Annotated in this window: 54 protein-coding genes, 1 pseudogene and 2 CRISPR repeat arrays (1 of these 57 running past the window's edge); of the genes and pseudogenes, 20 read left to right on the forward strand and 35 right to left on the reverse strand. The window is 71.7% G+C overall.

From position 1 onward, the window contains the following. Positions 1–1,185: 1,185 nt before the first annotated feature. The 6 genes from AB0389_RS26835 to AB0389_RS26860 all read right to left on the reverse strand — a co-directional run bounded on the left by AB0389_RS26835 (position 1,186) and on the right by AB0389_RS26860 (position 7,001). A complete protein-coding gene (locus tag AB0389_RS26835; RefSeq protein WP_366398056.1) occupies positions 1,186–2,184 on the reverse strand; it encodes a sigma-70 family RNA polymerase sigma factor in 999 nt (332 codons plus the stop codon). Positions 2,185–2,293: 109 nt separating this feature from the next. Further along, positions 2,294–3,292, reverse strand: a complete 999-nt coding sequence (locus AB0389_RS26840) for a DUF4184 family protein (RefSeq protein ID WP_366398057.1) — start codon at positions 3,290–3,292, stop codon at positions 2,294–2,296. 88 nt (positions 3,293–3,380) lie between these two features. After that, positions 3,381–4,352, reverse strand: a complete 972-nt coding sequence (locus AB0389_RS26845) for a hypothetical protein (RefSeq protein ID WP_366398058.1) — start codon at positions 4,350–4,352, stop codon at positions 3,381–3,383. After that, positions 4,349–4,687, reverse strand: a complete 339-nt coding sequence (locus AB0389_RS26850) for a PadR family transcriptional regulator (RefSeq protein ID WP_366398059.1) — start codon at positions 4,685–4,687, stop codon at positions 4,349–4,351. Before AB0389_RS26850 ends, AB0389_RS26845 begins: the two co-directional genes overlap by 4 nt. Before the next feature lie 61 nt (positions 4,688–4,748). Further along, on the reverse strand, positions 4,749–5,450 hold the full coding sequence (locus AB0389_RS26855) for a L,D-transpeptidase family protein (RefSeq protein WP_366398060.1): 702 nt from the start codon (positions 5,448–5,450) through the stop codon (positions 4,749–4,751). Positions 5,451–5,666: 216 nt separating this feature from the next. Continuing rightward, positions 5,667–7,001, reverse strand: coding sequence for an MFS transporter (locus AB0389_RS26860; protein ID WP_366398061.1), 1,335 nt, complete (start codon positions 6,999–7,001; stop codon positions 5,667–5,669). Positions 7,002–7,063: 62 nt separating this feature from the next. On the opposite strand from AB0389_RS26860, the gene AB0389_RS26865 reads away from it, so the two are divergent. Beyond that, complete coding sequence (locus AB0389_RS26865; protein ID WP_366398062.1) at positions 7,064–8,044, forward strand: LysR family transcriptional regulator; 981 nt, start codon at positions 7,064–7,066, stop codon at positions 8,042–8,044. A 24-nt stretch (positions 8,045–8,068) separates the two neighbouring features. Here AB0389_RS26865 and AB0389_RS26870 read toward each other — a convergent pair whose 3' ends face one another. After that, positions 8,069–8,710, reverse strand: a complete 642-nt coding sequence (locus AB0389_RS26870; protein WP_366398126.1) for an alpha/beta hydrolase — start codon at positions 8,708–8,710, stop codon at positions 8,069–8,071. A 360-nt stretch (positions 8,711–9,070) separates the two neighbouring features. Between AB0389_RS26870 and AB0389_RS26875 the strand changes: the two genes are divergently transcribed. Beyond that, a complete protein-coding gene (locus AB0389_RS26875) occupies positions 9,071–10,186 on the forward strand; it encodes an adenosine deaminase (protein WP_366398063.1) in 1,116 nt (371 codons plus the stop codon). A gap of 166 nt (positions 10,187–10,352) precedes the next feature. Then, positions 10,353–10,757: an ATP-binding protein gene (locus AB0389_RS26880; protein WP_366398064.1), complete on the forward strand. Its 405-nt coding sequence runs from the start codon at positions 10,353–10,355 to the stop codon at positions 10,755–10,757. An 85-nt stretch (positions 10,758–10,842) separates the two neighbouring features. Here AB0389_RS26880 and AB0389_RS26885 read toward each other — a convergent pair whose 3' ends face one another. From AB0389_RS26885 to afsQ1, 5 genes are all read right to left on the reverse strand, one after another. Continuing rightward, complete coding sequence (locus AB0389_RS26885; RefSeq protein WP_366398127.1) at positions 10,843–11,046, reverse strand: PspC domain-containing protein; 204 nt, start codon at positions 11,044–11,046, stop codon at positions 10,843–10,845. Between the two features lie 104 nt (positions 11,047–11,150). Further along, positions 11,151–11,825: a VanZ family protein gene (locus AB0389_RS26890; RefSeq protein ID WP_366398065.1), complete on the reverse strand. Its 675-nt coding sequence runs from the start codon at positions 11,823–11,825 to the stop codon at positions 11,151–11,153. Positions 11,826–11,925: 100 nt separating this feature from the next. Next, entirely contained in the window at positions 11,926–12,672 is a 747-nt protein-coding gene (locus tag AB0389_RS26895) for a hypothetical protein (RefSeq protein ID WP_366398066.1), read from the reverse strand. Beyond that, positions 12,669–14,183 carry a HAMP domain-containing sensor histidine kinase gene (locus tag AB0389_RS26900; RefSeq protein WP_366398128.1) on the reverse strand — a complete coding sequence of 505 codons (1,515 nt, stop codon included), beginning with the start codon at positions 14,181–14,183 and terminating at the stop codon, positions 12,669–12,671. The genes AB0389_RS26895 and AB0389_RS26900 overlap by 4 nt, the downstream gene beginning before the upstream one ends. 158 nt (positions 14,184–14,341) lie before the next feature. Then, positions 14,342–15,019 (reverse strand): two-component system response regulator AfsQ1, encoded by a 678-nt coding sequence (afsQ1, locus tag AB0389_RS26905; RefSeq protein ID WP_366398067.1) that lies wholly within the window; start codon positions 15,017–15,019, stop codon positions 14,342–14,344. A 202-nt stretch (positions 15,020–15,221) separates the two neighbouring features. On the opposite strand from afsQ1, the gene AB0389_RS26910 reads away from it, so the two are divergent. Continuing rightward, on the forward strand, positions 15,222–15,977 hold the full coding sequence (locus tag AB0389_RS26910; protein ID WP_366398068.1) for a SigE family RNA polymerase sigma factor: 756 nt from the start codon (positions 15,222–15,224) through the stop codon (positions 15,975–15,977). Positions 15,978–16,167: 190 nt separating this feature from the next. Here the strand turns inward: AB0389_RS26910 and AB0389_RS26915 are convergent, their stop codons facing one another. Beyond that, positions 16,168–16,866 carry an ATP-binding protein gene (locus tag AB0389_RS26915; RefSeq protein ID WP_366398069.1) on the reverse strand — a complete coding sequence of 233 codons (699 nt, stop codon included), beginning with the start codon at positions 16,864–16,866 and terminating at the stop codon, positions 16,168–16,170. A 187-nt stretch (positions 16,867–17,053) separates the two neighbouring features. Between AB0389_RS26915 and AB0389_RS26920 the strand changes: the two genes are divergently transcribed. Beyond that, entirely contained in the window at positions 17,054–17,488 is a 435-nt protein-coding gene (locus AB0389_RS26920; RefSeq protein ID WP_366398070.1) for a hypothetical protein, read from the forward strand. A 4-nt stretch (positions 17,489–17,492) separates the two neighbouring features. Here the strand turns inward: AB0389_RS26920 and AB0389_RS26925 are convergent. From AB0389_RS26925 to deoC, 5 genes and pseudogenes are all read right to left on the reverse strand, one after another. Then, positions 17,493–17,743: pseudogene (locus AB0389_RS26925) on the reverse strand (type II toxin-antitoxin system RelE/ParE family toxin). After that, positions 17,740–17,994: a type II toxin-antitoxin system Phd/YefM family antitoxin gene (locus tag AB0389_RS26930; protein WP_366398071.1), complete on the reverse strand. Its 255-nt coding sequence runs from the start codon at positions 17,992–17,994 to the stop codon at positions 17,740–17,742. The pseudogene AB0389_RS26925 and the gene AB0389_RS26930 overlap by 4 nt, the downstream one beginning before the upstream one ends. 125 nt (positions 17,995–18,119) lie before the next feature. Beyond that, complete coding sequence (locus AB0389_RS26935) at positions 18,120–19,004, reverse strand: aldehyde dehydrogenase family protein (RefSeq protein WP_366398072.1); 885 nt, start codon at positions 19,002–19,004, stop codon at positions 18,120–18,122. Then, positions 18,997–20,427 carry an aldehyde dehydrogenase family protein gene (locus tag AB0389_RS26940; RefSeq protein WP_366398073.1) on the reverse strand — a complete coding sequence of 477 codons (1,431 nt, stop codon included), beginning with the start codon at positions 20,425–20,427 and terminating at the stop codon, positions 18,997–18,999. The genes AB0389_RS26935 and AB0389_RS26940 overlap by 8 nt, the downstream gene beginning before the upstream one ends. A gap of 3 nt (positions 20,428–20,430) precedes the next feature. After that, a complete protein-coding gene (gene deoC / locus AB0389_RS26945) occupies positions 20,431–21,378 on the reverse strand; it encodes a deoxyribose-phosphate aldolase (RefSeq protein ID WP_366398129.1) in 948 nt (315 codons plus the stop codon). A 148-nt stretch (positions 21,379–21,526) separates the two neighbouring features. On the opposite strand from deoC, the gene AB0389_RS26950 reads away from it, so the two are divergent. From AB0389_RS26950 to AB0389_RS26960, 3 genes are all read left to right on the forward strand, one after another. Next, positions 21,527–22,303 (forward strand): PH domain-containing protein, encoded by a 777-nt coding sequence (locus AB0389_RS26950; RefSeq protein WP_366398074.1) that lies wholly within the window; start codon positions 21,527–21,529, stop codon positions 22,301–22,303. 155 nt (positions 22,304–22,458) lie between these two features. Beyond that, positions 22,459–23,973 carry an ADP-ribosyltransferase gene (locus AB0389_RS26955; protein WP_366398075.1) on the forward strand — a complete coding sequence of 505 codons (1,515 nt, stop codon included), beginning with the start codon at positions 22,459–22,461 and terminating at the stop codon, positions 23,971–23,973. A gap of 355 nt (positions 23,974–24,328) precedes the next feature. Beyond that, a complete protein-coding gene (locus AB0389_RS26960; protein ID WP_366398076.1) occupies positions 24,329–24,847 on the forward strand; it encodes a hypothetical protein in 519 nt (172 codons plus the stop codon). 28 nt (positions 24,848–24,875) lie between these two features. Here the strand turns inward: AB0389_RS26960 and AB0389_RS26965 are convergent, their stop codons facing one another. Together AB0389_RS26965 and AB0389_RS26970 are read right to left on the reverse strand one after the other, a co-directional pair. Next, the gene (locus AB0389_RS26965; RefSeq protein ID WP_366398077.1) at positions 24,876–25,400 is read right to left on the reverse strand and encodes an NUDIX domain-containing protein; all 525 of its coding nucleotides are present in this window, start codon (positions 25,398–25,400) and stop codon (positions 24,876–24,878) included. Between the two features lie 2 nt (positions 25,401–25,402). Then, complete coding sequence (locus tag AB0389_RS26970) at positions 25,403–25,837, reverse strand: ATP-binding protein (RefSeq protein ID WP_366398078.1); 435 nt, start codon at positions 25,835–25,837, stop codon at positions 25,403–25,405. A 147-nt stretch (positions 25,838–25,984) separates the two neighbouring features. Here AB0389_RS26970 and AB0389_RS26975 point away from each other — a divergent pair, with 147 nt between their 5' ends. The 4 genes from AB0389_RS26975 to AB0389_RS26990 all read left to right on the forward strand — a co-directional run bounded on the left by AB0389_RS26975 (position 25,985) and on the right by AB0389_RS26990 (position 29,296). Beyond that, positions 25,985–26,911, forward strand: coding sequence for a helix-turn-helix transcriptional regulator (locus tag AB0389_RS26975; protein WP_366398079.1), 927 nt, complete (start codon positions 25,985–25,987; stop codon positions 26,909–26,911). Then, positions 26,908–27,159: a DUF397 domain-containing protein gene (locus tag AB0389_RS26980; RefSeq protein ID WP_366398080.1), complete on the forward strand. Its 252-nt coding sequence runs from the start codon at positions 26,908–26,910 to the stop codon at positions 27,157–27,159. Before AB0389_RS26975 ends, AB0389_RS26980 begins: the two co-directional genes overlap by 4 nt. A gap of 55 nt (positions 27,160–27,214) precedes the next feature. After that, positions 27,215–28,161: direct repeats of the CRISPR family, unit length 29 nt; unit sequence GGGAACACCCCCGCACGCGCGGGGAGCAG. A gap of 265 nt (positions 28,162–28,426) precedes the next feature. Beyond that, positions 28,427–28,627, forward strand: coding sequence for a DUF397 domain-containing protein (locus tag AB0389_RS26985; RefSeq protein WP_366398081.1), 201 nt, complete (start codon positions 28,427–28,429; stop codon positions 28,625–28,627). Positions 28,628–29,044: 417 nt separating this feature from the next. After that, positions 29,045–29,296 (forward strand): DUF397 domain-containing protein, encoded by a 252-nt coding sequence (locus AB0389_RS26990; protein WP_366398082.1) that lies wholly within the window; start codon positions 29,045–29,047, stop codon positions 29,294–29,296. Positions 29,297–29,552: 256 nt separating this feature from the next. Here the strand turns inward: AB0389_RS26990 and AB0389_RS26995 are convergent, their stop codons facing one another. The 4 genes from AB0389_RS26995 to AB0389_RS27010 form a co-directional block, all read right to left on the reverse strand. Next, positions 29,553–30,086, reverse strand: coding sequence for a hypothetical protein (locus AB0389_RS26995; protein ID WP_366398083.1), 534 nt, complete (start codon positions 30,084–30,086; stop codon positions 29,553–29,555). Between the two features lie 250 nt (positions 30,087–30,336). After that, positions 30,337–31,219: direct repeats of the CRISPR family, unit length 29 nt; unit sequence GGGAACACCCCCGCACGCGCGGGGAGCAG. A 123-nt stretch (positions 31,220–31,342) separates the two neighbouring features. After that, on the reverse strand, positions 31,343–33,067 hold the full coding sequence (locus tag AB0389_RS27000) for a phospho-sugar mutase (protein WP_366398084.1): 1,725 nt from the start codon (positions 33,065–33,067) through the stop codon (positions 31,343–31,345). Positions 33,068–33,141: 74 nt separating this feature from the next. Next, entirely contained in the window at positions 33,142–33,972 is an 831-nt protein-coding gene (locus tag AB0389_RS27005) for a purine-nucleoside phosphorylase (protein WP_366398085.1), read from the reverse strand. 150 nt (positions 33,973–34,122) lie between these two features. Then, the gene (locus tag AB0389_RS27010) at positions 34,123–34,560 is read right to left on the reverse strand and encodes a gamma-glutamylcyclotransferase (protein ID WP_114621718.1); all 438 of its coding nucleotides are present in this window, start codon (positions 34,558–34,560) and stop codon (positions 34,123–34,125) included. A 258-nt stretch (positions 34,561–34,818) separates the two neighbouring features. On the opposite strand from AB0389_RS27010, the gene AB0389_RS27015 reads away from it, so the two are divergent. Together AB0389_RS27015 and AB0389_RS27020 are read left to right on the forward strand one after the other, a co-directional pair. Then, positions 34,819–36,255: an NAD(P)H-quinone dehydrogenase gene (locus AB0389_RS27015; RefSeq protein ID WP_366398086.1), complete on the forward strand. Its 1,437-nt coding sequence runs from the start codon at positions 34,819–34,821 to the stop codon at positions 36,253–36,255. Between the two features lie 279 nt (positions 36,256–36,534). Next, positions 36,535–37,593: a DeoR/GlpR family DNA-binding transcription regulator gene (locus AB0389_RS27020; RefSeq protein ID WP_366398087.1), complete on the forward strand. Its 1,059-nt coding sequence runs from the start codon at positions 36,535–36,537 to the stop codon at positions 37,591–37,593. Between the two features lie 879 nt (positions 37,594–38,472). Here the strand turns inward: AB0389_RS27020 and AB0389_RS27025 are convergent. The 6 genes from AB0389_RS27025 to AB0389_RS27050 form a co-directional block, all read right to left on the reverse strand. Further along, on the reverse strand, positions 38,473–39,051 hold the full coding sequence (locus AB0389_RS27025) for a helix-turn-helix domain-containing protein (RefSeq protein WP_366398088.1): 579 nt from the start codon (positions 39,049–39,051) through the stop codon (positions 38,473–38,475). A gap of 92 nt (positions 39,052–39,143) precedes the next feature. Next, the gene (locus AB0389_RS27030; RefSeq protein WP_366398089.1) at positions 39,144–40,895 is read right to left on the reverse strand and encodes a biotin carboxylase N-terminal domain-containing protein; all 1,752 of its coding nucleotides are present in this window, start codon (positions 40,893–40,895) and stop codon (positions 39,144–39,146) included. Between the two features lie 298 nt (positions 40,896–41,193). Beyond that, the gene (locus tag AB0389_RS27035) at positions 41,194–41,811 is read right to left on the reverse strand and encodes a nucleoside triphosphate pyrophosphatase (RefSeq protein WP_366398090.1); all 618 of its coding nucleotides are present in this window, start codon (positions 41,809–41,811) and stop codon (positions 41,194–41,196) included. A 79-nt stretch (positions 41,812–41,890) separates the two neighbouring features. Continuing rightward, on the reverse strand, positions 41,891–42,019 hold the full coding sequence (locus tag AB0389_RS27040; RefSeq protein ID WP_366398091.1) for a hypothetical protein: 129 nt from the start codon (positions 42,017–42,019) through the stop codon (positions 41,891–41,893). Positions 42,020–42,086: 67 nt separating this feature from the next. Then, positions 42,087–43,553, reverse strand: a complete 1,467-nt coding sequence (locus tag AB0389_RS27045) for a HAMP domain-containing sensor histidine kinase (protein ID WP_366398092.1) — start codon at positions 43,551–43,553, stop codon at positions 42,087–42,089. Continuing rightward, the gene (locus tag AB0389_RS27050) at positions 43,550–44,455 is read right to left on the reverse strand and encodes a response regulator transcription factor (protein ID WP_366398093.1); all 906 of its coding nucleotides are present in this window, start codon (positions 44,453–44,455) and stop codon (positions 43,550–43,552) included. The genes AB0389_RS27045 and AB0389_RS27050 overlap by 4 nt, the downstream gene beginning before the upstream one ends. A gap of 245 nt (positions 44,456–44,700) precedes the next feature. Here AB0389_RS27050 and AB0389_RS27055 point away from each other — a divergent pair, with 245 nt between their 5' ends. After that, entirely contained in the window at positions 44,701–45,339 is a 639-nt protein-coding gene (locus AB0389_RS27055; RefSeq protein WP_366398094.1) for a carbonic anhydrase, read from the forward strand. 287 nt (positions 45,340–45,626) lie between these two features. After that, positions 45,627–47,303, forward strand: a complete 1,677-nt coding sequence (locus tag AB0389_RS27060; RefSeq protein WP_366398130.1) for a SulP family inorganic anion transporter — start codon at positions 45,627–45,629, stop codon at positions 47,301–47,303. A 14-nt stretch (positions 47,304–47,317) separates the two neighbouring features. Here AB0389_RS27060 and AB0389_RS27065 read toward each other — a convergent pair whose 3' ends face one another. Both AB0389_RS27065 and AB0389_RS27070 read right to left on the reverse strand, forming a co-directional pair. Next, a complete protein-coding gene (locus AB0389_RS27065) occupies positions 47,318–47,524 on the reverse strand; it encodes an acyl-CoA carboxylase epsilon subunit (protein ID WP_366398095.1) in 207 nt (68 codons plus the stop codon). A gap of 34 nt (positions 47,525–47,558) precedes the next feature. After that, positions 47,559–49,199, reverse strand: coding sequence for an acyl-CoA carboxylase subunit beta (locus AB0389_RS27070; RefSeq protein WP_366398096.1), 1,641 nt, complete (start codon positions 49,197–49,199; stop codon positions 47,559–47,561). Between the two features lie 159 nt (positions 49,200–49,358). Between AB0389_RS27070 and AB0389_RS27075 the strand changes: the two genes are divergently transcribed. The 4 genes from AB0389_RS27075 to AB0389_RS27090 all read left to right on the forward strand — a co-directional run bounded on the left by AB0389_RS27075 (position 49,359) and on the right by AB0389_RS27090 (position 53,768). Further along, on the forward strand, positions 49,359–50,222 hold the full coding sequence (locus tag AB0389_RS27075; RefSeq protein WP_366398097.1) for a biotin--[acetyl-CoA-carboxylase] ligase: 864 nt from the start codon (positions 49,359–49,361) through the stop codon (positions 50,220–50,222). A gap of 241 nt (positions 50,223–50,463) precedes the next feature. Further along, positions 50,464–51,633, forward strand: a complete 1,170-nt coding sequence (locus AB0389_RS27080; RefSeq protein WP_366398098.1) for an adenylate/guanylate cyclase domain-containing protein — start codon at positions 50,464–50,466, stop codon at positions 51,631–51,633. 59 nt (positions 51,634–51,692) lie between these two features. Next, positions 51,693–52,520 carry an enoyl-CoA hydratase-related protein gene (locus AB0389_RS27085; RefSeq protein ID WP_366398099.1) on the forward strand — a complete coding sequence of 276 codons (828 nt, stop codon included), beginning with the start codon at positions 51,693–51,695 and terminating at the stop codon, positions 52,518–52,520. Between the two features lie 96 nt (positions 52,521–52,616). After that, the gene (locus AB0389_RS27090; RefSeq protein ID WP_366398100.1) at positions 52,617–53,768 is read left to right on the forward strand and encodes a sensor domain-containing diguanylate cyclase; all 1,152 of its coding nucleotides are present in this window, start codon (positions 52,617–52,619) and stop codon (positions 53,766–53,768) included. A 24-nt stretch (positions 53,769–53,792) separates the two neighbouring features. Here the strand turns inward: AB0389_RS27090 and AB0389_RS27095 are convergent, their stop codons facing one another. The 3 genes from AB0389_RS27095 to AB0389_RS27105 all read right to left on the reverse strand — a co-directional run. Then, a complete protein-coding gene (locus AB0389_RS27095; RefSeq protein ID WP_366398101.1) occupies positions 53,793–54,566 on the reverse strand; it encodes a sulfite exporter TauE/SafE family protein in 774 nt (257 codons plus the stop codon). A gap of 130 nt (positions 54,567–54,696) precedes the next feature. Further along, positions 54,697–56,067 (reverse strand): MBL fold metallo-hydrolase, encoded by a 1,371-nt coding sequence (locus AB0389_RS27100; protein WP_366398102.1) that lies wholly within the window; start codon positions 56,065–56,067, stop codon positions 54,697–54,699. A 42-nt stretch (positions 56,068–56,109) separates the two neighbouring features. Then, on the reverse strand, positions 56,110–56,114 hold the 3' portion of the coding sequence (locus AB0389_RS27105) for a rhodanese-like domain-containing protein (RefSeq protein ID WP_366398103.1). It continues 628 nt past the right edge of the window; only the last 5 of its 633 coding nucleotides appear in the window; the start codon falls outside the window, past its right edge — the gene reads right to left on this strand; its stop codon occupies positions 56,110–56,112.

Genomic DNA, 56,114 nt, shown 5'->3' on the forward strand with positions numbered 1-56,114 from the left:
GTCAAGGGCGCTCCTCCGTCGCGTCGGCTGCGCCGATTCCGCTGCGCTCCACCCTGGACACCCGGCCCTCCAGCGCAAGTGCAGGTGCGGGAGGGGCGGCCGGGGGGAGGGGGTTGCCCGGGGGACCGGCCGGGCTGCTGCTCGGTTCAGGGTCCGGCGGGCGGGTGGGCCCTGCGGGGCTGCGCGGCAGTGGAATGGGGTGGCTCGGCCCCGTCTCGGCGGCCAACGGTCCGTTGTTTGCTGAGACTCGTGCCCCGCTGGTCACTCTGGGTGGGGGAGGGGTTGGTGGGGCGTGTGTGGCGGTAAGTGGGCTCCTGGAGGCGGTCTTTGCCTCCAGAAGGGCGTCTAATGCACCTCAGGACACATGTGCCGTCCGGAGGGACCGTCAACCGCCCGTCAAACTACCCTATATCGGACAGATCGGCGGGTGGTGGGGTGCTTGATCCCGGCGACTGTGACGTTGCAGCCGTCTGACGTGCCGGAAGTAGCTCTAACGTCAAACTCCCTGCTCCCGGGCCTCGCCCGGAGACCTCCGGCCCCCGGCGGACCGGCCCGAGGGCCCCGACCGGACAGCAGGCGCCGCCCGCCTTCCGGGCACCACGACGCAACGGTGATCAGCGGGGCATGAGTGCCGGCCGACAGGCGGCCGTCGGCCGCCGAGACGAGCCGGGCAGCCCCATGCAAAGAGCGCGCAGCCCCGCAGGGCCCACTCGCCCGCCGGACCCTGAACCGACCAGCAGAACAACCGGTCCCCCGGGCCCCCCTCACCCCCGGCCGCCCCCTCCACTCCCTGCACTTGCGCTGGAGGGTTGGGTGTCAGGGGTGGAGCGCAGCGGAATCGGCGTAGCCGACGCGACGGAGGAGCGCCCTTGATACCCGGCCCGGAAGCGCGACAATGACGGCCGAAGGGGGCGGCCCCACGCCCACAGCCTCCGCCACCGGCCTACCCCACTCGGCGTTGCTCTGACCCGCACCCGACAACACCCCAGTGACCAGCGGGACATGAGCCGCAACCAGCACCGGACCATCAGCCGCCGAGACGGGGCCACCCTCGACCGGCTGCTCCGTACGCTGCTGCGCTCGCTCGATCCGGAGGCGTAAGCGGAGGCGTAAGCGGGGGCGTCGACAGAAAGGGGCGGGGGCCGTTCCTGTTCGCGGGCCCCGCCCCTTCCTGTCGACCTTCCGTTACGCCGCCAACGTCTCCGGCAGATCGAACAGCGGGAACCACCGCGCCGTGTCCAGGAAGCAGTTCAGCGCCGAGATCTTGCCGTCCTCGATCTCGATGATCTGGAGCGCCCACGGCACAAACCCGTCGCCGGACTCCGCCGGCTTGTAGTGCGCGAAGGCCGGTGTCCCGTTCGCGACCGTCGGAACGAGCCGCGAACCGCGGCAGCCCGCGCCGATCGTGAGCATGAAGCCGGTGATGTCGTCGTGACCCTGGAGCCACAGATCGAACGGCGGCATCGTGAACTTCGCGTCGTCGTGCAGCAGTTCCGTCAGCGCCTTCATGTCGTACCCCTCGAAGGCCACGACATAGCGCTCCAGCAGCCGCTGATGCTCCTCGTCCAGCTCACTCGCCGTCTCGGTCGCCGCCGGCTCGGACTCGGCGATCGTCGCGCGCGCCCGCTGGAGCGCGCTGTTGACCGAAGCGACCGACGTGTCCAGCAGCTCGGCGACCTCACTCGCCTTCCAGGACAGCACCTCGCGCAGGATCAGCACCGCCCGCTGCTTGGGCGCGAGGTGCTGGAGCGCCGAGACGAACGCCAGCCGGATCGTCTCGCGCGACACCGCCGCCTCCGCCGGGTCCGTCACCGACGGCAGCACCCGCCCGTCCGGCACCGGCTCGAGCCAGGCGGTCTCCGGGAGCGGGGTGAGCTGCGCCTGCGCCACCGGGGTGGGCCCCGAGAGATCCATCGGGCGCGCCCGGCGGTTGCCCGCGCTGAGCATGTCCAGACAGACATTCGTCGCGATGCGGTAGAGCCATGATCTGAGCGAGGACCGGCCCTCGAACGTCTCGAAGCTCTTCCACGCGCGCACCATCGTGTCCTGGACGGCGTCCTCGGCCTCGAACGGGGAGCCAAGCATCCGGTAGCAGTAGCCGGTCAGCTCCGTCCGGTGCTGCTCCAGCCGGGCGTCCACCTCGCCCTTTCGCACATCAGCCGTTGTCGCCGCTGCATCGCTCATCGCGTCGTCACCCCAGTCGCCCCACGTGAATCCGGTCCGTCACCAGTCTCCCGGAAGGTGATGTCCGGCCGCAGCGGATTGCCGCAGAGGATTGCCGCAGCGGATCGGCTCAGGTGTCCCGGGCCGCCGGCGTCTTGGAGGCCTCCGGCTCCGGCTTCGACTGCGGTTTCGGTTTCGGCTTCGGCCGGCGTACGAGAGTGCCGAGTTGCCAGGCGGCGGCGTACAGCAGCAGCGCGACCGCGAAGGCGGCGCCCGCGCGTTTGGCGGCGCCGGTCAGCACCCCTTCGGCGACGGTGCCCCAGGGCGCCAGGGCTTCCGTCTCGGGGTAGCTGGTCTCACTCCCGCCGTTGCCCAGGTCGATGGTGGTCGGGCGGCTGTAGTCCACCACCGTCACATGCCGGTTGGCGTCGAAGTCGGCGCGGGCGTGGACGGCGGCGCCGGCGACGGGGGCCGCGACCAGCAGGGCCACCACGCTCCACCGCACCAGGGGGGACGGGCGGGTGACGGCGGCATCGTCGTTGTCATCGTGGATACGTGTACGGAGCCGGCCGCGCCGGCGCCACAGGTGCACGCCGATCGCCGCCAGGCCGAAGGCGGTGCTCGCGTGCTGGAGCAGTCGGCCGGCCGTCGGACCGCCCACGTCGGTGAGGTAGTCCCACACCAGGTGGGAGGCGATGCCGATGACGGCCGAGATCAGCAGCCACATCGCGTACCGCGCCCGCGCCCGTACGCCGGAAACCCGCGCCCGCGCCCGTACGCCGGAAACCCCCGCCCCCGCCCCCGCCCGTACGCCGGAGACCCGCTCCGGTGCCGGGAGGCGGAGGCCGGACGGCAGCAGCGCCGTGACCGGAGCGCGCAGTAGCCGGTACGCGGCGACCAGCCCGAGGGCGAAGGGCAGGACGACGAGCGGGCCCGTGGTGAAGGAGTGGGTCTCCGTGGCGTTGAGGAACGGTTCGTACCAGTCGCCGGCCGTGGTCGACGACACGCCGACGGCGCCCAGGAAGTACGGGACATCGGGCGCCACGGCACCCGCGACCAGGGCGGCCGGTACGAACGGCGGGCGCAGCAGAGGCAGTACCGCGGCGGGATGCGACAGGGTGAACGGCAACTCGGTGATCTTCTCTGGTGGTACGGGACCGATAGAACACCTGGGAGAGTATTCACTTCAACGGACTATCGCAACCACGATCGCCCGGTCAGCGCCCCCGCCGCACCGCCCGCACCGCCCGGACAGCCGCGGTGAGCGCGCCCACGGCGACCACACCCGCCAGCAGTGGAAGGAACAGGCCCAGAACGGGCAGGAGTTCACCCCAGGCGCCCGTGTACGCGTACGCGACCAGCCCCGGCGAGGCCACGGCCATCGCCCCGGCCTCGCGCAGCCCCGACGAACGCGCGCGTACGGCGAGCACGGCCCCCGTGACGGCGAGGACCAGTACCGGCCAGGCGCCGTAGTCCGTGGTCACGCCGAAGGCCCCGGTCCGTACGGCCACCACCGGGAACCACGCCACGGCGGCCATCACCCCGGCCGCCGCCGACAGCCACCGGTCGTCCCCGCGCCGGTCCGGCGGGCAGCCCAGGACGACGGCGGCGGTCAGCAGCGACGCGACCGGAGTGGCCACCCCGTCGCCGTGCGTGGGCGCGGCGAAGGGCCACTGCGCGGCCGTCCCCAGCAGCCCGCACACGGCCAGACCCGCGCCCAGCGACCACCGGCCGCTGCCGTTTACACTGCCGTTGCCGCGACCATGGCCGCGACCGCGACCGGTCAGGGCCACGACCGCGCCGACGCACACCAGCGCGGAGAGCAGCATGTACAGGGCCCAGTAGCCCTCCGTGCCGGCGGAGAGCTGGACCCACGCCGGGGCCGGCGAGCGGACGAGCGTCGCGTACCAGCCCGTCAGCCGCACCCCGGCGTCCACCGCGCCGGCCGCCAGCGCGAACGGCGCCGCCAGGGCGAGAAAGCGCCCGGCGGGCGAGGCCGAGTCGAGGCGCAGCCGTACCCGTACGGCGTGCGCGGCCAGCTCGGCGTCCGCGCGCAGCCGGGCGGCGCGCGGGAGGTCGGCCGTCAACTCCCGGTGTACGTCGATGATTTCGCGGCCGTGGGCGGCCCGGTACGCGGGCGGGTACAGCCGCCACAGCGGATCGCGGAGACCGGTCGTCCCCCGGCTCACGCCGGTGCCGCCGCACCCTCAGTGCCGAGCCGCCGCCTCACCTCCCGCGCCGTCGCGGCCAGCCGCTCCGCCTCGGCCTCCAGCCGCTCCCGGCCGGCGGGCGCGAGCGCGAAGACCCGGCGCGCCCGGCCGTTGACGATCTCCTCGCGCTCGACCTCGATCAGGCCCTCGGCCAGCAGCCGGTCCAGCGCCCCGTACAGCGCTCCGGTACGGGGCACCACCCGGCCGCCGCTGATGGCCTTGACCTCCTGGGCGATGGCGTATCCGTGCCGGGGCGCGTTCGCCAGCGCCGTCAGCAGGAGCAGCGCCAGTTCCTGGAGTCCTCGTTCACTCATACCAGCAGAGTATTCCGCTGGACGGAGCGTCCTGAAACCGGTCCGGTCAGGCGCACCGGTGTCAGGTGCCGGACTTCCGGCCGTACACGTACACCGCGGTGCCCGTCTTCAGCATCGACCAGTACTTCTTCGCGTCCTTCGTCGTCATGTTCACGCAGCCGTGCGAGCCCGGCGGGTTCCACATGCTCAGGTTCACCGAGTGGAACGCCTGCCCGCCGTCGAAGAACTGGCTGTACGGCATGGGCACGTTGTAGATCGTCGAGACGTGGTCCTTGTTCCGCCAGTACACCTTCTTCAGCCCGGTCCGCGTCGCGTACCCCTTGCGGCCCGTCCGCACCGGCACCGGGCCGTACGCCAGCTTTTTGCCGTCCTGGATCCAGCTCAGCTGCCGGGTCAGGTCGACACAGGCGATGCGCCCCTTGTTCGTGGGGCACTTGCCGGCCTTGTTCGGGTTCTTGCCCGCGGCCTTCTGCTGGTTCATGAGGTCCATCACGCCCCACGTCACCGGGCCCGCGTAGCCGGCGGTCGGCGTGATGCCATGCTTCGCCTGGAAGGACCGGATGGCCGTGCAGTCCGCCGTGGACTGCTTGCCGTCCACCGGCCGGCCGAGGAACTTCTCCACCTGCTTCTGCTTCGGGCCGACGCCCGCCGTACAGGCGGCAGCCGCCGCCGCGGGCGTCGCGCCGAGCCCCACCACGGTCAGGGGCACCACCAGCGCCGCGATTCCGGCCGCCACGGTCCCGCCGCGCGATATGTGTCCCATCCGCCCCGCCCCCCTCGAACCAACATCCAATATGGCCATATGAGTGGCCTGTCCTGGGTGGTAGACGACCGGGGCGGGTGCGTAGTTGCACGCGGTGGACGGTTTATTTCCCGGCGGTACGGAGACGATCAAGCGACCCGGCGAAGACGATCACGCGACCGCGCGAAGGCGATCAAGCGACCGTACGGAGACGATCACGCGACCGCACGGAGACGATCACGCGGCCTTCGCCGACAGCGCCTGCCGCTGCCGTTGCTGCTGCTGCAACTGCCGCCGCTCGCCGCGCGCCGCGTGCGTCCCGTACAGCGTGATCGATACGACCCCGACCCCCGCCGCCAGCCCCAGCGCCACCGTCGCGCCCCAGCCGCCCGCGTGGAACGCGACCGCGCCCAGCGTGCCGCCCGCGCTGCTGCCCAGGTAGTACGCCGACTGGTAGAGCGCCGACGCCTGCGCGCGGCCCGACTTGGCCGTACGGCTCACCGCCGACGACGCGACCGCGTGACCCGCGAAGAAGCCCGCCGTGATCAGCACCAGCCCCGACAGGACGGCCACCAGCGAGTCCGCCAGCGACAGCAGCAGCCCGGCGGTCGTCGTGCTCACCGCCAGATACAGCGCGCCGCGCCGGCCCAGCCGCTCGACCAGCCGGCCGGCCGCCGCCGAGGAGACCGTACCGACCAGATAGACCAGGAAGATCGAACCGATGACGCCCTGCGGCAGATTGAACGGTGCCGCCACCAGCCGGTAGCCGATCGCCGTGTACACCGCGCCGAACACCACCATGAACAGGCCGCCGATCGCGTACAGCCGGCGCAGCAGCGGATCCGAGAGATGGCCGCCGACGGTCCGCGCCAGCGCGCGCGGGCTCAGCGAACGCGACGTGAAGTGGCGCGCCTTCGGCAGCAGCAGCCGGAAGACCACCGCACACGCGACCGCCATCAGCCCGACCGCGCCCAGCGCAGCCCGCCAGCCCCAGAGCTGGGCGACCCAGCCGGTGACGACCCGGCCGCTCATCCCGCCGACGCTGTTGCCCGCGACGAACAGTCCGATCGCCGCGACCAGCGCCTTCGGCCGCACCTCCTCCGCCAGGTACGCCATCGCCGACGCCGGAAGCCCGGCGAGCGCCGCGCCCTGGAGCGCGCGCAGCGCCACCAGCCACTCGATGCTCGGCGCGAACGGCACCAGCAGACCCACCGCCACCGCGACCACCAGCGAGGCGGTCATCATCGTGCGCCGGCCGAACCGCTCGGACAGCGCGCTCAGCGGCAGGACGAACAGCGCCAGCGCGCCGGTCGCCGCCGAGACCGTCCAACTGGCGCTCCCCGCCGTCACGCCGAAGCCGGCGGAGATGGCGGGCAGCAGCGCCTGCGTGGAGTAGAGGAGCGCGAAGGTCGCGACACCGGCGGCGAAGAGCGCGAAGCTCATCCGGCGGTAGCCGGGGCGGCCGGGCGAGAGCCGTGTATCGATGGCGGACCCGGCGGTGGAGGGAGACTGCGGAAACGGCGGCGCGGAGGCACCCGTGGTGACGGGTGCCCCGGTACTGACTGAAGGCATGTTTCGAAGGTAAACACCGCCGGTTCATGCGTCCAATGCACAGAATGGCGATAATCGTTCCCATGGTGCATGAGCAGAGGTCACAGCCGCGCGTGTCATGGAACAGTTACGAACACGACATGCGTCACACCGATCACACCGAGCCCGGCGCCGCCGCCGTCCTCGCGCCCCGCCTCGCGTACTTCGCCGGGGTGGCCCGCCACGAGCACGTCACCCGGGCCGCGCAGGAGATGGGTGTGCCGCAGTCCACGCTCTCCCGGGCGATGGTCAGGCTCGAACAGGATCTGGGCGTCGCCCTGTTCGCGCGCCGGGGCCGTACGGTCTCGCTGACCCCCGCCGGACGCGCCTTCCTCACCTCCGTCGAACGCGCCCTCGCCGAGGTCGAGCGGGCCGCCGAGTCGGTACGGGCCGACGCGGACCCGGCGTCGGGGAAGGTCGCCTTCGGGTTTCTGCACACGCTGGGCTCCGAGACCGTACCCGGCCTGATCAGGACGTTCCGCGTCGATCATCCGCGTGTGCGGTTCCAGCTCGTGCAGAACTACGGCGAGGCGATGATCGAGCGGCTGCGCGCGGGCGACCTCGACCTCTGCCTCACCTCGCCGGTGCCGGACGCCCCCGACCTCGTCGCCCGCCGGCTGGACGAGCAGCGGCTGCGGCTCGTCGTCCCCGACGACCACCGGCTCGCCGGCCGCCGGCGCGTACGCCTCGCCGAGGCCGCCGACGAAACGTTCGTCACGCTCGAACCGGGGTACGGGCTGCGCCGTATCACCGACGACCTCTGCGCCGAGGCGGGCTTCCGCCCGCGCGTGGCCTTCGAGGGGGAGGAGGCCGAGACGCTGCGCGGGCTGGTCGCGGCGGGGCTCGGCGTGGCCCTGCTGCCGCCGCCCGCCGTGGCACGGCCGGGGGTGGTGGAGCTGACGGTGACGGCGCCGCGCGCGGTCCGCGAGATCGGCGTGGCCTGGCTCGACGGCCATCCGGACACCCCGCCGGTGGCCGCCTTCAAGCGCTTCCTGCTGTCGCGCAGGGGCCAGCTGCTCGGCTAGGTCAGCCCCGGAAAACGGACCGCGCTACGGACGCAGCGAGCGCCCGAAGCCCGCCGCCAGCGGCATCCGCAGCCCCAGCGGCGGCGGCGCAGCCAGCGCGTCGGCGACCGGCCGGGAGTACGTACGCGACAGCAGCGCGCCCAGCACGAAGTCCGAGGCCAGCGCGAGGACTTCGGCGTGGTGCTGACGCAGCGCGTGGCCGTCGGAGTGGACCTCGAAGCGGCAGGTGTCGCGGTTGGCCTTCTTGGCACGCTCGGCCAGCCGGAAGGAGAGCCGGGGGTCGGTGTGCGCGTCGTTCGTGCCGTGCATGATCAGTACCTGCCGGCCCACCAGCTGCCGTACCGGCTCGGGGTCCTGGCGGTCCCCGGCCTCCGGCAGACAAGGCGCCATCGCCAGTACGGAGTTGACCGCCGGATGGCCCGCCGCGCGCAGCGCCGCCCGGCCGCCCGTGCCGTGGCCGGCCAGACAGACGGGGACGTCCCCGTACCGGCGTACGACCTCCTCCACCGCCCACCCGGCATCCGCCACGAGCGAGGCGTCCGCGCCGGTCCCTCCCGGCGGCGGGCCGTAGCGCACCACATGCACCACCAGCCCCTCGGCGGCCCCGGCGGCGGCCAGCGACCGCGCCAGCGGCAGCATCCGTGCGTACCGCGCGTACGACCGCAGGGACGGGAATGACGGGAGTGACGGGAGTGACGGGAGTGACGGGAGTGACGGGAGTGACGGGAGTGACGGGAGTGACGGGAGGCGTGACGGCCGCCCGGCGCGTCCCGGAGCGGGACCGCCCCCGGGGAGCACCAGCACCACACCCCCCACCGCGGTGCCCTCGGGCGGCGTGGCGACCGCGCGGGTCAGCCTCGGGCCCCTCGTTCGCGGCGCGGCATCACGAACGTGTGCTTCCCCCAGCTGTCCCATAGCAGAAGAGTCTCAGAAGGGCAGGTGTACGCCACCCGTACGCGCGGTCACTGTTACGTATCGCCCCGCCGTACTCTACGCGCGTAGGGGGTAAGGCGTTAGAGTGCTTGGATGACGAGCCAGACATACCGCCCACCGACCCCCGACCAGATCGGCCGCGCCCCCAAGGTCCTCCTCCACGACCACCTCGACGGCGGTCTGCGGCCCGGAACGATCATCGAACTCGCCCGCGAGGCCGGGTACGAGGCCCTGCCGGAGCACGAGTCCGACAAGCTCGGCCTCTGGTTCCGGGAGGCGGCCGACTCCGGCTCGCTGGAGCGCTATCTGGAGACCTTCGCCCACACCTGCGCCGTCATGCAGACCCGTGACGCGCTCGTCCGGGTCGCCGCCGAGTGCGCCGAGGACCTCGCGGCCGACGGTGTCGTCTACGCGGAGGTGCGGTACGCGCCCGAGCAGCACCTGGAGGCGGGGCTCACCCTCGAAGAGGTCGTCGAGGCCGTCAACGAGGGCTTCCGCGAGGGCGAGCGGCGTGCCCGCGCCGACGGCAACCGGATCAGGGTCGGCGCCCTGCTCACCGCGATGCGGCACGCGGCCCGCGCGCTGGAGATCGCCGAACTCGCCAACAGCTACCGGGACTCGGGCGTGGTCGGCTTCGACATCGCGGGCGCGGAGGCGGGCTTCCCGCCCACTCGTCACCTCGACGCGTTCGAGTATCTGAAGCGCGAGAACAACCACTTCACCATCCACGCCGGCGAGGCGTTCGGGCTGCCGTCGATCTGGCAGGCGCTCCAGTGGTGCGGTGCCGACCGGCTCGGCCACGGTGTGCGGATCATTGACGACATCGAGGTCGCCGAGGACGGCTCGGTGGAGCTGGGCAGGCTCGCCGCGTACGTACGGGACAAGCGCGTCCCGTTGGAGCTGTGCCCCAGCTCCAACCTCCAGACCGGCGCGGCCACCTCGATCGCCGAGCACCCCATCGGGCTGCTCCGCAAGCTCCACTTCCGGGCCACCGTCAACACGGACAACCGGCTGATGAGCGGCACGAGCATGAGCCGGGAATTCGAGCTGCTGGTCGACGCGTTCGCTTACACGCTCGACGACATGCAGTGGTTCACAGTCAATGCGATGAAATCAGCTTTCATTCCTTTCGATGAAAGACTGGCCATGATCAACGACGTGATCAAGCCCGGATACGCGGAACTGAAGTCCGAATGGCTGTTCAAGTAAAGGACGTTGACCAGCAGGTACGCCCTCGGAATGGGCTCATCACATAAATCCGGAAGCGGCTCGGGACACGGAATCCCGGCCGCTTCCGGGTGTTTGCGGGCGGTGCCCGAGTCTGGCTAACTTGCGGAGCCGCCCACATTCCCACCTCCGCAAGGACGAAACCCAGATGAAGCAGTCCGCCGTCAAGACCATCGGTGCCGCCGCTCTCGGCGCCGCCTTCGCCGTCGCCGCCGCGGGCAGTGCCTCCGCCGCGCCCGCCGTCCCCGACGTCGGTGGGGCGCTGGACACCCTCGGTGTCGTCGCGGAGACCCTGCCGCTGGAGAGCGTCGCAGAGAAGCTCCCGGCGCCCGCCTCCGAGGTGGTCACCACGGGCCGGGCCGCGCTCGACACCGTCAAGAAGACCGCCCCGCAGGCGCAGAAGGTCGGCCAGAGCGTCGGTCAGAAGGTCGGCCAGAAGGCCGCCGCGTCGAAGGGCACCAAGGCCGCCGACCCCATCAGCGGTCTCCTCGGCGGGCTTCCCGTGGGCAGCCTGACCGGGAACGGCCTCAACGGCCTCCCGCTCGGCGGCTGACCCGGCCGAACGCACCCCGCGTACGCCCGACCTGCCCCGGCCCGCACCACCCCACACGGTGGTGCGGGTCTGTGGTGTGCGCGGGCTACCAGGACGTCGAGGACGCCTTCTTCTCGCCGGGCAGCAGCACCCACAGCGCCAGATAGACCAGGAACTGCGGTCCCGGCAGCAGGCACGAGACCACGAAGATCAGGCGCATCGTGTTCGCGGAGGTACCGAAGCGCCGTGCCAGCGCCGCGCACACCCCGCCGAGCATGCGTCCCTCACGCGGGCGGACCAGTCCGGACATGGTGGGCATGGTGGGCTCCTTCGTGAGACCGTCGAGGGAGCCGCTTCTCCGTGCGTACTCCCGATATCTCCATGGTCCGCCCAGAACGGGGACGAAGCATCGCTCTACGGGGCGATCCCGACCCTGGGAATCGTCGGGGTGGTCCCCTGCGGGATCTCGTCCCTGGACCCCTCACGACCCCTGGACCCGTCACGGCCCCTGGACGCCTCACGGACCCGGGACACCTCGCGGAACGCCTTCCGGGAGCCACCGCCCGGCGCGCCCGTGCCGCCCTCCAGGCGCCGTCCCCGGCGGCGTACGGTACGGGGCCGCCATCCCCGGCGCAGCCGGGACCGGCCCGCGGGCACCAGCGCCAGATGGGTCAGCGCCACACCGGCCGTGTTCAGCAGGATCGTGTCGACATCGACCACCCGCCCCGGGACCGCGGTCTGGAGCAGCACGATCCCGAGCGAGATCAGCGCGCCGGCCGTGACCGTACGGGTCAGGGAGGCCCAGCAGGAGACGGTGAGCCGGGCGTCCGCCATCGGCAGCAGCACCCCGAGCGGCGCCAGCAGCAGCAGGCCCTCGCCGATCCGGCGGGTGGCCTCCACGGGCCCCAGCGCCAGACTCGCCTTGATGCCCGCGAACGGCGTCAGATTGGCCGCGTGCACCCACAGGGCGTCCAGCGGGCGGAGCGTCAGCCAGCTCACCAGCAGGAGATGCAGGAGGAGGAGAACAAACCCCGCCCTACGGAAGCGGATGACGGCGCTGCCGTCCGGACCTTGACGCACGCTCCCCAAGACGCGGCGCCCCGAGCGATCGGTTCCGCTGTCGGCGGAGGAAGAGGTTCATGAGATGCGAGTCACCCGAATGGCGGTACTTCGGGCAGGGTCCTGGAGGTCAGGCCCCCGGCGCGCTCTCCAAGGCGGACGGGGACGCCGACGGTGCCGGAGTCGAAGCCGTCGAAGCCGTCGAAGCCGTCGGAGCCGTCGGAGCCGTCGGAGCCGTCGGAGCCGTCGACGCGGTCGGCACCGCGGCGTTCGGGTACCGCTTCGTCTCGGGGTCGCACTCGTACCCACGCGCCGGATAGTCGCCAGGACCGCCCAGGACCACCCGGCCGTCCGTGGACTCGCTCTCCGCCAGGGTGCAGACGATCTGCGCGAGCGCCGACATCGGCAGGTCCTCCGGCTGCCTGCTGAGCCGCAGCGTCCCCTCGGGGTCACCCTTACGGGCCCGGGAGACGACCAGCGGTCCCCGTACGGACGTGCTGAAGCCCGCCTCCCGCTCGGTGGACGAAGGATCGGCCAGCAACTCGTCCAGCAGCCCCTGGGCGATCTCCACCCGGTCGCCGGGCGTGGTGCCCCGGATGATCCGGGCCGCCCGCTCCACCGAGGAGAGCCCCGAGGCGCACAGGAGATAGATCCGTACAGGAACGCCCGGCTCCGTCTGCGTGATCACGTTCTTGCCGGTGATCGCGCACGGCATCCGCGAGGGCGCGGCCCCCGCGTCCACCGGTATGGAGGTGGTCCTGATCCCGCACCCGGCGGCCAGGGTGGAGAGGACGGTGAGCGTCAGCACGGCGCCCGCGGCCCGCCCTGCCCGCCGGCGGCTCCGCTCGTACCCCTGCCCCTGCTTTCCGTACGTCACGACGCGTCGCCCCCTTCTCTCGGAGCGTTCGGTTCATCCGCGTCCACGTCCACGTCCGCGTCCTCCGGGCGGCCGTCGTGCGGCAGCCGCAGTACGAACATCGCGCCGCCGTCCGGCACATTGGCCGCGGTGATGTCGCCGCCGTGGATGTGCGCGTTCTCCATCGCGATCGACAGCCCCAGCCCGCTGCCCTCGGAACGCGGCCGGGACGCGCTCGCCTTGTAGAAGCGGTCGAAGACGTGCGGCAGCACCTCCTCCGGGATGCCGGGGCCGTGGTCCCGTACCTCGATGATCAGCTCGGCGCCCTCCGTGCGCACCGCCACCCGGACCGGCGAACCGCCGTGCTTGAGCGCGTTCCCGATCAGATTCGCCATGATCACATCGAGCCGGCGCGGATCGAGCCGCGCCATGATGCCGCGCTCGGCGTCCAGATCCACCGCGTCCAGCCAGGCGCGCGCGTCGATGCACGCCGTGAGCTGGTCGGCCACATCGACATCGTCCAGGACGAGCCGGGCCGTACCCGCGTCGAAGCGGGTGACCTCCATCAGGTTCTCCACCAGCACATTGAGCCGACGGGTCTCGCTCACCACCAGCGTCACGGCGGGCGCGATCATCGGGTCCAGGCTGTCAGCCTCGTCCTCAAGCACCTCGGTGACGGCGGTGAGCGCGGTCAGCGGCGTACGCAGCTCGTGCGACATGTCCGCGACGAAACGGCGACTGGACTCCTCCCGCGCGCTCATGTCCTCGACCTTCTTCTGGAGCGACTCGGCCGCGTTGTTGAACGTCCGCGAGAGTTCGGCCAGTTCGTCCGTCCCCGACACCCGCAGCCGGGTGCCGAACTCGCCCTCACCGAGCTGCCGCGCAGCCTCGCCGAGGCGCTGCACGGGCTTCAGCACGGTCGTGGCCGCGGCCTGCGCGAGCAGCGCCGAGCCGATCAGCGCGAGGGCGGTGGCGATGCCCAGCGACCAGGCGAGCGAGTTGAGGTCCGCGCGTTCCTGGTCGAGGGACTTGAAGAGATAACCGGTGGGCCCGCCCCCGATGACCCGCGTGCCACCCACCAGATAGGGGGTGCTGCCACGCTCGGTGCGCTGCCAGAAGACGTGGTACGCGTGTTTGTTGGCCGCCGTGACCTGCTGCCGGCTGTTCACCGCGGCCTGGAGCGACTCCGGTACGTCGTCGAGCGTGAACCTGTCGGGATCGGAGGCGCCGACGATCGGCTTGCCGCGGTCCCGCTCGCCTATCAGCAGCACGCTGTAACCGGCGTTGTCGACCGTCATCTGCTCGGCGGCGGTCTGGAGATCGGACTCGCTGGGCCGCAGCGGCAGTTCGGCCGCGCGGTTCTGCATCTCCTGCTTGAAGTCCTTGAGGGCGGACTCCTGGGTACGGGTCAGGACCGCTTCGCGGTTCAGCCAGTACGCGATGCCCGACGCGGAGACCGCGGCGGTCAGCGCGACCGCGCCGAAGACGACGACGAGGCGCAGCCGCAGACTGCTCCAGCGCAGTCCGGACAGGACGGCCTTCCGGAGGCCGCGGCTCCGGCCCGCGCGGGAGCTGTCGCCTGCCGTGTCGTTGGCGTTGCCGTGCGGTCCGTGGTCAGGTCCGTGGTCAGGTCCGTGGTCCGACGTGCGGTGCGGCGTGTGGTCCGGGCCGTCGTTCAGGGGCGTATCGCTCACGAAGGCGTGTCCAGCCGGTAGCCCACTCCACGTACCGTACGGATCAGGGTCGGCGAGGACGGTACGTCCTCGACCTTCGCGCGCAGCCGCTGCACACAGGCGTCCACCAGCCGCGAGTCGCCCAGGTAGTCGTGCTCCCACACCAGCCGCAGCAACTGCTGCCGGGACAGCGCCTGACCGGGGCGGCGGCTCAGCTCCAGCAGCAGCCGCAGCTCGGTCGGCGTGAGCTGCATGTCCTCGCCGTTCTTGGTGACCGTCATCGCGGACCGGTCGATCACCAGGCTGCCGAACGTCGCGGAGTCCGTGGCCTCCCGCTCGCCCCGCCGCAGCACCGCGCGGATCCTCGCGTCCAGCACCCGGCCCTGCACCGGCTTCACCACATAGTCGTCGGCACCGGACTCCAGGCCCACGACCACATCGATGTCGTCATTGCGCGCGGTCAGCAGGATGATCGGCAGCTGGTCGGTACGCCGGATGCGCCGGCAGACCTCGAAACCGTCGATCCCGGGCAGCATCACATCCAGCACGATCAGATCCGGCCGCTGCTCTCGCAGCAGTTTCAGGCCGTCCTCTCCCGTCGCCGCGGTGGCCACTCGGTGGCCCTGGCGTGACAGCGAGAGTTCGAGGGCCGTGCGGATGGCGTCGTCGTCCTCGATCAGCAACAGGAAAGGCACGAGGAGCATTCTGTCTCATGGGGGACCGGAGTTCGACTGCCGGAGCGCTACCGGGGCGGTTCCCGGGCACTCCGGACTTCCGCGCAAGAACCGAAGTCCCCTGTGACAGGGCTGTGACAGTCGACGGACAGGGCCATGAAACTGCCCCGGCAAGCTCATTGGCACAAGGAACGAAGCAACTCCACACGACGGGGGGCGCGGGATGAACGCACCGCACGGCACGACCACCGGACCGGTACTGGTCACGCGTCTGCACGACGTCACGAGGAGCGGCGAGAAGTCCGGTGCCGTGAACGGGCGGGGGTGCGTTCGCGGCACCGGGCGTCAGCACAAGCCGTCGTACATGACGGTGGTTGACGCGACCACGGAGGAGCGGACGCTCCGGACGAACGCGGTGGATGCGGGGGCATCGGGAGCGGCTGGGGCGCCGGGGGACGCCGAAGCCGCCTTCACCGCCTACGTCCAGGAGCGCCGCGCCTCCCTCTACGCGACCGCCTACCACCTGACCGGCGACCGGTTCGAGGCCGAGGACCTGCTCCAGAGCGCCCTCTTCTCGACCTACCGGGCGTGGGACAGGATCAGCGACAAGGCGGCGGTCGGCGGCTATCTCCGCCGCACGATGACCAATCTGCACATCAGCGCGTGGCGCAGGCGCAAGCTCAACGAGTACCCGACGGAGGAGCTGCCGGAGACGGCGGGCGACACCGACGCGATGCGCGGCACGGAGCTGCGCGCGGTGCTCTGGCAGGCGCTCTCGCACCTGCCCGAGCTCCAGCGCACGATGCTGGTGCTGCGCTACTACGAGGGCCGTACGGATCCGGAGATCGCGGCGATCCTCGACATCAGTGTCGGCACGGTGAAGTCGAGCATCTGGCGGTCGCTCCGCCGGATGCGCGAGGACGATGTCCTCAGCTTCGGCCGTGACGAGGAAGAGTCCTTCGGCGAGTTGGTCGCCTGAGGGCAGCGGGGGAAACCGGGGGGACCAGGGGGAAATCGGGGGACTGGGGGAAACCGGGGGAAAACCGGGGGATGCGGGGCCCGTCGGCTCGGGGGAGCGGCGGGAGTACGGGGGAAACAAGGGGAGCGCGAGAGGGAGCGGGATCGTACGGGCCGGGGGGCCCGCGCGGTTCCGCTCTTTCGCGCGTACGTCAGCGGGCCACGCTGTCGGTGACCGCCGCCGTGGTCCCGGGCGTCTTCACCGTCCCCGCCGGCTTCGCTTCCGCCGTACGCTGCCGGACCGCCGGGCCCGCCGCCGCGGTCGCGATACGGCCGAACGCCTCCGCCTTGTCGCACGGGTGCGCCCCGAGCGCCGTCTGCCGGCCCACGATCGCGCGCTCCGCGCGCATCAGCCGCCAGCCGCGCCGCAGCAGGAACGGCACCGACTTGCGCCCCTCGCGCAGATCGCGCAGCAGCCGCCGGCGGAACGTGGTGGAGGGCCGGCCGCGCAGACAGAGCGCGTCGGCGAGGACGCCCAGCTCCCGGCAGCGGGCCACGATGTCGGCGGCGAAGATCCCCTCCGCGAGGAACAGCGGCGTGCGGCCGATGTCGAGCGCCTCCGTGTCCACACGGGAGCTGGTGGCGATGGCGTAGACGGGAACGGTCGTCCGGCCCGTACGGCACAGCTCCACGACCGCCGCGACGGCGGCGTCCGCGTCCCAGGAGCGGACCGAGTCCCAGTCGATGTCCGTGCTCTCCGCCACCAGCGGCAGCGTCGGGTCGTCGCCCTCCTTGTAGAAGTCGTCGAGGCGCAGCACGGGGAGGCCGGTGCGGGCGGCGAGGGAGGATTTTCCGGAGCCGGAGGGGCCTGCGAGGAGAACGACGCGGGCCGGCGTGGTGGGAGCGGTCACGGGACACCAGTGTGCGGCATGCGAGCGGAAAGCGAACCCTCGGGGAACGTTTCGGGCGGGGCAGGTGGACGTCTTCGGTCGGTTTGGCGGTTTTGGCCATGCCGTACCGCCCGCTTCAACTACGCTGTGTGCCGGTCCGCTTACTCAATCCACCGGCCGGGCCTGTCCGGCCAGGCAGGAAAATCCCATGGCACGTCACGCAGCTCCCCCCTCCCCGCGCCGTACTCTGCTGCGCGCCGGTCTGACGCTCACCGCGGCGGGCGCGGCGCTGGGTCTGGGCGGCGCGGCGGCCCAGGCGGCGGCCCCGGCCGCGCCGCTGCCCCTCTCGGGCCTGTCGGGGACGGACAAGCCGCTCCTCGACGTCACGGAGATCCCGATCGCGGGCGAGGCCGTCGCCTCGGCCGTCGGCCACTCGGCGGCGGGCGCCATCGGCCCGGTCAAGAACCTCCAGCTCGACCCCCTGGCGGGCACGGGCACCGACCCGCTCGACAACGTCCTCGGCACACAGATCGCCGACTTCAAGCCCATCTCCACGGCGGCGGTCACCGGCCCGGTGACGGACGGCGGCGCGCTGAAGGACCTGCCGCTGGTGGGGGGCGTGGTGGCGCTGCTGCCGGGGTGAGGTTTCAGGGGGTGCGGCCGAGGTGGGTGACCAGGATGCGGATGACTCCGTCGTCGATCACGTAGAAGACGCGGTAGTCACCAATGTGCATCCGCCGTAAGTCGGCCGAGCCGTAGGCGATGGAACCGGCAGGGCGTGGTTGCGTCGCAAGTGCGTCCACGGCTTCATAGACGGCGGAGAGGCCGAGCGGGTCTTCCTTCAGGAAGCGGAGGCCGCGTCTGTGGCGCGAGGCTCCCAGATGATTTCGTAGGTCACTTGCGCAGTCCCAGCATTCGGCCTACCTCGGCATGCGGGATTCCCGGTGCCAGGGTGCCGCGCTCCTTCTCCAGCTGGTACTGGGCCAGGGCGAGAGAGTCCTCGAGATCTGCCAGATCCTGTGGGTTGATCAGTATGGCCGCCACGTGCCCGTGGTCGGTGATGGCGATCCGCTCGCGGGAATGCGCGGTTCTGCGGACCAGCGTCCCGAAGTTGGCGCGGGCTTCCGTCATGGCGTACACGTCAGTCATGTACGGAAGTGTGCGTTGCTGCTCGGTACTGTGCACTTAAGAAGTCCCGCGTTCCTCCGAACAGGGGAACGCGGGACTTCATCCGTTGACGCTGTGCGTCCGTCGAATGTCAGTACGCCAATCCGTCAGTACGCCGAGCCCGACGCGCCCAGGGAGCCCGTCGGGTGCCAGACCGTCTTCGTCTCCAGGAAGGCGGTCAGACGGTGGGTGCCCGGGTCGGCGGTCCAGTCCTCGGCGCGGGGGCGGCGTACGCGCTTGAGGTTGTCGGCGGCGGCGATCTCCAGCTCCTTGGCGAGCGCGTCGTCCGCGCCCGTCAGGTCGATCCCGTTGACGTCCTGGTGCGCCGCCAGCGGGGCGCCGATCTCGGCCGCCGAGCCCGACAGGATGTTGACCACGCCGCCCGGTACGTCGGACGTCGCGAGCACCTCGCCGAGGGAGAGCGCCGGCAGCGGGTGCCGCTCGCTCGTGACGACGACCGCCGTGTTGCCCGTGGCGATCACCGGCGCGATCACCGAGACCAGCCCCAGCAGCGACGAGTCCTGCGGCGCCAGCACCGCGACGACACCGGACGGCTCCGGGGTCGACAGGTTGAAGAACGGGCCCGCGACCGGGTTCGCGCCGCCCGCGATCTGGGCGATCTTGTCCGTCCAGCCCGCGTACCAGACCCAGCGGTCGATCGCCGCGTCGACCACGGCCGTGGCCTTCGGCTTGGACAGCCCCTCGGCGTCCGCGACCTCCCGTACGAACTGGCCCCTGCGGCCCTCCAGCATCTCGGCGACGCGGTAGAGCACCTGGCCCCGGTTGTACGCGGTCGTGCCCGACCAGCCGCCGAACGCCTTGCGGGCCGCGACGACCGCGTCACGGGCGTCCTTGCGGGACGCGCGCGGCGCGTTGGCCAGCCAGGTGCCCTTTGGGTCGGTCACTTCGTACACCCGGCCGCTCTCGCTGCGGGGGAACTTGCCCCCGACGTACAGCTTGTAGGTCTTGAGGACGTTCAGACGGTCAGACATCGAGGTATGCCTCCAGGCCGTGACGGCCGCCTTCACGGCCGTAGCCCGATTCCTTGTAGCCGCCGAACGGCGAGGTCGGGTCGAACTTGTTGAACGTGTTGGCCCAGACGACGCCCGCCCGGAGCCTGCTCGCGACCGCGAGGATCCGCGAGCCCTTCTCCGTCCAGATGCCCGCCGACAGGCCGTACTGCGTGTTGTTGGCCTTCGCGACGGCCTCGTCCGGCGTACGGAACGTCAGTACGGAGAGCACCGGGCCGAAGATCTCGTCGCGCGCGATGGTGTGCGCCTGCGTGACGTTCGTGAAGACCGTCGGGGCGAACCAGTAACCGGAGGAGGGGAGTTCGCAGGCCGGCGACCAGCGCTCCGCGCCCTCCGCCTCGCCCGCGTCGGCCAGCGCCTTGATCCGGGCCAGCTGCTCGGCCGAGTTGATCGCGCCCAGGTCGGTGTTCTTGTCCAGCGGGTCGCCGACGCGCAGCGTGGTCAGCCGGCGCTTCAGCGCGTCCAGTACCTCGTCGTGCACCGACTCCTGGACGAGCAGCCGCGAGCCCGCGCAGCAGACCTGGCCCTGGTTGAAGAAGATGCCCGTGACGATGCCCTCGACGGCCTGGTCGACCGGGGCATCGTCGAAGACGATGTTCGCGCCCTTGCCGCCCAGCTCCAGGGTCGCCTTCTTCCCCGTACCGGCGATCTCCCGCGCGATGGCCTTGCCCACGGCCGTGGAGCCCGTGAAGGCCACCTTGTTCACGTCCGGGTGGGCGACCAGGGCCGCGCCCGTGGAGCCGTCGCCGGTGACGATGTTGACGACGCCCCTCGGCAGACCGGCCTGCCGGCAGATGTCCGCGAAGAAGAGCGCGGAGAGCGGGGTCGTCTCGGCGGGCTTGAGGACCACCGTATTGCCGGTGGCGAGCGCCGGGGCGATCTTCCACGCGAGCATGAGGAGCGGGAAGTTCCACGGGATGACCTGGCCGGCGACGCCGAGCGGGCGCGGGTTCGCTCCATAGCCGGCGTGGTCGAGCTTGTCGGCCCAGCCCGCGTAGTAGAAGAAGTGCGCGGCGACCAGCGGGAGGTCCGCGTCGCGCGTCTCCTTGATGGGCTTGCCGTTGTCCAGCGTCTCCAGGACGGCCAGCTCGCGCGAGCGCTCCTGGATGATCCTGGCGATCCGGAACAGATACTTCGCACGCTCGGCGCCGGGCAGCGCCGACCATGTCGCGAACGCCTTGCGGGCGGACTTCACGGCCCGGTCGACGTCCTCGGCGCCGCCCTGCGCGACCTCGGACAGCACCTCCTCGGTGGACGGGCTGACGCTCTTGAAGACCCTGCCGTCGGCCGCCTCGGCGAACTCGCCGTCGATGAACAGGCCGTAGGAGGGCGCGATGTCGACGACCGCGCGGGACTCCGGGGCCGGCGCGTACTCGAATGCCATGGGTCAGTCCACCGTTACGTAGTCGGGGCCGGAGTACCGGCCGGTGCTGAGCTTCTGGCGCTGCATCAGCAGGTCGTTCAGCAGGCTGGAGGCGCCGAAGCGGAACCAGTGGCTGTCCAGCCAGTCCTCGCCCACCGTCTCGTTGACCAGCACCAGGAACTTGAGCGCGTCCTTGGTGGTGCGGATCCCGCCGGCCGGCTTCACGCCGATCTGGACGCCGGTCTGCGCGCGGAAGTCGCGTACGGCCTCCAGCATGAGGAGGGTGTTCGCCGGGGTCGCGTTCGTACCGACCTTGCCGGTCGACGTCTTGATGAAGTCCGCCCCGGCGATCATGCCCAGCCAGGAGGCGCGGCGGATGTTGTCGTACGTGGACAGCTCGCCGGTCTCGAAGATGACCTTGAGCCGGGCGGCCCCCGCGGCCTCCTTCACGGCGCGGATCTCCTCGTACACCTTCAGGTAGTGGCCCGCGAGGAAGGCGCCGCGATCGATGACCATGTCGATCTCGTCGGCCCCCGCCGCCACGGCGTCCCGGGTGTCCGCGAGCTTCACGCCGAGCGCGGCGCGGCCGGCCGGGAAGGCGGTCGCGACGGAGGCGACCTTCACGCCGGAGCCGGCGAGCACGGCGGCGGCCGTCGCCGCCATGTCCGGATAGACGCAGACCGCGGCGGTGGCGGGCGTGGTGCGGTCGGTCGGATCGGGGCGGAGGGCCTTGGCGGAGAGCGCCCGGACCTTGCCCGGGGTGTCCGCGCCTTCCAGCGTGGTCAGGTCGATCATGGAGATGGCCAGGTCGATGGCGTACGCCTTGGCCATGGTCTTGATCGAGCGCGTACCGAGCGACGCCGCGCGTGCCTCCAGGCCGACGGCGTCGACGCCGGGCAGCCCGTGGAGGAAGCGGCGCAGTGTGCTGTCGGACGCTGTCACGTCAGCGAATGCGGGGGTGATGGTGGGCATGGTCACCAGATGAGCATATCTACGCGCGTAGCGACCTGTACAGGGGGTGTGAGGTTGCTCGGCTGGTTGCTGGGGTGGTGCTCGGGTGGTTGTGCGGCGTGGACGTGCGACGTGGGCGTTGTCAGTGGCGTACGGCAGAATCGGGGCCATGACGAGTCCCAGCCCGAACCCGCCGCCGAGCAGTGATGGCCACGGCCCTGAGGAGCCCGAGAGGGCCGCGGGGGCCGAGGGCGCGTCCGACGCGTCCGGTGGGGGCGGGGGTGGCTTCGGCTCCGGGGGTGCCTCAGGGTCCGGGGGCTCCTCAGGGGGCGGTGGTGCCTCAGGGGCCGGTGGCGAGCCGGGCTTCGCCGATCGGGTCTACCGGTCGTCCGGCGGAATCATGGGCGGCGGCATGCTGCTGCTGATCGTCCTGTGGCTCGGTTTCGACGCGCTCTTCCGGGGCACGGGGCGGGCGCCGTGGCTGGCGCTGGCCGGGATGCTGTGCGCCGTCCCGCTGATCGTCGCGTTCAGCCTGCGCCCGGCGGTCTTCGCGGGCGCCGATCTGCTCCGTATCCGTAACCCGTTCCGTACGATCACGCTGCCCTGGGCGGCGGTCTCGACTGTACGGGCCCAGTTCTCGTGCGAGGCGCTGACCGAGGACGGCCGGAAGTTCCAGCTGTGGGCCGTGCCGGTCTCCCTGCGCCAGCGCAAGCGGGCGAACCGCCGGACCGTGGGCGGCGGGTTCGGCAGACGCGCGGTCGACCCGGGCGAGCCCCAGCAGGCCCAGGCGGACCGTACCGTCGTCGAACTGCGCGAGCTGGCCGACAGCGCCGCCGCCCGCCCGTCGGCCCAGGGCGAGCCGGTGGTGCGCTGGGCGTACGAGGTGATCGCGCCGGCGGTGGCGGGGCTGGTCGTACTGATAGTGCTGCTGCTGGCGACGGGCTGAGGCGCGGGCTGAGCACGGGCTGAGGCGCGGACTGAGCGCGGGCCCGTCTGCTTGGGCCCAACTGATCTTCTTGGGCCCAGAGTTGGGCCCAAGTGCCCTGGGTGTCGGCCGGGGTTGTGCGTAACTTCGGTGAGATGTGGATACGCCGCGCGTTAGTGCGAAGGCAGGACGGCCAAGGCACCATCGAGTACGTAGGCATCGTGCTCGTGGGTGTGCTCATCATCTCGCTGCTGGTGTCGAGCGGGGTCGGGTCGTCGGTGAGCGCCGGAGCGCTGCGGGCCGTCAAGTGCGTCGTCGCGGCGAGCAGCGGCTGCGACGGGGGAGAGGACGGGGACGGCGGGGACGGCGGCGGCGCGGGCGACGGCCGGGACGCGGTCGCGGCCGGGAATCCACCGGGGCGGAACTCCCCTGTGGGCGACGGATCGGAATCCGACGGTGAGACGGAGGGCGGCCCGAAGTTCAGCCAGAAGCGCCGGATACCCAACTTCTTCAGGGAAGACCCCACTCTCGGCCCCGAGCCCGCTTCCACCGTCGAGCCCACAAAGGTGCTCTGCGAGCACGGCTCCCTGCCCGTCGGTGACCACTGCCAGGCCAACCCGCTTCTCTTCGCCGGTACCGAGACGGAGGCGGAGATGTTCGTCGCGGCGGCCAAGGCCGCCGAGGAAGCCGAGGAGCTGAGCGAGAACATCATCACGGCCGAATCCTGGCTGTACAACATCGAACTTCTCGAAGCGTTCCGGGACGGTGTGGGCACCGACGAGAACGGCAACCCCATCGCCAAGCGCGGGCTGCTGCTCACCGCGCCCTTCGTCGCGATGCTGGGCCCACAGGCGCTTCTCGCCCTGGCCGCGCTGGCCGTGGGGATCCTCGCGTGGCACTTGCTCTCGGGCAACAACACCGAACCCCCGCCGCCGGCCCAGACGTCCCCCCTGGAATCCGGCTTCGCCTCCTCCACCCTCCTGTGGACCGCACCCCACGCGACGCCCACCGGCACCACGGTCCCGGCCCCTCCGCTGTGGCTGGCCCCCGTACCGACACACACGGTCGCCCCTGAGGCCAGGCACGCCCTGGACGAGATCCCGACCTACCGGGCGGGACCCGTGGCCCGCCGTGACTGGGCGACGGAGGTCGCCCGGATCGCCGCGGCGAACCCCCTGACCGAGAACCTCACGGCGGACGACGCACTGGCCGTGGCGGACTACACGGGCAGTTGGGCACTGGACCTCAACAACTATCTGCGTGGAAGGGAAACCGGCGCGTCCCGGGGCGACCAGCTGAGTGACCGCGTCGAACGGATGGACCGCGCGCTGCGGCACCTTCCACCGGTCGAGGGGACCGTCTACCGCGGCACGTTCATGCCGGACGACGTCATCAGGCGGCTGGCGGCCGGCGAACAGGTCGGCATGCCGGAGTACTTGAGCACGTCCACGGATGTCGCCCGCGCCGAGCGCGGCGTTCTGCAGGCCAACGGGCGCGGTGCGGCGGGCGAGAGGGTCCTGCTGCGTATCGAGACGAACAACGGGCGCAATATCGACCCGTTGTCGCGGTACCGGGGGGTCGAGTCGGAGATCCTGATCCCGCGCGGCGGAACGTTTGAGCAGACGGGGACGGAGACGACGCGGATCGACGGCAAGGAGTACAAGGTGATCGTGATGCGCCAGACGGGGTGACGTTGCGCTTTCCGGCGGGGGCCGTGGTTTGGGGTGGTGCTGGGGTGCGGCTGGTGCGTACGGGGCCGGGGGCCGGGGCGGGGGCGCCTCCCGGCGGGGGGTCGTGGGTCCGGGCGGGTGCGGGGTGCGGCTGGTTGGTTCCGGTGCCGGGGGCCGGGGCACTCCGGAGGCGCATCCCCGGATGCATGATTTACGCCGCGTGCGGCACGGTTCTTCGACCGCAGGCGCGCTCAGCGGCACAAATCACGCTCTACATCCGGGGACGTCACCTCCTGCGACCCCGGCCCCCTCCCGCCGGTGGGGCGGGAAACCCTCGGCGGCGCCCGCCGAGGACACGTACCGGCAGGTGTTGGTCATGATGGACGCGGTCATCCGGAGAGCAGGGGGCACGGTGGATATCGGGATGGTGCGGGCGGCGGTCGGGCCCGAGAGCGATGTGGTCGTCAACGGCCCGGGTGTGTACGTCTGGATCGACGCGGGCGTCGACGAGCAGCCGGTGCTCTACATCGGCAGGTCGAGGAACGTCAGCCTGCGAACGAGCAACGAGCGTCTCTGGACCGAGCAGTTCCGGGATGCCCGCAGGCGCGACAACACGCTCTGGTATTCGGCTGGTTGCGGGCTGGCCCCGGTCCTCGCCGCCGCGCGCGACCCGCAGGTGCGGACGTGGCCGATGGAGAAGGCGGACGCCGGTGCGACGGAGACCGCGCTCATACGGCTGGCGGCGATGACCGGCGGGACTCCGCCGGCCCAGGGCGCGGGGTGGGGCTGGGGCCGTGGCGACTGCGCCGAGAGCACACACCCGGTGCATACGCTGCTGAACACCTGGTTCGATCCTCAGCACGCGGTCAGCGTCAAGCTCGCGCGCGGGGAGTAAGGGCCGGGCCGGTCTTGGGCATGGTCGGTCACTCGTCCCATGGAGGGAGAACGACGGGCCGGGCGCTGTAGCGTTCGCCGCAGACGAGATAGGCGGTACGGCCGGTGGTCCACGCTTCGTGGGCCGAGCGGATTCGGTCGCGCTCGTCGGCCGGGCACAGGGCGTTCGTCTCGTGGAGAGTCGCCCATTTGTAGGTGACCGGGCCGTCTTCTGTGTCGTGGGGTGCGTTCAGCGCGCTGTTCGGCGGGATCTCACCGCCCTTGAAGACGATGTCGAGTCCTTCGGCCTCTGTGACCCCTCTGGGAACGTGGTCCACGACGAGGATCTCCTCCGGCGACGCGGCGGGTAAGCCGGCCTTCGCGGTGATCTCCCGTACGTACGCCTCGTGCAGGAATTCGTCGTCCTGGGCGTTGCCGCCCGGCAGTTGCCACATGTGTCGGCCGGACTGGCTGCTGAGCAGCACGTTCAACTCGCCACTGACGCTCCGCGTGAAGAACCCGGCGACGCCGGTGCGGCGGGGCGGGGGCCCGGGGCGGTCGATTTCGTCGTACATGCTCACCATTCCTTCTGGCCGGGGGCCGGTTGCGTGGGTGTGGCCTGCCACTGGAACACCAGGCCCTTGCCGGTCAGCGTTCTGACGACCGACCAGCCGGGCGCGAGCGCGTCGAGCAGCTCCAGGCCGCGCCCGTGCTGGTCCCATGCGCCGTGCGGTCGGCGGCGGGTGGGCAGCGTCGTCTCGCCGCGGTCGTGAACCTCGATCCGTACGGTGCGGTGCCGCGGGGCGTGACAGATCAGATCGAACGCGCCACCGCCGGCGTGCAGCACGGCGTTGGTGACGGTCTCGCTGACCAGCAGCTTCACGATGTCGTGGTCGACCCACGGGTAGGGCGCGTAGGCGCGGGCCGCTATGGCTCTGGCCTGGGGAACGGCGACGGCGGTGCAGGGGTAGCGCTCTACGGCCAGGACGTATTCGTCTGCGGGCTGTTCCATGTCCGTGCCTCTGCCTTTCGGTGCGCAGGGAACCAATACGCCGTGCCGTTATGTGCGTTCGCAGGGCGCGCCCCAGTGTGTGTCACGTGACTCGCCCTGCGCAACTCAGTGTGCGGAGTTCATTCCGGAGAGTCATGGTGTGGTCGGATGGCCGATACCCTGGGCGCGTCAGGAGACGACGCCACCGAAAGGGGAGCCGTGGCTGTCAGTGTCAACGCGAACGCGATCTTCGCCATGCGCAGGGTCGGAGAGGAACTCCAGCGCCTGCGCAGCCAAGCCGGCCTCCAGCAGGAGGCGGTCGGCCAGGTGTTGGGCGTCTCGCGCTACACGGTGGGCAAGATCGAGCGGGGCAGGGCGTTCCCGACGGATGAGCAGCTCCCGAAGCTGCTCAAGCTCTTGAAGGTCACGCCCGAGGAGCGCGCGGGGATCGTCGCGACGATCGAGCAGGGCCGGTCGTACGGGCGTACGTGGTACGAACAGCCCGAGGTGCAGGCCCTGTTCAGCGGCGACTCGTACCGTTACCTGTCGCTGGAGGATGCGGCGGAGCGCGTCTCGATGCACTCGGGAACGTATGTGCCGGGGCTGTTTCAGACCCGTGAGTACATCGAAGCGATCGTGGCGTTCGCGCAGAAGCATGAGAGCACGGAACACCGTGAGAACTTCGTCGAGGCACGACTGAGGCGGCAGGAGGTGCTCACCCGCAGAAACCCTCTTGCGGTGGATGCCGTCTTCCTGGAGTCTGCGCTCAGGGCGGTTGTGGGTGGAGCCGAGGTGATGCGTGCACAACTACGGCACCTGGTTGCCTGTGCCGGGCGACAGAACGTCACTCTGCGCGTGATCCCATTCGCGGCGGGTGCGCCAAGCATCGCTGCCACGTTGTTCACCGTCATCGACTTTCCGGGTGCCGACAACCGCAGCGTCGTATCGCAGGAGCGAGTAACCGGCGAGACGCTCCAGGATGAACCTGCGGAAGTGAGGCGTGCTCGCCGGATGTTCACCGACTCGGTGTCGTACGCCTTGGACGAGGAAGCGACCATGCGACGCATCGAAGAGATCGAGAAGGAACTCCTGTGAATGACCGGAAAGACGACCTCTACGCGGCGCCGCTCAACGGGGAGTGGGAGAAGTCCTCATTCAGCGCGACCAACGGCGGCAACTGCGTTCAGATCATGCCAATAGCCGGCGGTGTCGCCTTCGGTGACACGAAGCGCCGTGACCTGGATGGCGCGTTGCGCTTCACGGACAGGGAGATGCTGGCGCACATCCTGGCGGTCAAGGCGGGCCAGTACGACCACCTGATCCCGGACGGGACCGAACTTTGAGGGGCCCCGCAGGTGCGGGGACAGACGTAGCTCTCCTGCTGGAGCCAGGTCAGAGCGGGAACATCCCCGCCGCGCGTGGGGAGCAGTCCTCGCCGTCGGCCAGGCCGAGCCACGGCTCGGGAACACCCCCCCGCACGCGCGGGGACAGACCACGGTGCTCGGGTGGGCGCGCCCCTTGCCGGGAACACCCCCGCACGCGCGGGGAGCAGTGACCCTGCCCCGGCTCGTGCGTGCAGGGCGAGGGAACACCCCCGCACGCGCGGGGAGCAGCAACTCGTTCCCGTGCAGTGCGATGCGCAAGTGGGAACACCCCCGCACGCGCGGGGAGCAGCCGTCTAACGACACGTTGACCAGTGGGGTAGCGGGAACACCCCCGCACGCGCGGGGAGCAGGCAGGTCAGAAGGGCGTGACCTGGACGGTGTAGGGAACACCCCCGCACGCGCGGGGAGCAGCACGTTGGCCGGCCGGATCGGCTGCCCGAGCTGGGAACACCCCCGCACGCGCGGGGAGCAGGCGGTGCAGCGCCGCAGGACCGACTCAGGGTCGGGAACACCCCCGCACGCGCGGGGAGCAGGCGCTGAGCACGTCCGGGGAGTCCCGCGTCGTGGGAACACCCCCGCACGCGCGGGGAGCAGGTGCTGGAGTAGCCGCCGGCGTCCCCTCCGACGGGAACACCCCCGCACGCGCGGGGAGCAGTGGCCCCAGTGCTCCTCGGCGGGCGGCACCGTGGGAACACCCCCGCACGCGCGGGGAGCAGGTCGGCGCCTTGGCCTTCGGCTCGCTGGGCTCGGGAACACCCCCGCACGCGCGGGGAGCAGAGGGTGTAGAGGCGGATGATCGCGCCGGGCTGGGGAACACCCCCGCACGCGCGGGGAGCAGGTCGGAGGTGATGTCCCCATCCTTGTCCGACCGGGAACACCCCCGCACGCGCGGGGAGCAGCGCCAGAAGGTCAGGCGCAGCTTCACCAGGTGGGGAACACCCCCGCACGCGCGGGGAGCAGACTTCGTGAGCTGGGAGTTTATGGCAGGGGGGCGGGGTTTTGGAGCAGTTTCGTTGAATCCGACGGATGGGTCATAACGGGCGTTCCTGTCGGGCTGGGGCTGGCGTTGGGGCGGACGTGGCCCAGGGCCGGACTTGCCGAGCCCGCGCTTCGACACGTTCACATCTCTCCCCCTCTGCAACTGCTCTCCCGGACAACACCATTCTTTCGGAGTGCCCAGCGGGCCACCATGGGTTTCCAGCCCGACCGAGTGAAAGGCCCTGCCGTGATCCACAAAGCGCCGAGCAGCGTCACCTGGCGTACCAGCTCCTTCTGCCACCCGAGCGACTCTTATTGCGTGGAGACCGCCCTGCTCCCCCACCGAGTGATCGGAGTCCGTGATGCCAAGGACCCCGGCGGCGCCATGCTGGAGTTTTCCGGCGACGCCTGGGACAACTTCCTCACCAAGGTGAAGATCACCGAATAGACCCATTGGGTCAAGAAGGCCCGCGGTGAGCGCCCGGCCAGCTGAGCGCGATCTGCACGCGGTCTGCCGATGCCAGTTACGCGAACACGGCCTCGGCCAGCGCCGGATGAGGCGGGAGGGGTGTGGGGGTGTAGGAGGTGCGTGTTCGGAGGTGGAGCGTGATTTGTGCCGCTGAGTGAAACCCGCGCGTACGCTCCTGCCCGCACGCGGCGTACATCGTGCAGTACGGGCATGTGTCGCCAGAGGTCCCGCCGCGGCCCCGTTGGAGGCGGCCCGCGGTTATGCGCCGGGGCTCTTGCAGACGCCCGAGTACGTTACGGCCGCCCCGCGTTCGGTCAGAAGGGCTGACCTTGCGGATTATGCGCTGGGCGGGGAAGAAGGTATCCGATGCGTCGAAGAGATTGAGAAGGAGCTGTCATGAGTGACTCGAAGGATGCTCTCTACTCCGCGCCGCTCGACGGTGAGTGGGAGAATTCCTCGTTCAGTAACGGCTCTGGGGATGCCTGCGTCCAGATCATGCCGATAGCCGGCGGTGTCGCCTTCGGCGACGCGAAGTGCCGTGACTTGGATGGCGCGTTGCGCTTCACGGACAGGGAGATGCTGGCGCACATCCTTGCAGTCAAGGCGGGCCAGTACGACCACCTGATCCCGGACGGGACCGAACTCTGAGGGGCCCGCGTGCACGGGGGAACGGTGCCCCCAGGCCCGACGGATTGCGTTTTCAACCAGCCCTCACGGGGACCGAACTGAGCATTCTGGGGACGATCGCGGTAGTTCGGAGCAGGAAGTCGAACTCTCCTGCGGCGGATTCCCTTCCCAATGCGTAGCAGCTCCGCCCCTGATCGGGGTGGAGCTGCTACGGCCGTTCATTCAGACCGGACGCCTTCCGGCTGGCTTTCTTAATCGAGTCGCGGCGGAAAGTCGGTCAGCAGTTCTCGATCGACCGACAGATCATGAAGGACAGGGCCTCCATACGCTTGTTCTGCCCGGTGGTGCCGATCGAGTTGGTCTCGCCGTTGACCCCGCAGTACCAGATCGGGTTCCAGCCCAGGCCCTGCACGTAGGAGTTGCCGCACATTGTCCCCGTCTGCACACTGAAAAGCACCGCTTCCAGGCGCAGCCCCGTACCTGCGGAGCCGAGCGTGATGCGGGTGCCGGACGCGGCGCACTTCTCGGCCCCCCACCCGCTGGTCTGCCGATAGCCCCTGACGCAGAGACTGCTTCCGGCGACTGCCATCTCAACGGCCTCGATCGCGCGCCCCTGTCCGGCCGCGCCGACCGTCGCGGACTGTCCGGCGTTGGCGCACTGTTCGGCCGTCCAGCCGGAGCCCGTCACATACACCTTGGCGCAGACCCTGTTCGCTGCCGCCTGGGCCGGGGAGCTCATGGACAACGCCGATGCCACAGCCACCACACCGACTGTCAGAATGCGTGCGATCCCACCGATTATTCGCGTCACGGCCAGCCCACTCCATCTACCTGGACAACGATATTCGGGGACCACTATCGCTGGACCGTACCGAACGGACAGGCCAGTTCGATCTTTTCCCGGGAAGGGCGGCAGCTTTCCCGCCTCGGGTGCGCCGCAGGGTCCTGGGGGAATCCCGTTGCTCACGGTTTGAGTGGTTGATCACTGATGCTCGGACATGGGGCGAGCGCGGCCCTTGTGGATCATGTCGAGACCGATGAATAGCAGCCGCCGGTAGGGGGGGAACACCCCCGCACGCGCGGGGAGCAGTGCTCGGTCAGGACACCGGTGGTGACGTCGTAGGGAACACCCCCGCACGCGCGGGGAGCAGCCCGACTTCCCGAACGATGCGGCGAACAGAACGGGATCACCCCCGCACGCGCGGGGAGCAGAGGCACTGACTTATGGTCATGATCGCCCGACCGGGAACACCCCCGCACGCGCGGGGAGCAGATCCGCCCCCGTCACTCGGCCCCGCTGTCCGCGGGGAACACCCCCGCACGCGCGGGGAGCGGTCGACCGGCGAGCCCTGACCCACCCCGCTCGGGGGAACACCCCGCACGCGCGGGGAGCAGTGGTGTCCGGGCATGCCGAACGTGGTCTGAGTGGGAACACCCCCGCACGCGCGGGGAGCAGCAGAAGCTCCGTACGCCGGAGAACCTCAAGGCGGGAACACCCCCGCACGCGCGGGGAGCAGGAATGTCCGGGTGCGCGTCCAGGTCCTCGCGGGGGAACACCCCCGCACGCGCGGGGAGCAGGCCACGCTCAGGGAACAGGAGGTGGTCACCGTGGGAACACCCCCGCACGCGCGGGGAGCAGGACGCCGAAGGGGACGTGAACGAAGAGGCCAAGGGAACACCCCCGCACGCGCGGGGAGCAGTTATGGTTTTCCCCCACTGAATTACCTGTAGGGGGAACACCCCCGCACGCGCGGGGAGCAGGCGATCTTCTTCAGGTTCGCTTCCCAGTTCGTGGGAACACCCCCGCACGCGCGGGGAGCAGGTCGGGGTCGGGCCCGCAGGAGCGTGCCGACCGGGAACACCCCCGCACGCGCGGGGAGCAGCTGTCGCATCGGTGGTTTTTGCGTGCAAGATGGGGAACACCCCCGCACGCGCGGGGAGCAGACTTCGTGAGCTGGGAGTTTATGGCAGGGGGGTGGGGTTTTGGAGCAGTTTCGTTGAATCCGGCGGATGGGTCATAACGGGCGTTCCTGTTGGGCTGGGGCGGGCGTCGCCCGGGTGGGCCCGTCAGATGCCCGCCGCCCCCGCCACGTCCCTCTTCAGCGCCGTCAGGAGCGCCTCCCCGCGTTCGCGCGCCGTCGCAAGCGCCGTCGCGTCGGCCACCGGGACCACGGCCTCCAAGTAGCACTTGAGCTTCGGCTCCGTGCCGCTCGGGCGGACGATGACGCGGGCCTCGTAGGCGCCCTTCAGGTGGTAGCGGAGGCCGTCCGTCGGGGGGAGGGTGGCTGTGCCCTGGGTCAGGTCCTCGGCGGAGGTTACCTGGAGGCCGGCCAGTTCCTGCGGTGGGTGTTCGCGTAGGCGGTGCATTGCCGCTGTGATCAGGGACAGGTCCTGGACGCGGACCGAGAGTTGGGCGGTGGCGTGGAGGCCGTGGGTTACGGCGAGGTCGTCGAGGAGGTCGGTCAGGGTGCGGCCCGACTCCTTCAGTTCGGAGGCCAGTTCGGCGACCAGGAGCGCCGCCGTGATGCCGTCCTTGTCGCGGACGCCTTCGGGGTCGACGCAGTAGCCCAGGGCCTCCTCGTAGCCGTAGCGCAGGCCCTCGACCCTGGCGATCCACTTGAAGCCGGTGAGGGTCTCCTCGTACGGGAGGTTCGCCGCCGCCGCGATGCGGCTCAGGAGGGAGGACGAGACGATCGACTCGGCCAGGACGCCCGTCGCGCCGCGCGCGACCAGGTGTGCGGCCAGGAGTGCGCCGACCTCGTCGCCCGTCAGCATGCGCCAGCCGGTGTCCGTGCCGGGGGCGGGTACGGCTACCGCGCAGCGGTCCGCGTCCGGGTCGTTGGCGATGATCAGGTCGGGGCCCACGCGCCGCGCGGTCGCGAAGGCCAGGTCCATCGCGCCCGGTTCCTCGGGGTTGGGGAAGGCTACGGTCGGGAAGGCGGGGTCGGGTTCGGACTGTTCCGGTACGGGTACGGGCGCGGGGAAGCCGGCGCGGGCGAACGCCGCGAGGAGCGTCTCCGTGCCGACGCCGTGCAGCGCGGTGTGCACGATCCTGGCCGTACGCGCCGAGCCGGGGGCCAGTACCGCGTCCGTACGGGCCAGGTAGGCCGTCAGGACGTCATCGGTGAGGGTCTCCCAGCCCGACTCCGGGCGCGGCACCGTGGACAGTGGTCCTACCGCCGAGATCTCCGCCGCGATCTCCGCGTCCGCCGGCGGCACGATCTGGGAGCCGTCGCCGAGATAGACCTTGTAGCCGTTGTCCCGGGGCGGGTTGTGGCTCGCGGTGACCTCCACGCCGGCCACCGCGCCCAGGTGGCGTATGGCGAAGGCCAGCACCGGCGTCGGCAGCGGGCGCGGGAGTACGGCGGCGCGCAGCCCGGCGCCGGTCATGACGGCGGCGGTGTCGCGCGCGAAGTCCGCCGACTTGTAGCGGGCGTCGTAGCCGACGACGACCAGCCCGGCGCCCGCGCCCGTCGCCTTCAGGTACGCGGCCAGACCGGCGGCGGCGCGGATGACGACGGCGCGGTTCATCCGCATGGGCCCGGCGCCCAGCTCGCCGCGCAGGCCCGCCGTACCGAACTGGAGCGTGCCGGCGAACCGGTCACCGAGGCCGGCCAGGGCGTCGGGGTCGCCGGCCTCCGCCGCCTCGATGAGCGTGCCGAGTTCGGCGCGGGTCTCGTCGTCCGGGTCCTCGGCCTGCCAGGCGCCGGCCCGGGCGAGGAGGTCCCGTCGCGCGGTCTCCGCGGTCTCCGTCGTCGTCACGTCCTGCTCCTGCTGCTCGTTCTGCCGCATGGTGGAGGTGCCTCCGTCTGGGCTGCTCATGTCATCGGGGACGGCTGTCGGGATCGCCGGTGTCATGCTCGCATTCAGATACGTTCCAGCACCCTTGCCAGCAGCGAGCCCATCTGGGTCGCCGAGTCGCGGCCCGCCTGGAGGACCTCCTCGTGGTTGAGGGGCTCGCCCGAGATGCCCGCCGCCAGGTTCGTCACCAGCGAGATGCCGAGCACCTCGGCGCCCGCCTCGCGGGCCGCGATGGCCTCCAGGACCGTGGACATGCCGACCAGGTCGCCGCCCATCGCGCGGACCATGTTGATCTCGGCGGGGGTCTCGTAGTGCGGGCCGGTGAACTGGACGTACACGCCCTCTTCGAGGTCCGGGTCGATCTCCTTGCACAGCGCGCGGAGGCGGGGCGAGTAGAGGTCGGTGAGGTCCACGAAGTTCGCGCCGACGATCGGTGAGGCCGCCGTCAGGTTGATGTGGTCGCTGATCAGTACGGGCTGGCCGGGGCGCATGCCCTCGCGCAGACCGCCGCAGCCGTTGGTCAGGACGATGGTCTTGCAGCCGGCCGCGACGGCGGTACGGACACCGTGCGCGACGGCCGCCACGCCCCGGCCCTCGTAGTAGTGCGTGCGGCCGAGGAAGACCAGGACGCGCTTCTCGGCGATCTTGTACGAGCGGATTCTGCCGCCGTGGCCGGCCACGGCCGGGGGCGGGAAGCCCGGCAGGTCGGTCACGGGGAAGTCGGCCTCGGGCTCGCCGAGCGCGTCCCCGGCCGGTCCCCAGCCCGAGCCCATCACAAGAGCGACGTCATGGGTCTCGGCGCCGGTCAGCTCGCGCAGCCGCGCGGCGGCGGCCTCGGCGGCGGCGAGGGGGTCGGCGGGTCCGTCGGCGTTGGCCTGGATAACTGATGCGTTCACGCCGATGAGGGTAGCCGGTCATGCCCTACGCGCGTAGATGATAGTGGGATTGGTCTGGACATCGTTGTGTTGTCGTTTCCGAAGAAGGGCCGCCGACGGTGTCCGGCGCGGGCGCTTCCCCCACTCCGTACCGGGCCGTTCCCACCCGCCTCAGCAGGGGCGTTTGCGCAGCTCCATCACGTAGTCGTGCGGTGCGCCCGCCGACTCCGCCGCGTCCGCCAGCTCGCCCAGATAGCGCGCGGAGGGCAGCCCGCCCTCGTACCCGTTCAGGACGTACAGCCAGGTCGGCTCCTCGCCGTCCAGCGTGTGCACCCGTACGCGCATCCGGCGGTAGATGTCGAGCCCGACACCCTCCCAGCGGTCCATGGAGTCCTCGTCCATGGGGGCGATGTCGTACAGCGCGACGAACACCTGGGACCGCGGCGCCTCCACGATCGTGACCAGCGCTCCCTCCCAGCCCATCTGCTCGCCACCGAAGGTGAGCCGCCAGCCGTTGAGCCAGCCGGTGCCGCGCAACGGTGAGTGCGGGGCGCGGCGGGACATCAGCCGCGCGTCGAGGTTGCCGGCGTACGCGGCGTAGAGCGACATGGGGTCGAGGGTACGGGAGGTACGGGCGTGGCCGCCGATGTGTCCGGAGGGTCACCTGCCCCGCCGGTGCCCCCGCGCTCCACCCGTACACCGGGGGCGGGCAGGTCAGGGGGGTGGGGCCCGGATGGCGGGCCCCGGGGAGAAGCAGCTTGGCGCGTGCGGGACAATGGAGTACGTACTGCATCCCCCGGGGCTTCCCCCGGAACCCCGGCCGGGGTGGCAGACGGGCCGGGTTGACATGCGAGGCGGATTTTTTTCGTGACCCGGATCGTGATCATCGGCGGTGGACCCGGCGGCTACGAGGCGGCCCTGGTGGGCGCCCAGCTCGGTGCGGAGGTGACCGTCGTCGACTGCGACGGGCTCGGTGGCGCCTCGGTGCTCACCGACTGCGTACCGTCGAAGACGCTCATCGCGACGGCCGAGGTGATGACCACCTTCGACTCCTCCTACGAGGAGCTGGGGATCATCGTCGCCGACGACACTCCTTCGGAGAAGGCGGCCCGCGTGGTCGGCGTCGACCTCGGCAAGGTCAACCGCCGGGTCAAGCGCCTCGCGCTCGCCCAGTCCCACGACATCACCGCCTCCGTCACCCGCGCGGGCGCCCGCGTCGTGCGCGGCCGGGGGCGGCTCGACGGGCGGCAGGCCGTGGACGGCTCGCGCCAGGTGATCGTGACCGCCGCCGACGGCACCGAGGAGTCGCTCACCGCCGACGCCGTGCTGATCGCCACCGGCGCCCACCCGCGCGAGATCGCGGACGCGCTGCCGGACGGCGAGCGCATCCTGAACTGGACGCAGGTGTACGACCTCGACGAGCTGCCCGAAGAGCTGATCGTGGTCGGCTCCGGCGTCACCGGCGCCGAGTTCGCCGGCGCCTACCAGGCGCTGGGCTCCCGCGTCACACTCGTCTCGTCCCGCGACCGCGTGCTGCCCGGCGAGGACCCCGACGCCGCCGCCGTCCTGGAGGACGTCTTCCGGCGCCGCGGCATGAACGTCATGTCCCGCTCGCGCGCCGAGGCCGTGAAGCGTGTGGGCGACCGGGTCGAGGTCACCCTCGCCGACGGCCGCACCATCTCCGGTACGCACTGCCTGATGGCCGTGGGCGCGATCCCGAACACGGCGGGCATGGGCCTGGAGGAGGCCGGCGTCCTCGTCAAGGACTCGGGCCACATCAAGACCGACCGGGTCTCCCGTACCTCCGCGCCCGGCGTGTACGCGGCGGGCGACGTCACCGGGATCTTCGCGCTCGCGTCGGTCGCGGCGATGCAGGGCCGGATCGCGATGTACCACTTCCTGGGCGACGCGGTCGCGCCGCTCAACCTCAAGACCGTCTCGTCGAACGTCTTCACCGACCCCGAGATCGCCACCGTCGGTTACAGCCAGTCCGACGTCGACGACGGCAGGATCGACGCCCGCGTCGTGAAGCTGCCGCTGCTGCGCAACCCGCGCGCCAAGATGCAGGGCATCCGCGACGGCTTTGTCAAGATCTTCGCTCGTCCGGGTACGGGCATCGTGGTCGGCGGCGTTGTCGTCGCCCCCCGCGCGAGTGAACTGATCCACCCGATCTCGCTCGCCGTCGACAACAATCTGACGGTCGAGCAGATCGCGAACGCCTTCACGGTGTACCCGTCGCTTTCGGGTTCGATCGCCGAGGTGGCACGGCAGTTGCACACGCGGAAGTCCGCCGAAGAGGTCTGACGGGCGGGTAGTCGCCGGCTGTTGTGACCTTGCGGGCCCCGGTCCCCTGAGCTTTGCCGCTCAGGGCCGGGGCCCGTTTCCTGTCCGCGTCCCGTGCGCCGGCGGCTGCCCGTTCGGGCGTGCGTGGCGCCCGCTCCGGCGGTGAAAGCCCTTTCTGGGTGTACACGTTCGAGCGGATGGGATCGCTTTATACCACCGTGGACGCTCGTCTGTGTACAACTTCTGTTATTCGGCGCAAACTGCTGAAAGCAGACGGTCGTTGGGGTTACTGTCAGTTTCGTGTTCGCTGCAGAACGTCGCCAACTGATTCTCGAAATGGTGCGTGCCAACGGGGCCGTGTCGCTCCGTGAGCTCGCCCGTGTCGTCCAGACCTCCGAAGTGACCGTACGGCGGGACGTGCGGGCTCTGGAGGCCGAAGGACTCCTCGACCGCCGGCACGGCGGTGCGGTACTGCCGGGTGGATTCACGCGAGAATCCGGCTTTCCGCAAAAGTCCCATCTCGCAACGGCCGAGAAGACGGCCATCGCCGATCTTGCCGCGAGCCTCGTCGAAGAGGGCGAAGCCGTGGTCGTCGGCGCCGGTACGACCACGCAGGAGCTGGCCCGCCGGCTCGCGCGGATCCCCGGGCTGACCGTCGTCACCAACTCCCTGCTGGTCGCGCAGGCACTGGCACACGCCAACCGCGTCGAGGTCGTCATGACCGGCGGCACGCTGCGCGGCTCCAACTACGCGCTCGTCGGCAGCGGGGCGGAACAGTCCCTCCAGGGACTCCGCGTCACCCGCGCGTTCCTCTCGGGGAGCGGGCTGACGGCCGAACGCGGCCTCTCCACGTCCAACATGCTCTCCGCGAGCGTCGACCGCGCGCTGGTGCAGGCGGCGGCGGAGGTCGTCGTCCTCGCCGACCACACGAAGCTCGGCGCCGACACGATGTTCCAGACGGTACCGACCGATCTGATCAGCCGCCTCGTCACCGACGAGCCGCCCGCGCAGGACGAGCGCGCGGCGACGGAGCTTCAGGCGCTGGCGGATCAGGGGGTACGGGTGTCGGTGGCGAGCGTGGCCGGCGTGGCCGGCGGAGCCGGCGGGTCTGGGTCTGGGCCTGGGTCTGGGGCTGGCGGTTCCGCCGGGGCCGACGTTTCGCCCGGGGGGCGGTCGCGCCGGGATGTGCCGCTGCCGGGGCAGCGCCGTACGCATGGCCCGTCCGGGCCGGGGGGCGTGTCTGGCGGGGCCGGTGGGGCCGGTGGGTCTGGTGGGGCGCAGCCGTTACGGAGCGCGCCGCCGCTGGCTTCGCAGGAGCCGGGGGAGCGGGCTCGGGTGGCGGACATGCGACGCCGGTAGCGCTTCGCCGCTTCGCCTCCCGGCGAGGGGCCGTGAGTCTCGCCTCCCGGCGAGGGACCGTGGGCTTAGCGGTGCGGTGCGGGTGCGGCCGGTTCGCCCCGTGCCGGGGGCCGGGGCACTCCGGAGGCGCATCCCCGGATGCATGATTTACGCCGCGTGCGGCATATCGGCCGACTGCAAGCGCGTACAGCGGCACAAATCACGCTCTACATCCGGGGACGTCACCTCCTGCGACCCCGGCCCCCTCCGGTCGGTGGACGGCTCGCGCGCAAACGGCCGTGCCCGGCCGGGGCGGGTGGGTCTGTGCGGCCGGTGAAGGGGGCACCGCAGGGGGTATGTGTCCGGACGTAAAGCGCGATTTGTGCCGCTGAGCGAGACCCGCGGATACGGTCCGGCCCGCACGCGGCGTAAATCGTGCAGTCCGGGCGCGTGCCACCGGAGGGGCCCCCGGCGACAACCCGCAGGTGAGGACCGGGCCCCGCCCAAGACGGTCCACGACCTCCCGCCGGGAGGCGGCCCGTGCAGTCCGGGCATGTGCCCCCGGAGGGGCACCCGGCGACAACCCGCAGGTGTGCACCGGGCCGATCCCGAGGCGGACCCCGGCCCCCGGCCAGCACCCGCAGGTACGCACCGGGCCGAGCCCAAAGACGGACCATGGCCCCTCGCCGGGAGGCGCCCCCGCCCCCGGAGGGGCTCCCGGCAACAACCCGCACCTCACCACCGGGCCCCCGCTCAAGACGGACCCCGGCCCCCGGCCAGCACCCGCAGGCCCGCACCGGGCCGAGCCCAAAGACGGACCACGGCCCCTCGCCGGGAGGCGACCCCGCAGGTACGTGCCGGGACCCGCCCGAGATGGACCACGGCCCCTCGCCGGGAGGCTTACCCTCGGGACGCCAGTCCCGTCAGCGTCAGTTTCAGTAGGCGGTCCGCCATGTCCGGGTCGGACGGGGTCTGTTCCGCCGCCAAGGCGATCGCGTTGGTGAGCTGGAGGAGGTCGTCCACGGAGACGCCGGGGCGTACGTGGCCCGAATCCACCGCGCGGGCGAGGAGGCGGGTGCCCGCCTCGCGGAGGGGGACGCAGCACTCGAAGAGGGCTGAAGTGGTGTCGTGGGACGCGGACATGAGCGCGCGGGAGAGGCCGCGGTACTCGCCGGCGTGGGTGACGATGGCGCCCAGCCAGTCGACCAGCGCGGTGCAGGGGCGGTCGGACTCGGCCAGTTCGTGGGAGCGGGCGACGAGCGCGGTGAGGGCTTCGCCGAAGACCGCCTTCATGAGGGCGTGCCGGTTCGGGAAGTGGCGGTAGAGCGTGCCGATGCCGACGCCCGCGCGGCGGGCGATGTCCTCCAGGGAGGCGTCCGTACCGTGCGCGGCGAAGCTGAGGCGGGCCTCGGCGAGCAGGCGGTCGTAGTTGCGGCGGGCGTCGGCGCGCATGGGCCGGGCGGGCGTCGTCGTCGCCATTCGCGGTGCCTCCTGTCTCTCCCTGTGGCGTCCAAGGATGCCACTGAGGCCCCGACCCGGTGGCCGGGCGGGGCCTCAGTGGCGTACGTCCGTCAGCTCTTGATCTCGCAGATCGTGGCGCCGGAGGTGAGGGAGGCGCCGACTTCGGCGGCGAGGCCCTTGATGGTGCCGGAGCGGTGGGCGTTGAGGGGCTGCTCCATCTTCATGGCTTCGAGGACGACGATGAGGTCGCCCTCCTTGACCTCCTGGCCCTCCTCGACGGCGACCTTCACGATGGTGCCCTGCATCGGGGAGGCGAGGGTGTCGCCGGAGGCCGCGGAGGCGGACTTCTTGGCGGCGCGGCGCTTGGGCTTGGCGCCGGCGGCGAGGCCGGTGCGGGCCAGGGACATGCCGAGGCTGACCGGGAGGGAGACCTCCAGGCGCTTGCCGCCGACCTCGACGACGATGGTCTCGCGGCCGGACTCGTCGTCGTCGCTCTCGCCGGGGACGGTGAACGCCGGGATCTCGTTGACGAACTCCGTCTCGATCCAGCGGGTGTGGACCGTGAACGGGTCGGAGGTGAAGGCGGGGTCGGTGACCACGGCGCGGTGGAAGGGGATCGCGGTGGCCATGCCCTCGATGGTGAACTCGGCGAGGGCGCGGGCCGCGCGCTGGAGGGCCTGTTCGCGGGTGGCGCCGGTGACGATGAGCTTGGCGAGCAGTGAGTCCCAGGCGGGGCCGATGACGCTGCCGGACTCGACGCCCGCGTCGAGGCGGACGCCGGGGCCGGAGGGCGGGGCGAAGGTGGTGACGGTGCCGGGGGCCGGGAGGAAGCCGCGGCCCGGGTCCTCGCCGTTGATGCGGAACTCGAAGGAGTGGCCGCGTACGGCGGGGTCGTCGTAGCCGAGTTCCTCGCCGTCGGCGATGCGGAACATCTCGCGGACGAGGTCGAGGCCGCTGACCTCTTCGGTGACCGGGTGCTCGACCTGGAGGCGGGTGTTGACCTCCAGGAAGGAGATCGTGCCGTCCTGGCCGACGAGGAACTCGACCGTACCGGCGCCGACGTAGCCGGCTTCCTTCAGGATCGCCTTCGAGGCGGCGTACAGCTCGGCGTTCTGCGCGTCGGAGAGGAAGGGCGCGGGGGCCTCCTCGACGAGCTTCTGGTGGCGGCGCTGGAGCGAGCAGTCGCGGGTGGAGACGACCACGACGTTGCCGTGGGAGTCGGCCAGACACTGGGTCTCGACGTGCCGGGGGCGGTCGAGGTAGCGCTCGACGAAGCACTCGCCGCGCCCGAAGGCGGCGACGGCCTCGCGGACCGCCGAGTCGTACAGCTCGGGGATCTCTTCGAGCGTACGGGCGACCTTGAGGCCGCGTCCGCCGCCGCCGAAGGCGGCCTTGATGGCGATCGGCAGGCCGTGCTGCTCGGCGAAGGCGACGACCTCGGCGGAGCCGGCGACCGGGTCGGGGGTGCCGGCGACCAGGGGGGCGCCGGCGCGCTGGGCGATGTGCCGCGCGGCGACCTTGTCGCCGAGGTCGCGGATGGCCTGCGGGGGCGGGCCGATCCAGACCAGGTTCGCGTCCAGTACCGCCTGTGCGAAGTCGGCGTTCTCGGACAGGAAGCCGTAGCCGGGGTGGATCGCGTCCGCCCCCGAGTCCTTGGCCGCCTGGAGCACCTTCGCGATGTCCAGATAGCTGGCCGCCGGGGTGTCACCGCCCAGGGCGAACGCCTCGTCTGCCGCGCGGACATGCAGGGCATCCCGGTCCGGGTCGGCGTAGACGGCTACGCTCGTGATCCCGGCGTCCCGGCAGGCCCGGGCAACGCGGACAGCGATTTCGCCACGGTTGGCGATGAGCACCTTGCGCACGATGGCTCCCTCCTCGAAACAAGTTGAGTTTAGGGACTGCCGACACGCCCCTTCGGCCTGTCCCCCATGCTGAAGCTGATTGCGCGGAGCGCGGTGAGGACCTCGCTCGTGGCGCGAAATCCCTTGTGACACCACGGTACGCCGGGATCCTTTGTCGCACAGTAGCGCTCGAATGTGGTCCAGCTCTCTGTCCGAGTGCCCCTCGCCGGATCGCGATTCTTTGTGGAGTCCCTACGAATGGCGGGATGTTTTTTTGCCCCGGTGCCGCCCGGTACCGAACCCTTGTCCCAGGGGTGTTTCACGCCCAGAGGTCGGTGATGCCCACTCCGTGCTCGGCCAGCAGCCGGCGCAGCAGCGGCAGCGACAGGCCGATGACATTGCCGTGGCTGCCCTCCACGGAGTCCACGAAGGGGGCCGAGCGGCCGTCGAGGGTGAAGGCGCCCGCGACATGGAGCGGTTCGCCGGAGGCGACGTACGCGGCGATCTCGGCGTCCGTCGGTTCGCCGAAGTGGACGGTGGTGGAGGCGGTCTCGCCGGCGCGGCGGCCGGTCGCGGTGTCGATCACGCAGTGGCCGGTACGGAGCACACCCGCACGGCCGCGCATGGACTTCCAGCGGGCGGTGGCCTCCTCGGCGTCGGCGGGCTTGCCGAGGGCCTCGCCGTCGAGTTCGAGGACGGAGTCGCAGCCGATGACCAGGGCGCCGGCGGTCTCGTCGAGCGCGGCCACGGCGGTCGCCTTGGCTTCGGCGAGTACGAGCGCGAGTTCGGCCGGGGTGGCTGCGGAGAGCGCGTCCTCGTCGACCCCGCTGACGATCACCTCGGGGGCGAGCCCGGCCTGCCGGAGCAGTCCGAGACGGGCGGGTGAGGCGGAGGCCAGGACGAGGCGGCGGCGGTGCGGTGCGGTCATGCGGGCCATCGTAGGCGCGGGGGTACGGGGCTCGCAGGGCGGCCGTACCCGGTCGGTGGTGGACGGGACCCGGACCGGTCCCGCCCGTTCAGAGAAAGCCGAGGATGATCATGCCCACCACGATGGCGAACGCCAGCACGATGCCCGTGCGGCGCATCATGAACTGCGCGTCACGCAGCTCCTTGGGGGGCTGATTCTCCGGATCGGACCACAACATGCCTTCGATCCTGCGACGTGACCGGCGCGGACGCCTGAGTACCCGTACTCAACAGTGCGGCCGGTCATCAGCGACCGCCCGTTCCCGCGCCGATCGCCGGCCGCCGGGAGCTCGGGCGGCTCGGGCGGCCGGGGAAGCCCGGCGAGCGGCGTGACGGTGCGGCCGGGACGCCCTGGAACCGGATGACGGCCTGGAGACCGCCGCCCTGCGCGGGCAGGAGCAGTGCCTCGCCGCCGCCGGCCAGTGTCAGGCGCTGGACCAGGGAGAGGCCCAGGCCCGTGCCGCCCTTGGGGGCGTCCGCCGCGCGCCAGAAGCGGTCGAAGGCGCGGCGGCGCTGCTCGGCGGTCATCCCCGGGCCCTGGTCCACCACGCTCAGCTCCGCCCCGGTGGAGGTCGGCCGCAGGATCACGGTCACCGAGCCGTGGATGAAGGAGACGCGCAGCGCGTTGGAGAGCAGGTTGTCCAGGATCTGTTCGACCGCGCCGGGGACGGCCAGCGCGGGGCCGACCGTCTCGCCCGCCAGGAGCAGCCGTACGCCCTGCTGTTCGTACAGGCCGTGCCACGCCGTGAGGCGCTCCCGTGCCACCGCTTCCAGATCGACCGGCTCCGGGGTGAGCGCGGTCTCCTCCATCCTGGCGAGCGCCAGCAGCCCCTCGACCATCCGGGCCAGCCGGTCGGTCTCGGTCATCGCCGCGGTCAGGTTCGGGCGCAGATGGGGCGGTACGTCGATCTCCAGGTTGTCCAGCCGCAGCCGCAGCGCCGCCAGCGGGGTCTTCAGCTGGTGGGACGCCTCGCCCGCGAAGGCGCTCTGGGAGGCGAGCAGGTGTTCCAGCAGCGCGGCCGTCCGGTTGAAGGTCGCGGCCAGCCGCCGCACCTCGGGCGGCCCCTTGGTGACGGAGGCCGGGGTGGCGAGGCTGCCGCCGGCCAGCGTACGGGCGGCGCGCTCCAGTTCGAGGATGGGCCTGCCGATCCAGCGGGTGAGGACGAGGGCCACCACGGCGACGCCCACCAGCACCCCGAGCCCGCCCAGGGCCAGCCCCAGCCACACCTGGTGCACATCGTTCGCGACCGCGTCGGTGGGCACCGCCAGCCGTACCGCGCCCTGGAGTTCCCCGTCGTGCCGTACCGGTACGGCGACCGACAGCCAGCTGACGCCGCCGACGCTGGTCGTACGGACATCGGCGCCGGCGCCGCCGCGCAGCGCGTCGACGACCTCGGGCAGTTCGGCGAGGCCCTCCCGCTCCCGGGCGGTGAGCCCGTGGGAGGAGTAGAGCAGCGCGCCCCGGGGGCCGACGACGAAGATCTGGCCGCCGATCCGGGTGGCGCACGCCGTGACCTGCGTGGCGAGTTCGTCCGGCCTGCCGTACGCGAGGGAGAGCGCGGCGAAGTCGGCGACCGACTCGGCCTCCTGGTGGGCCGCGTTGGTGGCGCGGTCCCGCTCGGCGCCGCTGTAGACGTACCCGAGCGGGATCTCCAGGCAGACGAGGACGAGCGCGGCGAGCGTCAGATAGCTGAGCAGCAGTCGGCGCGTCACCGGAGCGCGTCACTGCCGGTGCGGACCGCGAGGCGCAGACCCACTCCGCGCAGCGTCTGGATCCACGCCGGATCGCCCAGCTTGCGCCGGAGCGTGGCGACATGGACGTCCAGCGTCTTGGTCGGACCGTGGAAGTGCGGATCCCAGACCCGGTCCAGGATCTGCTGGCGCGAGTAGACCGCGCCGGGGTCCTCGGTCAGCAGGGCCAGCAGGTCGAACTCCTTGGGCGTGAGCGGGATCTGCCGCTCCCCGACCCAGACCTGCCGGGTGCGCCGGTCGACGATCAGCGCCCCGGTGGGGGAGGGCGGAGCCGGATACTCCGGGGCGGCGGGCGGCTCGGGGGCCCGCGGAGGCGCGGACATGGGCGCGGACAGCGGCGCCGACAGGGGTACGGGTATGGGGAAGCCCGCCGGGTCCTGCGCGCCGAACACCGGCCCGAAGTCCGGGACCCGGACCGGCGCCTGGACCGGGGCCGGCGTCTGTACGGGACCGGTGGCGAACCCGGTGGCCGGACCGAAGCCGTCCGGCGCGCCGAAGCCCGCCGGCGCCCCGCTGCGGCGCGTCACCGCGCGGATCCGGGCGATCAACTCCCTTACGCTGAACGGCTTCGCGAGATAGTCGTCGGCCCCCAGCTCCAGCCCCAGGACCCGGTCGGCCTCCGTGCCGCGCGCCGTGAGCATGATGATCGGCACGCCCGAGACGCGCCGGATGCCCCGGCAGACGTCGATGCCGTCCATGTCCGGCAGTCCCAGATCGAGCAGCACGATGTCGCCGTACGGGCCGCGCAGCCCGGCCGCGCCGGTGGCCGCCCGGTCCACCGTGAGACCGTACCGGCCGAGCCCCTCGGCCAGGGGTTCGGCGATGGTCTCGTCGTCCTCGATGAGCAAGGCCCGAAGGGTCATTGAGCGTTTCTCCCTGAATCCGGACACCACGAATTCCCGGGATCCCGGACCCGGGACGCACACCGTACAGTGAATTCACTGAGGGTGCCCATATTCTCGGATACTGGGATCCGAGTCACAGGGAAGAGGCGCTCCGGCCAAATTCTTGCTGAGGTTTAGTGTTCTTCTAACCTTTGCCTTGCACGGCCATCTCTACGGTGTGGAAGCAGGTCCTGGTCGGGGCCACACCCGTTGGAGGAGGCACCATGAAGGCACTGCTCGACCGCGCCCGATCGTTCCGGCGCAGGGTGGATTTCGAGAGCGACGCATACCGGAAGCTGGCCGAAGGTCAATTCCCGGAGGCGCTCTTCGTCGCATGTTCCGATTCCCGGGTAATTCCGGCACTGATCACCGGGGCGCGCCCCGGTGAGGTATTCGAAATGCGCAATGCGGGCAACATCGTGCCGCCCCACCGGCCACGCGTGGTGTCCGGGGAGGCAGCCACCATCGAGTACGCGCTGGAGGTCCTGGATGTTCAGGACATCGTCGTCTGCGGCCACTCGCACTGCGGTGCGATGGGCGCCCTGGCCTCCGGCCAGGACCTCTCCGCGCTGCCCGGCGTGGGCGCCTGGCTGGCGGTCGCCAGGCCGGGGCTCGCCTCCGTACTGGAGCGGCCAGGGTCCGACGACGGCGGAACCCCGGGCGAACCCGGGGCCGCGCTGGTCACGGAGCTGGCGCAGCTGAACGTACGGGTGCAGCTGGCCGCCCTGCGCGAGTACCCGGCGGCCCGGCGGCGGCTGGCCGAGGGGCGGCTGCGGCTGCACGGCTGGTACTACGAGGTGGACACCGGCGAGGTGTGGGAGCTGGACGAGAGCGACAACAGCTTTCTGGTGCACGCGTGCTGAGCCCGGGACAGGGACACGGGCAGGGGCAGGGGCAGGGGCAGGGGCAGGGACAGGGACAGGGACACGGGCAGGGCCGTCGGCATGAGTACGGGTACGGTCCCGGCGTCGTGCAGGAGGCCCCCGTCGGCGGGGGCGGGCGCCACCGCGCACGGCACGCCGCGCCGGGCCCGAGCCGTACGCACCCCCGGCCGCCGGAGCCGGAGCCGTCCCCGTCGTCGTACGCGGACTTCGAGGCGTACGAGACGTATGAGACGTACGGGACGTACGGCGCGCCCCCGCGCCCCGCGATGCCGCCCCGCCCGCCGGCCCCGGCCGCGCCGCCACCGCCACCGCCAACCGGTCTCACGAAGAAGCCCGGTGCCGCGCCCAAGGCGGACCTCGCCACCGAGATCGTCGCCTCCTTCGTCGTCTTCCTCGTCGCGCTCCCGCTCTGCATCGGCGTGGCCGTGGCCTCCGGCACCCCGCCCGAGCTGGGCATCATCTCCGGCGTCGTCGGCGGCCTGGTGGTGGGCATGGCGCGCGGCTCGACGCTCCAGGTCAGCGGCCCGGCCGCCGGGCTCGCCGCGCTGGTCGCGGACGCGGTGCTGGAGTTCGGCCTCGGCACCCTCGGGGTGATCGTGCTGGCGTCCGGGGTGCTTCAGATCGGGCTCGGGCTGATCCGGCTCGGCCGGATGTTCCAGGCGATCTCCATCGCGGTGGTCCAGGGCATGCTGGCCGGGATCGGGCTGCCGCTGATGTTCAGCCAGCTCTATCCGATGGCCGACGCCAAGGCGATCGGCAAGCCCATCGAGAACATGCTCGGCGTCCCCGGGCTGCTCGTGGACACCTTCGCCGATCCGCAGAAGGCCATCGCGGCGGCGCTCGGCGCGGCCACCGTCGTCCTGAGCTTCGTATGGAAGAAGATCCCGTTTCCCGGCCCGCTGAAGAAGGTGCCGGCCGCGCTGGTCGCGGTGGCCGGCGGGATGGCGGTGGCGGCGCTGCCCGGGGTGGAGATCACCACGCTCCAGGTCGGCAATCTGCTGGCGTCCGTACAGGTGCCGGGGCCCACGCAGTTCGCGGCGCTGGCCAACGGCGCCGTACTGACCACCGTCATCACCTTCACGGTCATCGCCTCGGCGGAGAGCCTCTTCACCGCCGCCGCCGTGGACCGGATGCACAGCGGCGAACGCACCCGCTACAACTCCGAGTTGATCGCCCAGGGCGCCGGCAACACCCTCTGCGGGCTCCTCGGCGCACTGCCCATGACAGCCGTCGTCGCGCGCAGCTCCGCCAATGTCCAGGCGGGCGCCAAGACCCGCATCTCCCGCACCCTGCACGGGCTGTGGCTGCTCGCCTTCGCGCTGCTGCTGCCGAACGTGCTCGCGCTCATCCCGATCTCCGTGCTGGCCGGGGTGCTGGTGCACAGCGGCTGGAAGCTGTTCGCGCCGGAGGAGTTCCCGAAGATGTGGCGGCAGGACCGGGGCGAGTTCGGGGTGATGACCCTGACCACCGTCGTGATCGTCGCCACCGCGCTGCTCGAAGGCGTGCTGGTGGGCCTGGCGGCGGGCATCGTGCTGGCCGCGCTGCGGATGTCCCGTACCTCCGTGCACACCGAGGTCCGGGGCGACACGGCGAAGCTGGTCATGACCGGCAACGTGACCTTCCTGCGGCTGCCGAAGCTCATCGACGCGCTGGAGGAGGTCGCCGCCGCCGGTACGCCCCGGATCCGGCTCGACCTGACCGGCGTGACCCACTGGGACCACGCCTGCCGCAGCCAGGTCGACGAGTTCGTCGCCCAGCGCCGGGCCTCGGGCGGGATACGGGTGGAGCTCCTCCGCCCGAACGAGCCCGGCGCCCCGGCTCCGCAGGCGGCCCCGGCGGCACCGGAGGCTCCGGACGTGCCGGGCCCGACGGCGGAATGGTTCTACCTCGACCCGACCCCGGTGGAGGACCTCATGCCACCGGAGCGGGCCTGGGCGCGCTGAGCTGTGCGGCGGTCCTACCCGGGCCAGTACGTCCGCGCCCACGCGCGCGGCCCCGGCGCCGGCAGGCGGTGGTGGGCGATACGGGCCGGGGCCGACCACTCGGCCGGCGGCGCCGGGGGGACCGCCGCAGGCCCGGACGCCGCCGCCGCGCGGGCCTGGACCACGGCGAGGGCCGCGGCCAGCTCCTCGGGGGTGGGATTACCTCGTACGACCTTGATCATCGTGGGCTCCAGGACTGGACAGGAACGGACAGGACTAGAGGGGGATGTTGCCGTGCTTCTTCGGCGGGAGGCTCTCCCGCTTCGTCCGCAGCTGGCGCAGCCCGCGCGCCACATACGCCCGGGTGTCCGACGGCATGATCACCGCGTCGACGTAACCGCGCTCGGCCGCCACATACGGGTTGAGCAGCGCGTCCTCGTACTCCTGGATCAGCCCGGCACGCGCCGCCTCGCGCGCCTCGTCGTCGCCCGCCGCCGCGATCGTGCGCCGGTGCAGGATGTTGACCGCGCCCTGCGCGCCCATCACGGCGATCTGCGCGGTCGGCCAGGCGAAGTTGAGATCGGCGCCCAGGTGCTTGGAACCCATCACGTCGTACGCGCCGCCGAACGCCTTCCGGGTGATCACCGTGATCAGCGGCACCGTGGCCTCGGCGTACGCGTAGATCAGCTTGGCGCCGCGCCGGATGATCCCGCCGTACTCCTGGTCGACCCCCGGCAGGAAGCCGGGCACGTCCACGAAGGTCAGGACGGGGATGTTGAAGGCGTCGCAGGTCCGCACGAACCGCGCGGCCTTCTCGGAGGCGTTGATGTCCAGACAGCCCGCGAACTGGAGCGGCTGGTTCGCGACGACGCCCACCGGGAAGCCCTCGACCCGGCCGAAGCCCGTGATGATGTTCGGCGCGAAGAGCGCCTGCGTCTCCAGGAACTCGCCGTCGTCCAGGACATGCTCGATCGTCGTGTGCATGTCGTACGGCTGGTTCGCGGAGTCGGGGATCAGCGTGTCCAGCTCGCGGTCCTCGGCGGTCGGTTCGAGATCGGCCTCCTCGGGGAAGGCGGGCGGCTCGGAGAGGTTGTTCGACGGGAGGTACGACAGCAGCGACTTGACGTAGTCGATGGCGTCCTTCTCGTCGCCCGCCATGTGGTGCGCGACCCCGGACACGGTGTTGTGCGTACGGGCGCCGCCCAGCTCCTCGAAGCCGACGTCCTCGCCCGTCACCGTCTTGATGACATCGGGGCCCGTGATGAACATGTGGGAGGTCTGATCGACCATCACCGTGAAGTCCGTGATCGCCGGCGAGTACACCGCGCCGCCCGCGCACGGCCCGACGATCAGGCTGATCTGCGGGACGACACCGGAGGCGTGCACATTGCGGCGGAAGATCTCGGCGAAGAGGCCCAGCGCGGCCACGCCCTCCTGGATCCGGGCGCCGCCGCCGTCGTTGATCCCGATGACCGGGCAGCCGGTCTTCAGCGCGAAGTCCATGACCTTCACGATCTTCTCGCCGTAGACCTCGCCGAGCGAGCCGCCGAAGACCGTGAAGTCCTGCGAGTACACACAGACCGGACGGCCGTCGACCGTGCCGTAGCCGGTGACGACACCGTCCCCGTACGGGCGGTTCTTCTCGATGCCGAAGTTGGTGGAGCGGTGCCTCGCGAACTCGTCCAGCTCGACGAACGACCCCTCGTCGAGCAGCAGACCGACCCGCTCACGGGCCGTCAGCTTGCCCCGGGCGTGCTGCTTCTCCACGGCGCGCGCGGAACCGGCGTGCGTGGCCTCGTCGGTGCGGCGCCGGAGGTCCGCGAGTTTTCCGGCGGTGGTGTGGGGCGCGGCTGCCGCCGCCGACGCCGTCTCGGCGGCGGTCGTGGCGGTTCCGTGGGTGCTTTCCGGCTCGGACATCGGGATGCGGCTCCCTGCGGGGTCACGGGTGCGGGTGCGGTAGGGGTCAGAGGTAGGGGTACGGGGCGGTCGGCGCGGTGCGGGTTGCTACTGATCCGTAGCGTATCGGCGGGGGTGCGGTTCGGCAGTGCGGTGTATCCCACACCTACGCTGGGTTGCATGACGGAGCACCATGACCCGGCCAACCGCTGGTCCGACCTCGAACGCCCCCCGCTGAACACCCGCGCGCTGCGCCGGGGACTCGTCGTCCCGGGCGGTCTGTGGACCGCGCTCGACGTGGTCACCGCGACCGGTTCGACCAATTCCGATCTCGCGGCGCGCGCCCGGGACGGTGCGGCGGAGGGCACCGTGCTCGTCGCCGAGGAGCAGACCGCGGGGCGCGGCCGGCTCGACCGGCGGTGGACGGCGCCCGCGCGCTCCGGGATCTTCTTCTCCGTACTCCTGCGGCCGGGACCCGAGGTGCCCGTCGAACGCCTCGGCTGGCTGCCGCTGCTGACCGGGGTCGCCGTCGCGACCGGGCTGGCCCGCGCTGCCGGGGTGGACACGGCGCTCAAATGGCCCAACGACCTGCTCGTCACCGTCGGCGGCGAGGAGCGCAAGGCCGGCGGGATCCTCGCTGAGCGGGCCGGGACGGACGCGGTCGTCGTGGGCGTCGGCCTGAACGTATCGCTGCGCACCGACGAACTCCCCGTACCGACCGCCGGATCGCTCGCCCTCGCCGACGCGGTCTCCCTCGACCGCGACACCCTGCTCCGGGGTGTACTCCGGTCGCTGGAGCACTGGTACGGCGCGTGGCGCGCGGCGGGCGGCGACCCGGCGCTGTCGGGAGTGCAGGAGGCGTACGCGGCGGGCTGCGCGACCCTCGGCCGTACGGTACGGGCCGAGCTGCCCGGCGACCGCGCCCTCACCGGCGAGGCGGTCGCGGTCGACGGCGACGGGCGGCTGATCCTGCGGACGGCGGACGGGACGCGGCAGGCGGTGAGCGCGGGCGACGTGGTGCATGTGCGGCCGGCCGGGGGCTGAGGGGGCTGAGGGGGGCTGAGTACGGGGTTCGGCGGGTCCTTGGCGGGTCCTCGGAGGGTTCCGTGTCCCTCCGTGGCTGGTCATGGGCGCGGCCGTCGGCGGGCCCGGCGGCGGGGCGTCGGCCCGCGGGGCGGTTCTTGACCGACGGCGATACGTGAGCCAGGGCACATCTGCCGTATCGTTGAGGCGATCCACGACAGATCGGTAGGGCAGTGCGCAGGGAACGGGCAGGAGGCGGCTGGTGACCGTCGATGATTCGACTTCCGGCGAGGAAGCGCAGCCTCCGCCTCCGCCGTCGCCGTCGTCGGACTCCCCGGGCCATCCGAACCCGCACCACATCGTCGACCACACGGCCGAGCCCTCCGACGACCCGCTGGCCATCCGGCTCGAACAGCTGATCCTCGGCGCCGAGCGCCGCTACACCCCCTTCCAGGCCGCGCGGACGGCCGGCGTCTCGATGGACCTGGCGTCGCGCTTCTGGCGGGCGATGGGCTTCGCGGACGTGGGCCAGGCCAGGGCGTTCACCGAGGCCGACGTACTGGCGCTGCGCCGGCTCTCCGGACTGGTCGAGGCCGGGCTGCTGAGCGAGCCGATGGCGATCCAGGTGGCCCGGTCGACCGGCCAGACCACCGCCCGGCTGGCCGAGTGGCAGATCGACTCCTTCCTCGCCGGGCTCATCGAGCCGCCCGAGCCCGGGATGACCCGTACGGAAGTCACGTATCCGCTGGTGGAGCTGCTCCTGCCGGAGCTGGAGGAGTTCCTGGTGTACGTGTGGCGGCGCCAGCTCGCCGCCGCCACGGGCCGGGTCGTCCAGGCGGCGGACGACGACGAGATGGTCGACCGGCGGCTCGCAGTCGGCTTCGCCGACCTCGTCGGATTCACCCGGCTGACCCGGCGGCTGGAGGAGGAGGAACTCGGCGAGCTGGTCGAGGCGTTCGAGACGACCTGCGCCGACCTCGTCGCCGCGCACGGCGGCCGGCTCATCAAGACCCTCGGCGACGAGGTGCTGTACGCGGCGGACGACGCCGGTACGGCGGCGGAGATCGCGCTGCGGCTGATAGAGACCATGACGCACGACGAGACCATGCCGGCGCTGCGCGTCGGCATCGCGTTCGGCACGGTCACCACGCGGATGGGCGACGTCTTCGGTACGACGGTGAACCTCGCGAGCCGGCTGACGTCGATCGCGCCCAAGGACACGGTGCTGGTCGACGGCGCGTTCGCCCAGGAGCTGATCCGCACCGGAGACGTCCCGGCCTCCGAGGCACAGGCCGCCGAGGCGGCGGCGCGGGCCGAGAAGGAGGGCGCGGTGCCGCCCCCGTACCGCTTCGGGCTCCAGCCGATGTGGCAGCGGCCGGTGCGCGGTCTCGGCGTGGTCGAGCCATGGCTCCTCGGGCGGCGGACGACTTAGGATTCCTTCCGGTGAACCGTCGTTAACCATCAGCAGTTAACCGGAGGGTGGTCGGGGTCGTGGCTGAGGACGCAGAGCTGGTGGGGGCGGACGCGGGCGAGCAGCGGTTCGGGGAGTTCGTCGTGGTGCGGCGGCACGGCCCGGTCGCGGAGCTGGTCCTCGACCGGCCCAAGGCCATGAACGCCGTATCGACGGAGATGGCCAGATCCCTCGGTGCCGCGTGCGCGGCGCTGGCCGCCGACCCGGGCGTCCGGGTCACGGTGCTGACCTCGACCCACGCGCGCGCCTTCTGCGTCGGCGCGGACCTCAAGGAGCGCAACTCCCTCAGCGACGCCGAGCTGGTACGCCAGCGGCCGACCGCGCGCGCCGCGTACACCGGCGTGCTGGAGCTGCCGATGCCGACGGTCGCCGCCGTGCACGGCTACGCGCTGGGCGGCGGCTACGAGCTGGCGCTCGCCTGCGACCTGATCGTGGCCGACCGTACCGCCGTCGTCGGACTGCCCGAGGTGTCCGTCGGGGTGATCCCCGGCGGCGGCGGTACGCAGCTGCTGCCGCGCCGGGTCGGGGCCGCGCGGGCGGCGGAGCTGATCTTCACGGCGCGCCGGGTCGAGGCGGCGGAGGCGGGCGCGCTCGGGCTGGTCGACCACGTGGTCGACGCGGGCACCGATCGGGACGAGGCCCTCGCGCTGGCCGGCCGTATCGCCGCGAACTCGCCGGTCGGCCTGCGCGCGGCGAAGCGCGCGCTGCGGCTCGGGCAGGGGCTCGACCTGCGGGCCGGTCTTGAGGTCGAGGACGCGGCATGGCGTTCGGTCGCCTTCTCCGGGGACCGGGCGGAGGGCGTCGCGGCGTTCAACGAGAAGCGGGCGGCGCGCTGGCCGGGGGAGTGACGGACCGGCCCGTCCGGTCGTCTTCATGATCCAATCTGCGGCGATCCCTCCCCTCCCAAGTGATCAAATCACCTCAAACCGCCTTAAGGTGGAGCGATGGGAGCGGATGGGGACGCGCGACTGCGCGCCATAGTGGCACTGGCGCAGGCGATGGCCGCGGCCCCCACGGCGCGCGACGCCTGGCGGGCGGCGGCGCTGGGCGCGTGCGAGGCGCTCGGCGGGAACTTCGCCGCGCTGTCGCTGTGGGAACGGGATCTCGGGCGGCTCAAGGTGCTGGTGAACGCGGGCGAGCGGGTGGCCGGCGAGGAGGAGTTCCCGGCGGACGAGACGTATCCGGTGCACCGGTTCCCCGAGATCGCGGAGTGGCCGGCGGAGTCGGCGGGGTCCGGGGCTCCGGCCGCGGTGACCGCCGGGTCCGCCGCGTCCGCCGCGGTCACCTCGGCCGCGGACGGGCCCCCCGCCGGGGCGCGCGTGGCGGCGCTGCGGCGGCGCGGGCGGGGCTGCTGCGTCGTCGCGCCGATCGTCCTGGACGGGCGGGCGTGGGGCGAGCTGTACGTGGCCCGGCCGCGCGGAGCGCCCCTGTTCGACGCGGACGACGCGGACTTCGCCACCGTCATCGCCTCCGTCGTCGCGGCCGGGATCGCCCAGACGGAACGCCTCGAAGAGGTCCGCCGCCTCGCCTTCACCGACCCGCTGACCGGCCTCGCGAACCGGCGCGCGGTCGATACGCGGCTCGACGAGGCGATCGCGCGGTACCGGGAGGAGGGCGCCGTCGTCAGCCTCGTCGTCTGCGACCTCAACGGCCTCAAGACCGTCAACGACACGCTCGGCCACGCCGTCGGTGACCGTCTGCTGGAACGATTCGGCTCGCTCCTCTCCGTCTGCGGCGCCCGCCTGCCCGGCGCGCTGGCCGCGCGGCTCGGCGGCGACGAGTTCTGTCTGCTGACGGTGGGGCCGTCGTCCGACGAGGTCATCGCCGTCGCCGACGAGCTGTGCCGGCGGGCGGCGGCGCTGGATCTGGGCGAGGGGGTGGCCTGCGGGATCGCCTCCACCGGCGACCCCATCGGCGAGCTGCGCACCGCCCGCCGCCTCTTCCGCCTGGCGGACGCGGCGCAGTACCGGGCCAAGGCGGCGCGGTCCGGGGGGCCGGTGGTGGCGGGGCGGGACGAGGAGGTCATCACCCTGGCCGACACGGTCTCGCCCGCGGCGGGCGAGCGTCGACGGTTCCGGCGCGCGCCGGGGGCGTAGAGCCTCCGGAGGCCCCCGCGGCCGTCACATCACCGTGTCGGCAAGCATGAAGACGGCCACGGCCAGCAGCGCCGCCGCGAAAACGCGTTGCAGGCGGGGCCCTGAGACCTTCGCGGCCAGGCGCTTGCCGTCCCAGGCGCCCAGGATCGCGGTGGCGATGAACGGGCCGATCAGCGCCCAGTCGAGCGAGGCGGCGGTGCCTGAGCGAGTGGCCAGGGAGGCCAGCGAGTTGGCCGAGATGACCAGCAGGCTGGTGCCGACGGCGGCCTCCATCCCGAAGCCCAGGACGGTGACCAGGGCGGGGACGGCGAGAAAGCCGCCGCCCACACCGAGGAGTCCGGTCAGCGCGCCCAGGCCGGCTCCGGTCCCGGCCGCCCTGCCCGGCCGTACGTCGCCGCTTCCGGGACCGCTCCCGGGACCGCTTCCGTGCCGGGCGGCGCCGGCGGACCGGAGCATGTTGACGGCGGCGAGGACGGCCACCGCGGCGAAGGCGACGGTGAGGACGGCCTCGGGCAGGCGGGCGGCGGCGGCCCCGGTGGCCGCCGCCGGAAGAATCCCGGCTGCCGCGAACGCCGCTCCGGCCTTCCACCGCACCTGCCCGGTCCTGGCGTGCGCGTACAGGGCGGTCAGGGAAGTGGCGGTGACGATGATCAGGCCGGCGGTGGTGGCCGCGGCGGGGGTGAAGCCGAGCAGGTAGATCAGCGCGGGCACCGCCAGGACGCTGCCACCGCCGCCGAGGGCGCCGAGCGCCAGGCCGACGACGGCTCCCGCGATCAGGGCCAGGATCAGGGCGGTCACGCGATGCGCCCGTCCGGCGGCACGGCATCGCCGTAGGTGACGCGGGACCGGGCCGGTGCGGGGCCGGGGCGGCCGGGACCGCCGTAGAAGAGGAACATCGGGCGCCTTCGTCGTGTGGGTGGAGCGAGGTTCAGGGCCGCGTGACGCGCAGACCCGCGTCGAGGGCGGCCTCGAAGCCGTCATCGACGGCGACGACCTCGCGGCCGGTCGCGTCCAGGAGGGAAGCGGCGATCGCCGCGCGCATCCCGCCGGCGCAGTGCACCCACACCGTGCCGTCGGGCACCTCGCCGGCCCGGCCGTGCAGCTCGTGGAGCGGAATGTGCACCGAGCCGGCGAGGAAGCCGTTCGCGCGCTCGGAATCCCGGCGTACATCCAGCACCACCACCTCCTCGCCGCGCTCGCGCGCCTCGGCGAGGCCGGCGAAACGGGCCCGGGGGAAGGAGGCGAGCTGTTCCCCCGCACGCACCCAGCCGGCCGGATCCCCGGTGGCCGCGGCGGCCGGGCGGTCGATACCGACCCGGGTCAGCTCCCGCTGCGCGTCGGCGATCTGCGCCGGGGTGTCGGCGAGCAGGGTGACCGGCTTGCCCCACGGGATCAGCCAGGCCAGATAGGTGGCCGGCCTGCCGGTGCCCTCGAAGTTGAACGATCCGGCCACATGGCCGTCGGCGAAGGCGACCCGGTCGCGCAGGTCGACGACCCACTCACCCGCCGCCAGCCGTCCGGCGATCCGGGCGGCGTCGGCGGGCTCGGGCGGACTCAGATCGACGGGCGCGGGACCGGCGGCGTTGACCGGGCCCATGTGCGCGTAGTAGGCGGGCACGTCCTCCAGCCCGGCCAGAAGCCGCTTCACGAAGGTGTCCACGTCCAAGGTGAGAGCGTCGTTGCCGGCGCGTTCCTCGCCGATCGTGCTCGTATCGCCCTCGCTCCGGGTCTGGGACGAGGAGCAGAAGCTGCCGAAGCCGTGCGTGGGCAGTACGGGCACCTCGTCGTCGAGCGTGGCCGCCAGCCGGTGGACGGAGGTGTGCTGCGCACGGGCCAGGCGCTCGGTCAGCCGCGGGTCGACCAGGTCCGGACGGCCGACGGAGCCGATCAGCAGCGAGCCGCCCGTGAAGACCGCCACCGCCCGGCCGTCCTCCTCCAGGACGTAGGAGGTGTGGTGCGGGGTGTGGCCCGGGGTCGCGATCGCCCGCAGCACCAGGTGCTCGTCCACCTCGGACGTGTCACCGTCCGCGACGGGAGTACGGGGGAAGGCGACGGCTGCGTCGGCCGGGACCAGATAGCGGGCGCCGGTGAGACGGGCCAGTTCCAGCCCGCCGGTGACGTAGTCGTTGTGCACGTGTGTCTCAGCGACATACGCGATGCGCACCCCTCGCAGGGCGGCGGTGGTGATGACCCGGTCGATGTCTCGCGGCGGATCCACCACGACCGCTGTCCGCGGGCCGCCGGCCAGGTAACTGCGGTTTCCCAGGCCCTCGAACTCCAGGGTGTCGACGAAGAACACGGTAAAGATCCTTTCCGGAATGGTGTGGGCGGGCGCGACGGTCTATC

Origin of the sequence: Streptomyces sp. NPDC093109 (assembly GCF_040701725.1) — a bacterium.
Taxonomy (GTDB): domain Bacteria; phylum Actinomycetota; class Actinomycetes; order Streptomycetales; family Streptomycetaceae; genus Streptomyces.

Excerpts from the sequence above, each read along its gene's own strand:
- AB0389_RS26835 (WP_366398056.1), bottom strand. The coding sequence starts at position 2,184 with ATGAGCGATGCAGCGGCGACAACGGCTGATGTGCGAAAGGGCGAGGTG.
- AB0389_RS26850 (WP_366398059.1), bottom strand. The coding sequence starts at position 4,687 with ATGAGTGAACGAGGACTCCAGGAACTGGCGCTGCTCCTGCTGACGGCG.
- AB0389_RS26855 (WP_366398060.1), bottom strand. The coding sequence starts at position 5,450 with ATGGGACACATATCGCGCGGCGGGACCGTGGCGGCCGGAATCGCGGCG.
- AB0389_RS26860 (WP_366398061.1), bottom strand. The coding sequence starts at position 7,001 with ATGCCTTCAGTCAGTACCGGGGCACCCGTCACCACGGGTGCCTCCGCG.
- AB0389_RS26865 (WP_366398062.1), top strand. The coding sequence starts at position 7,064 with ATGGTGCATGAGCAGAGGTCACAGCCGCGCGTGTCATGGAACAGTTAC.
- AB0389_RS26875 (WP_366398063.1), top strand. The coding sequence starts at position 9,071 with ATGACGAGCCAGACATACCGCCCACCGACCCCCGACCAGATCGGCCGC.
- AB0389_RS26880 (WP_366398064.1), top strand. The coding sequence starts at position 10,353 with ATGAAGCAGTCCGCCGTCAAGACCATCGGTGCCGCCGCTCTCGGCGCC.
- AB0389_RS26885 (WP_366398127.1), bottom strand. The coding sequence starts at position 11,046 with ATGTCCGGACTGGTCCGCCCGCGTGAGGGACGCATGCTCGGCGGGGTG.
- AB0389_RS26910 (WP_366398068.1), top strand. The coding sequence starts at position 15,222 with ATGAACGCACCGCACGGCACGACCACCGGACCGGTACTGGTCACGCGT.
- AB0389_RS26920 (WP_366398070.1), top strand. The coding sequence starts at position 17,054 with ATGGCACGTCACGCAGCTCCCCCCTCCCCGCGCCGTACTCTGCTGCGC.
- AB0389_RS26930 (WP_366398071.1), bottom strand. The coding sequence starts at position 17,994 with ATGACTGACGTGTACGCCATGACGGAAGCCCGCGCCAACTTCGGGACG.
- AB0389_RS26935 (WP_366398072.1), bottom strand. The coding sequence starts at position 19,004 with ATGTCTGACCGTCTGAACGTCCTCAAGACCTACAAGCTGTACGTCGGG.
- AB0389_RS26940 (WP_366398073.1), bottom strand. The coding sequence starts at position 20,427 with ATGGCATTCGAGTACGCGCCGGCCCCGGAGTCCCGCGCGGTCGTCGAC.
- deoC (WP_366398129.1), bottom strand. The coding sequence starts at position 21,378 with ATGCCCACCATCACCCCCGCATTCGCTGACGTGACAGCGTCCGACAGC.
- AB0389_RS26950 (WP_366398074.1), top strand. The coding sequence starts at position 21,527 with ATGACGAGTCCCAGCCCGAACCCGCCGCCGAGCAGTGATGGCCACGGC.
- AB0389_RS26960 (WP_366398076.1), top strand. The coding sequence starts at position 24,329 with ATGATGGACGCGGTCATCCGGAGAGCAGGGGGCACGGTGGATATCGGG.
- AB0389_RS26965 (WP_366398077.1), bottom strand. The coding sequence starts at position 25,400 with ATGTACGACGAAATCGACCGCCCCGGGCCCCCGCCCCGCCGCACCGGC.
- AB0389_RS26970 (WP_366398078.1), bottom strand. The coding sequence starts at position 25,837 with ATGGAACAGCCCGCAGACGAATACGTCCTGGCCGTAGAGCGCTACCCC.
- AB0389_RS26975 (WP_366398079.1), top strand. The coding sequence starts at position 25,985 with ATGGCCGATACCCTGGGCGCGTCAGGAGACGACGCCACCGAAAGGGGA.
- AB0389_RS26990 (WP_366398082.1), top strand. The coding sequence starts at position 29,045 with ATGAGTGACTCGAAGGATGCTCTCTACTCCGCGCCGCTCGACGGTGAG.
- AB0389_RS27000 (WP_366398084.1), bottom strand. The coding sequence starts at position 33,067 with ATGCGGCAGAACGAGCAGCAGGAGCAGGACGTGACGACGACGGAGACC.
- AB0389_RS27010 (WP_114621718.1), bottom strand. The coding sequence starts at position 34,560 with ATGTCGCTCTACGCCGCGTACGCCGGCAACCTCGACGCGCGGCTGATG.
- AB0389_RS27025 (WP_366398088.1), bottom strand. The coding sequence starts at position 39,051 with ATGGCGACGACGACGCCCGCCCGGCCCATGCGCGCCGACGCCCGCCGC.
- AB0389_RS27035 (WP_366398090.1), bottom strand. The coding sequence starts at position 41,811 with ATGGCCCGCATGACCGCACCGCACCGCCGCCGCCTCGTCCTGGCCTCC.
- AB0389_RS27040 (WP_366398091.1), bottom strand. The coding sequence starts at position 42,019 with ATGTTGTGGTCCGATCCGGAGAATCAGCCCCCCAAGGAGCTGCGTGAC.
- AB0389_RS27050 (WP_366398093.1), bottom strand. The coding sequence starts at position 44,455 with ATGACCCTTCGGGCCTTGCTCATCGAGGACGACGAGACCATCGCCGAA.
- AB0389_RS27055 (WP_366398094.1), top strand. The coding sequence starts at position 44,701 with ATGAAGGCACTGCTCGACCGCGCCCGATCGTTCCGGCGCAGGGTGGAT.
- AB0389_RS27060 (WP_366398130.1), top strand. The coding sequence starts at position 45,627 with ATGCCGCCCCGCCCGCCGGCCCCGGCCGCGCCGCCACCGCCACCGCCA.
- AB0389_RS27065 (WP_366398095.1), bottom strand. The coding sequence starts at position 47,524 with ATGATCAAGGTCGTACGAGGTAATCCCACCCCCGAGGAGCTGGCCGCG.
- AB0389_RS27070 (WP_366398096.1), bottom strand. The coding sequence starts at position 49,199 with ATGTCCGAGCCGGAAAGCACCCACGGAACCGCCACGACCGCCGCCGAG.
- AB0389_RS27075 (WP_366398097.1), top strand. The coding sequence starts at position 49,359 with ATGACGGAGCACCATGACCCGGCCAACCGCTGGTCCGACCTCGAACGC.
- AB0389_RS27090 (WP_366398100.1), top strand. The coding sequence starts at position 52,617 with ATGGGAGCGGATGGGGACGCGCGACTGCGCGCCATAGTGGCACTGGCG.